Source organism: Komagataeibacter melomenusus, assembly GCF_013155395.1.
GTDB lineage: Bacteria > Pseudomonadota > Alphaproteobacteria > Acetobacterales > Acetobacteraceae > Komagataeibacter > Komagataeibacter melomenusus.
The window spans coordinates 56,987-114,120 of the sequence record NZ_JABJWC010000007.1; the positions used below are offsets into that span (position 1 = coordinate 56,987).

The following is a 57,134-nucleotide window of genomic DNA, read 5'->3' on the forward strand; positions in this document are numbered from 1 at the left end:
AGCCCCCCTGAACTCGTGGGATTCCAGATCGCTCTCTTCTGGCTCTGCGCCACGAAACATGTCGGCAATCTGGCGATTTCTTGCAGATACCTGCCGGACACTGGACAGAAGCTCAGGCCTATCTTCCGGATCCAGGACCCGGCGCAGCATCTCGATGGAGTCTCCTGCCTCGATATTCTGCGCCTGCTCATGGTCACCCAGCGCCTTGATCGTGCAACCGGTATCGCGCTGCAACTGTAACAGGCGAAGCATCTGGCGCGGGCCGACCTGGCCGACCTCGTCAATCACCAGTACCGTATTCTGGTCCACATCAACGCCACCGCGCTCCAGCCGCGCCAGAAAGGGCAGCATCGCGCTTGTGTCAAAGATGCCGGCCTCACGTAATGCGTCTGCCTGACGCCAGGCATTGGCAATCCCGATAACCCTGCGACCATTCGTGTCATAACGCGTATCATGTTTCCACGCATCAACCAGCGGAGACAGCAGGGCCGTCTTCCCGGAACCCGCGACGCCGGTGAGCATGGAGAGCGCACCGCCCCGGCCAAGAGCGTAGATCGCAGCCTTCTGCGTCTTTCCATGTTCGCTTGCGAAGTCGAGCGGCGATCGTCCGATCGCTTCTGTGATCTGGCGGTCCGACAGCGCCCCGCTTCGGTCTCCTGAAGCACGAGCCGCCTGAATCGCGAGGTCCTCCTCGATGGCGATCTGCGCGGAATTCGTCACCCTCAGCCGGTCGCCACACATCTCCTGAATCAGCGAGACCCGTTCCCCGCCGAGTTCAAGACCACGCTGTTCAATAAGGGCCACGACATGATCGATGTCCTTCACGCCACCCTCGATGCCGGTGCCGATCAGGCCCCGGGCCGCATACGTTCTGAGCTTGTCGTGATCGATCACGGCGGCTGTTTCAAACTCCCTCGCGAGATGGCGCGCAGCGAAACGGTAAGCAATATCGTATCGTTGTTCCCTGGTGCCCACGGGCGCTACTGGCGTGCCAAGCAGACTTTTTTCCTCCCAGCCAAGTCGCCTGGCCTGTTCGCGCCATATCTCATGGTCGCTCGTGCCTTTGTCCTTGTCGAGCCGGGCTGCCAGGCCAGCCATGGACAGGATGCGGCGCTTGCGTTCGATCCGCATATGCGCCCAGTCCGCTCCTTCCGCCGCGGCGTACTCCTTGGCCGCCCTGATGACGTTCCGTCGTCCCTTGCTGAAGAAATCCGATATATCCTGCGGCACGGCCGAGATGACCGTCGCCTGTTCATTCGCATCGTATTGCTGGGCGATGCCGATCCGGCGCAGTTCATCAGCGAGCTGTGCCTGGAAATATGCTCCAAATTCGTGAACGCGCGATCGCAGCCGCTTCGTGTCGAGCGAACCCACATGTCCCTCTTCCGTGACTACGGCATTGAACAGGGCATTATGGATATGGGCATGGGGATCGCCGCCTGCTGGTGTATCGATCAGATAGGTCTGGCCTGTCCCCGCGTCACGCGCCTCGACCGTCGGGCGCGCAGTATCATGCCGGAATGACACCCAGGCGACCTCGCCCGGGTTGGCACCGTCTTCGCCCCCATGACCGCGCCGCGCGAAGCCGATTTCCCGCGCGACATAGAGCATGGTGGCATCGTTTGCCCGATCAATGGCGTGCCAGATGGCTGCCCTCTCGGCCTCGGTCGGCGCGAACTCGGCCGCGAGCGTGACCGATTTGTGTGGCGCCAGGGTCAGATCATAGGCACTGATCTTGCGGGCGTTCCTTGACCAGTCATCGCCATTATCGGCCCTCTTTGCTTCAAACAGGCGATTGAGTTGCGCGTTCTTAGGTGGTGTCTTCGGATCAATACCAAGAGCCGCTGCAATCTTGGGCTGCATGTCCGGTCGCCATGAGGCCCGCCCGTCGCGACCGATGTAATAGCTGGTCAGTCGGCCACCATCCGCGTCAGGCACTTTTCCAGGCTGGGTACGGAAATCGTGCTCTGGATCTGGCAGTTCCTGCGTGAAATAGGCAGTGATCAGCCGACCGCTGCTCTCAGCCGAGATTTTCCGGAATGTCATCATCAGGCATCGGCTCCATCCTCATCGTCGGACCGGGCCGAGCGGGGCATCCTGCCCTCCTGAATATCGAGCACCCTGCCGGTTGTAAGATCAATACGTCTGAGCATAGGGTTCTGGGCTGCGATCAAGGTTACCAATCGGCCGAGAATCTCATCGAGCGTGGGCCCGTCGGAATCTTCCGGCGAGAGGATTTCAATGATCAGGGACAATTTGTCCTCAATCGCCCGCAGCCGTTCCCACAGGTCGTCGCCCCTGACTGGGGATATGCTTTGTCTCCCGGTTGTCTCGCTCATCTTCATCGCATCCCACGTCAGAACATGGGAAAGTGTCACGTAGCATCACGCGACCATACTGGTTTTCTTTTACGTACACGCTACCAGATCGCATGCTGCATGACCGAACTGGTATCCTGTGAGACGTCGCCGCGAGCACGCTCCCGACAGTGGCCGCCATGCAAGCGCCAATCGCAGTTATCGTCCCGCCCACCCCACCGTCCGTAGCTCCTTCGGGATTCATGACGTTGGCCTGGTGGCCCATCGCCTTCATCACGGCATCGGCATGGTTGGCGATGTCATTGGCCGTCAGGGTGCCCGTCGTCAGCATAGTGCTCGACTTCTCGAGGTCAGGCCCGATATTGGACTGCACCGCAATCACGTCGATGTTGCCTTTTTGGGGAGCAGCTATTTTGAACAGACACGAAAGCGACGTAACCTGAAAAAAGCCGCCGGCAGCAACTGCGACCGTGACACCTGTTATCGACGCCGGCGCGCTATCCTCTTTGGCCAGCATGCTGGCCTGCGCGGCCAGTCCCGAAACCAAAAAGCCGATATTCATGCCAACACTCTGCGTATTGTACCTAATTGTTCGTATTTCTAGTCAGGATTATTACGTTATATCAAAAGCAAATTCAGATCGAAACGTAACCTTTTTCTCGCCATGACTTTTCCATCTTAGGGAGGCACGATATGATTTTGTCCAGATCTTCGGTCATTTTTGGAAATACAGTCTTGTATTCATCACTTCGATATCGCCTTACAAATTCAAAATCTCCCAGAATACAACGAATTATACATAGCATAACGCCTTTGCTTTGTTCACATTCCTGATAACCACCAGACGAAGATACCTTGTATTTTGCTGGTAAGAACTCCAACATATTTTTCTCATTTGAAAAATTATAGTGCTCATCAAAAAAAGAAATTCCTTGCATAAGAAGTCGCTCGATAACACTTGGAAGTTCGGATATATCTCTCCAATATATTTCATCGGACCCGCGATCGCGTATAAATCCAACTCTATCCTGAATAAAGCATGGGGTATATTCCGCAAACTCTGGAAGCATATTGAGTTCGCATCTAATTTCTTCGAATAGCACAGCAGATGTATAAATTGGCCGCCCTAATATTTTTTTACACAACGACATTGTTTTTCTGTTATTTAGATAAACACCTGGAAAAACAGTAACTTCACCGCGAGAGCCTATTCGACGGAATCCAAGTCCAGGTCCTACTATAAGAGTCGTATGTTTTAACGACTTATTTTTGAATTGCTCTGATGAAAATTCCCAGTTCTCAAACTTTTTGGCGATTTCTTTACATAATTCAATAATTTCTCCTTTTAACGTAACCATTTTTTCCTCACGGTTTGTAAACTACCCCCCCCAAGTGTCTGGACTGAAGGTCTCTGATCTTTGCCGCAGACACGGGATCAGTGAAGTGTGGCATTGACGCCGCCTGCGAGAGTACCCCGTCACGGACATGTCCCTGACCGAGACCATGATGACAATCCTGCTCCTCAGCATCCTCATAGGACCACAGGGAGTCGTTCACACCATCAGTTCTCAGAGAAAACCAAGAATCATCCGCTTAACTAACAATGTGACGTATAAATATCCATTTTACCATGCATCATTTTCTGGAGACCATCCGTTCTCTATTTTTTCTATAAGAGCTGTGTCGTTAACAATAATTTTCATAGGTAATTTTCTTTGTTCTTGTGTAATATTTTCGACAGCCCACTCTTTTTCGCCATCCCAAAAACACCACACCTTAACTTTATTTGTTTTTAAGTTTGGGAACCCAATACGAAATATGGGTATTTTAATTTTTTCCTTGTCTATTGGTACATGCCCATACTTATGAATCACTTTCTGTTTTTCAGCGGATATTAACGGGAAAAATATCCAAAACAAAACAGGCATATTTATAATACCTTCTATATTTTCGGTTTTATTATCACAATCCTTAGAAAATACCCTAATCATATACGAAAACTTCGGTATTCTTTTCATGTATTGAAAATAATATCGTCCTTTTTTGTATTTATATAAAATACATCTCCGATTTTTACCATACTACTGTTACTTTACATTATTAAAGATGATCTTTTAAAAATTCATTTTTCCAATATAGGATTTGAAAATTTATCGTAACCATACCTCTTTTTGTTATTTTCTGAAATAATATTTATTATATTCGATAGAGTGCTTGTTTCTTTTATTTTCCTTCCAATCGTCTCTATGAGAACCCATTCTATCGCCCTCGCGTCATCGCTACCAATGCCTGAAAATCCTGATATTGCGGCAATCACTCTACTGTTTTGCCTGATATGAGCATTCGCACGAGAATTTATATCATCCATGATTCCAACTTACTCCGGTTTGCCATCTGTCCTAAAAAATATGAAACCGTCGTATTTCCAGAGCTTAATACTCCAGGAGTTCGATCAGCATACACAGACTTCGTCGTAGCCGTCGACATCAATATCAGATCGGCTGCCGTCAGCTGACGCGGGATGGGGTCGGCCACGATAGTATCCTGCTTGGAGGCCTCCTGTGCCTCAAATCCGGGGAGATCGAAGGACGTCTTATCGTCATGGACTGGATCAGCAATGACATCGTCAGAAGCCTTCTGATCATGGATCGGAAACTCTTCCGTGTATCCGTTCGTATGCTCCGGGAACAGCGTTACCAGGATCGTCGGCTCGGACGCATCCGGTGATGCAGTCATCTGCGCAGACGAAGCGGATCTGCGCATCGCTCCCCGAGGTGATGGTGCCCTATGCGTTTAGCGACTGCGCCTTCCCGCCGTCGACCATGAGGGTATTGAGCTGGTCCTCGTTGACGACCTCGCCGTTCAGCGCCGCCAGCGCCACGCTGCCGCCCGACAGCGTCCCGCTCGCATTCACGATATCCCCGCTGGTCACGGTCAGCGACAGCGCGTTGCTGGCGTTGATCGTGCCGGTATGGTCGATAGGAAGAAAGCCCCGACGGAGAGGTTGCTCAACGCCTAACTGGACCACCATCTGGACGGCGAGGCTGTGACCGGCCGCTGGAGGCGGCCTATCCGGTAGTGTTCTTCGATGCCCTGCGGGTGAAGATCCGCGATGAAGGCATGGTGCGCAACAAGGCGGTGCATATCGCCCTGGGCATACCGGCCAAGGGCGCCAAATTCTGGCTCCGTGTCATGAACGAACTACGCCATCGTGGCGTCGAGGATATCCTGCTGGCCGTGGTTTGTGCCGAGGGCAACCCCTGGTGCCTGGAAATGAAGGCCAGGCTGCAACAGAACCCGGCAAAAGCCCTTTACGCCTTACGCAAGCAGACCGTCGAGCCGGTCTTCGGTATCATGAGGAGCGCCATGGGCTTCACCCGTTTCCATCTCCGTGGCCTCCCCAACGTCGCAACAGAATGGACGCTCGTCGCCCTCGTATACAATTGCCGCAGGATCATGCGACTGACAGCCGCATAAACGCCGTCGTCGCCGTCACTCATCACTACGGCAGCGCCCAATCCGACAGCCTGCTAAGCGGATGGCTGTTCATGCGCCTAGCCGGGCGGTAGCGTGAAGGACAGTGCCCTGCCGTGTCCATCCGCAGCTACGCAGACCTTGGCGCCAAAGCCTCGACGTGAGCGGCCAGACGCTTCACTACCCCTGAGGCATCCTCTGTATCCCCCTTTTTGGCGCCCCCGGTCGCCTTGTGATGGGAACTGATCGTCGTGCTATCGAGAAAGACCATGCCCAGTGCCGGGTCCGCGCCTCTGACCTTTTCAAAGAGACGCTGCCACACACCACGCTTCGACCAGCAAATTAACAGTTGTGCGACAATCCACCAGGAATCAAACTCAGGCGAAATGGCGCGCCATTTCGCGCCATTCTGATGGTGCCAGATTTCAGGCTGTCTACGGCGAGAAAAACCGCAATTTTTTCGTTTTTCTGGCCCGGAAAATAGACTGCAACTGTAGTGCTAGAATATCTTAAGTTTGCCTTCTGGAAAATCACCATCCCACCCGCATGGGAAATGGCCGTCCATATACCAATAAGCGAGGCCAGCACTGAACCCAGGTGGATAGAGATCAGCGTATTCGCACTCCATGCACAAACCTACAATATTGAAGTTAACTCTACGAATAAACGATTCTGGTAGATTGTTATTTTGCACCACTTCCTTTGTCTTTTTTTTGACGAGTTCCTCGGCATACGGCTCCACTTCACGAACGATCTCATTCCACTTTCTATAACGTTCGATATTACGTTCTAGTAGTCGTTCTCGATATTGATTTGCGGCTTCTAGACATACATTCTTCCACGTTACTGATTGACAGCTTTCTAAGGCCTCTGCCCATGAAGACAACAATATGATTTTGCTATTTTCTCCCTGGCCGACAGAGCGAAACCAGACTACCCCATCTAATTGCTCCAAAGTTCTTACTGTTCTTCCATGCATATTCATTCCGCCTTTTTTTGTTGCATCATTTCGGGCATACAAAGAATGGGATCGTTGGGCATAATACCATGCGCCTCACGGTCGACCATAGCCTGATTACTGAGACATTCGGCCTCATCAATCAAATATCCAGCGGCTTCTAAGAGATCTGTTCACCGCCGTGGAAATAGGAAGGGCGTGGCTTTGCCTCATGCAAACACGTTATCACCCGTCCGACGCCAATGCGGGCAGGAGGCATAGGCCTGTAATTGGTCCCGGCCAAGCTGTCATCGCGAAACGGACATAAGAAAAGGCGGATGAATGACAGTGACAGCAAACACGCAGCCCCATGAAGCTGTAAATCCGGACACCATGATGGTGGCCTTCCTGCACGAATACGGGCTGCCGGGCACCAGAGAACGGGCACGACATCATATCGGACGCCGCGTCGAGGCCGGCCTTGCGGATGACGCTGTCTTCTGGATGCGCATCAGCAACCGCCTCAACGGTCGTCTGAGGGGTAAAGGCTATGTTTTTTCCCGGATGGCAGTAACGACACAGCGGGATATGTTGAGGCCGATGCGGATAGCATCGTCAAGCTGCCGACCGACGCCGCTTTGAAGAACGGCGGAGCCGTATATTGCCCCGTCAATTTTACAGCATATGCTCCAGACCGCGCCAATCAGGTTCATGGCGTGAGCCAACCCTTCGACATCGTGACGGTCGAGGTTGCGGATAAACTCGCGGGGATCGACTTCCTCTATATACGGCTTCTGTCCCGGCATCACGAAGACCATATGGGGTCCCGGATGGGACAGGCATGAAAGCAGTTCCTCCTGCTCACCGGTCATGGCAGGCTTATCGCGGTCTGAGCGCATCTCGCTCTTGCCGTAGCTTCCTGTCCGACGGATCTGAGGCAAAACTTCATGCGTGACCCATCTCCGGAAATCCTTTGCTTTGCGCTTCGTGGACTTGAACGTCAGATGGTAGATACCGCTTTCACTCACGATCAGCATGGTCTGCGGCCCGCCTTCGGTCTCGATGAACGCTTTCGCTACTTCGTCTGCATCAAGATACCTGATCGCACTCCTCGCGCTTTAGTAATCAAGAGCGCGCGCCACGTCGTCAGCCACAAACCATGTGAACCCGTCGATGAAAACGGAGCGGACCAGCTTTCCGCCAAAAGCATAAGGTATGCCGTCGAGGACACTCTGAGGAGCCGCGTCCGTAAAATTCGCGTGGATCGTGTTGTCTGATTTGACGCACATGGCTGACTCCCCTGGGCGATGGCTGCAAGCATCATCTGGCCCCATCATGCGACCCACCATAACCAACTGCTCAGAAGGGGCAGGCCTTACAGGCCCACCCTTTGCCGCGTGTCCTTCTCTGGCGGCGAAGCCGCCCGCACCAACGGTGCAATGGTGTATGAGGCTCCTTAAATCAGAGGGAGCGACAGGGGAGCGATAAAGGAGCGATAAGGGAGCGACAGGGGAGCGGAAAGGGAGCGCTGTAGTGGCAATGAAGCCGAAAATCCCCACATAATCGCTGAACGCTGGAAACAGGGATACTGACTGTGGCCAATATCGATGTCCAAAAGCGCCTACGCGAACACGCAATTGCCATGACCACCCAGGCAGCGACCCGTTCCGTCCTGCTCTGGCTAACCGAGCATCATGACGCCGTTGCCGCCATCAGACCGCATGGCGGCTCATGGAAGCCCGTCATCGCCGTGATGCGCGAGAGCGGCCTCGATATCTCCGCAGACCACTCCGGTCTCAGGAAGGTAAGGAAGCTCTGGGTACAGGTCAGGAACGCCCGAAAAGGACATGCTGAGGAACAGACCGCCTCGGTAGAAGTCGATCCCCCCGTCCACACCACCCATCCGAGCCGGCTGCCGCAGGACTGGAAGCCCGACCTTGTCGATGATGGCCAGAAAAACCTCCCACCCCTCCCCGATGCATCAGCTGTACCCGCACAAAGAGTGTCCGCCGAAAAAAACACGCCGGTCGCATCATTGCCCGCGACAGTGCCAGCATGCTCGGGCAGCGAGACAACCGGGGAGAAGAACTTTCCCATTGGTCGCGCCCGGGCCGAGGCCATCAAGCGGGATCTTCTTGCGCGGCTGAAGCGAAAGGAGCCCGGTTTTCATCGGGAGTAAGGCATGGCATCCGCCACGATCACAGACGCCGCAGACCCAACGGAGCTGGTGACACGCCCAACCCTGCTCGTCGCCATCGGGCGCCAGCGGGTGGGAAAGACGACATTCCTCAAATCACTGGCCGAGATCACGGCCCAGCAGGGAGGCAGACCGGAGATCTGGAACACGGATTCCATGAACCGCTCGCATACGCTTTCGTCGCTTGGTCCGCAGGTTCTGGAAGCGGACAGCATGTCCCCGACCGGGCAGGCTGCCTGGCTGGAAGGGCAGATCGAGAAACTGGTTGAATCCCGCCATGATGCGATTCTCGACATCGGGGGAGGATGGACTGCGATGCACGAACTGATCCGCTCATCTCCCCTTGTCGCGGCGCTGGACGAACTCGGGATCTCGCTTGTGACGATCTTCATGATCGGCATGGAGAATGCGGACATCGACTATCTGCAGGACCTTCAGGAGCAGCATGGCTTCCTGCCGCCCCGCACGGCTATTGTCATAAATGAAGGCCTGCTTCCCGTCGGTATCGACACACCGCAGGCGGTAAGCCAGATCCTCGAAAACGAAGCGGTGCTCAACGCTCTGGACCGGGGAGCCGCGCACGGTGTGTTCCCCGCGATCAACGGGCTGAAGAAAATCGCGGATCGTGGGCAGTCGTTCATGGATTTTGCTGCGAACAAGCCGGTTCCCGGACAGCCGAAAAGCTCGGTCTTCGACAGGCTGCGGGTCAATCGCTGGCTCAAACGGGACGTACCCCTCTTTCTGCGCGACCTCGGAGCGGACTATCTGCCCCGGATGCCGAAGGGACTGCCCGACGTGGTTATGGAGAATGTCTGATGGCAGCCCAGGGCGACATCGAGGCGGCAGACCGTGAATTCGCGATCCGAATGGAGAACCTGCGCCGGGTCGCCGCCCAGTGGGTCGAACGTCCGATCGCGCCCGAAGTCGAAGTCCTTTCGGCGCTGGTCGCAGCGATAGACCAGATCGGCACCCTCTGCATTGAAGCCAGGCGCGCCTCCATCCGCTCCGTTGCCGAGAGCAGGCTGGTGGCCGAACAGCAGCGCGAAACCCTGGCGCAGGACACGATCGCCATCCGCAGCCACCTCAGGGACGGCATTGAAGCGGTGCACACGCTGCGCACCATCAACGAAAAACTGGTCGAGAAGAAACTCCTCGCGATCACCGCGGATATGACGAAAGGATTAAGGGGTGCCATCGAGAGCCAGGCCACGGCCATGACCAGACGGTACAACCTGCAGACGGCCTTTCGGATCCTGGGCTACAGTTCCATCGTCCTGATAGCGGGATTTGCGCTCGGACGGATGCCCTGAGCCTGTCCACAACGGACATGCTCAGGGCCGGAACCGAAACGCCGTACGAAGTACTGACACAGGTCGCATGATGCTGGCCGATCCTGTCCGCCTCGCAACAGGAGGCCAAGGTGATCCGGCTCCCCTTTCCATGCCGCCGCACGACGCAAGCGACCGTGGTCCTCGTAACGTGCAGCCTCGTCGCGCCGCCGATCGGGCACGCACAGACAGTAAACGTGCCGGGCGGGCTCCCGACACATGTCAACGCAACCTATCAGGAACCGGGGCTCGGTGGCTGGACCCCGGACACAACGGGCACAGCCCAGGCCACCAGCGGAAGCGGCGCCGTCACCCAGACAGCGACAGCAGGCACGTCCGACAGCGATGCGCTCGAGACCCTATACCAGCAGTCATGGGGCTATGCGGCAGCCCAGAACGCCGAGGCACTGGGCGTCAATCCGTCAGCGCTCGCCGCGACCTGCGTGGTGGAATCCGGCTGCCAGAACCTCTACACGGCCGGAAACGGCAGTACGATCACAGGCGCGTTCCAGATGAGCAACGGGACCTACAGCCAGACCCTTGGAGAGGCACTGGCCGCAGCCCCCTCGCTAGCCTCATCCATCACCAGCGGCACGGCGGGCCAGCAGGATCCGGCGACACAGGCGGTGGCTGCAGCGCAGTATCTCAAGGATGCCGCGACCAGTCTGCAGCACAGCGGCATCAGTAACCCGACAGCCCTTGATGCCCGGGCCTATTATAACTTTGGCCCGAGCGCTGGTGCTGAAATCGCGACGGCCGACGACAGCAGCCTCATGTCGTCCTACATATCGAGCACGGCGATGTCGGGGAACAATATCAGTTCAACCACCACGGTCGGCCAATGGCGCGCGGCGGTCGCAGCAAAAATGGGCAGTGCTGCGTCCAGTTCGATCCTGACCGGCTGACAAGGAGTCCAGCATGAGGTTTTCCTGCCGGGCCGCGATCCTTGCGGCCCTCACCTGCAGCATCAGCCACCCGGCCTTCGCGCTGCACAGAACCCCGGTCCGTGCGCTCGACGGGTACAGATGCATGGCCCTTGATGCGCCGGAACGGGTCATGATGGATTTCAGGCATCCGATCCCGCTGCAGAGCGAACCACGGGACGGTGCCCCGAGCATTGCTCCTGCGCTGGCAGTACTCCCCATCGCCACGGACGCACCGCCTACGAACGGCTACGTCCGGAGCATGACCCTCGCATTGCGTCCCGGCTGGGTCTCCACAAGGTGGCTGAAACCCTACGACGCGGTCCATCCCGGCATGACCTGCACGCCCTATGTCATGAATGACGGCAAGCTTGGCTTCGTGTTCGGCAGGGCGACACAGTAGGTTTGTCATCTCCACAGTCCGGCATGCTGCATGGCCTACATTGTTTTCCCCGGGAGCGGATCAGGGAAGGCCGCTGCCCGCCGGGAGGACCGCGAGGTGCCCGGGTCAAGCCTGAGGGCATGCCCCTGAGGTGGACCGGGTTGCCCGGAGCGCGGGGCACCGCCCTGCGATCCGGGCGGCCCTGTTCACTGAAAGGGGCGTGTCCTCACCGCGCGAAGCGCGGCGCGCAGCGGGCTTGAGGCGGGCGCCTCGCGGCGGCATGCTGGTTTCAGGGCATTTTTTTGCAAGCACGATGGCGACCCCGGACACCAGAAGCAGGAACCCGGTTTCCGGGCTCCTGCGGCATAGTCTCTCAAGGCGTCGGATCGTCAGGCCACCAGGGGTCGGGGGCATCCGCGATCTCGCGCGCTTTCGCTTCGGCTGCGGCGATGGCTGCGGCCCTTGCGGCCCTGGTCGCCTCCCGCCATGCGTCGATGCCGTGGTCGGCAATAAAGTCATGGGCGCCGTCATCTTCAGGGTGTGGCATTTCCGGGCCGTGATAAAAAGGATTGCGATGCCAGACGTCCCGGTCCGTCAGGACCCATGCGTGGTGGGGCGCAGCACGCGAAAGTTCAAGGGCTTCGTCGCGGTCTGCCATGGATTCATATTCGCTCATGCGGGTCGATCCTTGCAGAAAGGTACCTTGCCGTGGGTGGCCGGACCCGCCGTGGGTCCGGCCGGGTCGGTCAGAAGCCGAGGGCGTCCATCTCGGCGGCTGCGGCCCGCTGGTCGATGGTGCGGGCGTTGCTGGCCGTGTAGGGCTTCCACGGGGTGCCGATCATGTCCTCATAGGCGGCAAGGGCCCCGCGGGCGGACGCGACCAGAGCGGCGGCCTTGATCCCCTGCTCGGCTGCGAAGCGGCGGGCATTGGCCGCCCTGTTTTCCAGCCCGTCGACGCCCATCCGGTCCTCTTCGCGATACTCGTTGAACTGTGAGGACAGTTCGCGGGCCTGCGCGCGCTTGGCGTCATAGAACTGGGCGGCTCCGAAGGCGGACGCGACAGCGGCACCCGCCATGCGCTGGAGGTGCATTTCCAGCCCCTTGTCGTTCTGCTCGCCGTTCCATGTGGTCACGACCAGCACAGGCGAGAGGCTGCGGGCGATGACGGTGAAAGCCTGCCGGGTCGTTTCCGCGAGGGCGTCGGCGTCGAAGTCCTCAAGGCCGAAATGGGAAACGATCTTGGTGATCTGGTCGGGAACGGGGATCAGGGCTTCGGCGGCCTCGATGGTGATGACAGGCGCACGCCGGGCCGCTTCCTCGAAGCGGCGGGCAGCGGGGGCCTTCTGGCCTGCTTTTGCCTTGCTGGCGGCTTTCTTCTCTTGCGCGGAAGCGAGGGCGGCGGTCATTGTGTTGGTAGCGTTGGACATGAAACTTGACCTTTCTGTCTGGCGTCAGCCCTGTCCGGTGTGTCACCACCGGGCGGGGCGTCTGTGGCGGGTACCATTTCCCTCTCCACAAATAAAGAATAGTACAGACAGAATATAAATACAATAAAAAAGACAATATATCAGAAGTAAACATTATTTTACTACTGTTTTATTACCTTTATTTCCTTATGCCCATTTTATTAATCGCAGTATTATCAGGAATCTCATAATTATTCATCCTGAAGAACCCCAGGGCGAGCGGTCGAACCGTTGCGCGAAAGCGTGGAGACCCCGCAGGGGGCTCCAGTGAGGTTAGCGGCGCAGCCGCTTAGCGAACCAGAGTGAGAGAACCCCGAAGGGGCCGCCCCTGATTTCCTTTTTTCCTGTTGAACAGAGATGTTTCCCGGACCAGGTCTTTCGGGAAAGGAAACCGTCTCCAGATGCCCTGGGCTTACGCCGCGTTTTGCGGGCATGCGCTGCAGGGACACAGATCCAGTTCATCTGTGACCCGCGACATGACTTCAGATACTCTTGATGAAACCGGAAGGCGTGCCTTTGGCAGGATCGACAAACACCACGTCATCCGGTGCCCGGCGCGGTGTGTCGATGGCAAGAAAAATGACAGGATCACGCAGGATACGCGGTACCGCATGCACCGCACGCCGCGGAAAGACCAGCAGGTGCCCCGGGACAAACGGTGCTTCCTCAGCCGGATCATCAATCCAGAATGTCCCTTCTCCCGAAAGCACATGGAGGACTTCATCACACTGGGTATGATAATGCGGCGGCACGTCCCGATAGATCCGGAACACCCTGATACTGGCTTCCGGCCTGTCGGTCAGATAGGTATCCAGCAGCATCGTATCCGCGGTCTGCGGGAACGCTGCCACAATCCTGTTGAGATCGAACCGTCCACCGGTACGGTTCAGGGTCATCAGGTGCTCTTCATCAGTCATGAGGCCTGTTCTCCGCCCATGTTCCACACCATGTCTCGACGAGCGCTTTTGCGGATTCAGTCATGGTCTTCTCCATTTCAGCCAGGAAAACCTTCGAGCACGATCTTGCCCTTTGCCTGGCCGCTCTCGATCAGGGCATGAGCCTGCCGCAGGTTCGCCGCCGTGATCAGGCCGAGGTTCCTGCCAAGCGTGGTGCGGATACGCCCGTCATCCACGAGGCGTGAGACGTCGTTGAGAATCTTGCCCTGCCTGCCCATATCGGCCGTACCGAACAGCGGGCGGGTGAACATCAGCTCCCAGTGCAGCGACAGGCTTTTCTTCTTCAGCGGCAGGGCGTCGAGCGCGGCCGGGTCGTCAATCAGGCCGAAATGCCCCTGGGGCGCGATCAGCGCGACAATCTCTGGCATATGCCGATCCGTCTGCGTCGTGGAAAAGACGAAGCCGGGTGCACCGGTCGGAAGGGCCGCGACCTGCGCGGCAAGAGGCCTGCTGTGATCCACCACATGATGGGCCCCGAGGGATTTTACCCAGTCGCGCGTTTCTGGCCGGGAGGCGGTGGCGATGACCGTGACATCGGTCAGGACCCGGGCCAGCTGGATGGCGATGGAGCTGACGCCGCCCGCACCCCCGATAATCAGCACGGCTGGCTTCACGCCGGGGACTGGCCGACGGATATCCAGGCGATCGAACAGCATCTCCCAGGCAGTGATCGCTGTCAGCGGCAGGGCCGCCGCTTCAGCCCAGTTCAGGGAACGGGGCTTACGGCCGACAATCCGCTCGTCGACCAGGTGGAATTCGGCATCGGTTCCCGGGCGATCGAGCGCGCCTGCGTAGAAAACCTCATCCCCGATGGCAAAATCCATGACTTCAGGCCCGGTGCCGACAACGATCCCGGCGGCGTCCCAACCCAGAACCCGCCATTGACCCGCATCCGGCGTCGCGCTGCGGCGGACTTTTGTATCGACCGGATTGACCGACACAGCCCTGATTTCCACCAGGAGATCCCGCCCTGAAGGAACAGGCTTCGGCAGATCGATGTCCTGAAGGGACGCGGGATTGTCGATCGGGAGAGGCGTCTGGTAACCGACGGCGCGCATGATGTCTGCTCCTGTGTTGATGAAGGAGAACAGTGAGCATTATGCTGGGTTCAGACAAGAACGCACTTTTAACGCCCATAGTATCGGAAATGATACCGTCATGGCCCGTATCCGGCATAAATCACTTGATTGCAGTCCCGGCTGTGCCGTTGAAGCGACGCTTCAGCTGATCGACGGGAAATGGAAAGGAGTGATCCTCTACCACCTGCTCGAGGGAACCCTGCGCTTTAACGCGATCCGCAGGCGCCTGCCCAATATCACCCAGCGCATGCTGACGGCGCAGCTTCGCGAACTGGAACAGGACGGGTTTGTGCTGCGGACAGTCTACCCCGAGGTGCCCCCGAAGGTGGAATACAGCCTGACGCCGCGGGGACGGACCCTGGAGCCGGTCATCATGGCCCTCAAGAAATGGGGGGACGAGAATACCGGGTTCAGGCGGGATCCTGAATCCCCTGCGGAGCTGGACGAGCCTGCCGCCGATTGTCCGGTCTCCTGCGTTCAGGCTGGCGGTTGAGCGGGCACTATTGGTGATCCGCATCCACGCTGCAGACATGTACCCGGCCCCTCACCCGGAACATACGCGGTTCCCAGTATTTCCCATCCCAGTCGCATGACGGACAGATATACGGGACACGCTATGGGGCCATGGAACCACAGGGGGAGACTGCGTGGCAAGACTTCGACGTCGTCGCGTGAAGCCTCCCGGCAGATGCCGGCTGACGGCCCATGAGGCGCAGGTCTGGCGGTCCTTTCGCGCCGCCATCCAGGGCGAGAAAGGAGAGAGCGCCGTAGCCCATGTGCTCGACCGGAGCGGCCTGGCCGTGCTGCACGACGCCATACTGCCGGCAGGTGACGGCAGGACGACCCAGATTGACCACCTGTTCCTCAGCTCGAGAGGCATCCATGTCGTGGAGACAAAGCAGTATGGCGGCGAACTGACCGGACACCCGGAAGATGAACGGTGGCGACAGCGTTTCGCGGGCGAGACGCCCGACGCCCCGCCCCGGCTGATTTACAGCCCGGTGATGCAGAATGCCGCCCATTGCCGGGCCATCTACGCGCTGGCCCGCCTCGTGGACCCGACCATCCAGGTCTTCAGCCACGTCGTGATGACGGGAACTGCGATCCTGTCACCGTCGCTTGTCGCCTGCACCCTTTCCCTTTCCGAATTGGAAGCCCTGCTGCACGATCTTGAGCGAAACGTGCCGCGAAGCAAACTGACTGACGCATGGCGGCGCATCGGGCTTGCCTGCCATGCCAGCGGGCATCAGTAAGCGGCCTCCCTGTCGAGAAAATCGAGTAGTTCCGCGATTTCCGCAGTTGAAAGCATGCGCCCACGACAGTCCTCGCTATCGCGGGGAAAATCGAGCGGCTCGCCGCCAAGATCACGGTTGCCGGCACTGATCCAGAGTACCCGCTCCGGCTCCTCGGGATCATAATCAAGGCGAACCCCGAGGCCATCTCCAAGGTCGATGAAATCGGAGAACAGGTCGTCCTCACACCGCAGCGGAAGCGTGCCGATTTCCACACCGACCCACCTGTCCGGAAATCTGGCCCGGAGAAAGTCGGCGAGCTGGCGCGTATGCAGCCTGAGATCCGCCGGGTCCCGGACGGGCGGCGGTGGCTTCAGGGGCTGCAGGAAACCCGCCCCGTCATCATCCCAGTCATCAGGCTCAATCGGCGGCACTGGCTTTTTCGCCATAAAACAGACGTCCTTCGACCAAAAGAAAAGCGATTCAAGATCAAATCGTCGGACGGAACCAGTCTATTTGATTCCAGTTCACGTTGACAAAAGACCTATTGGTCTGGGGTAAGATTTGTTTCACCGATTGTCGTGGCAAGGCAACGTAGTGTAGTGGGCTTATGATGGTTTTGTGGCGACTGTCAGGAATTTCATGCGCGATGCGTTGTTCACATAGTTGATCAGACGGCAGCGCGGGCGAAGCGGTCACCGACGAGAATGGCGAACCGGGCCTTTGCCATGGACCATTCCCTTGGAGGCATGATCCATTCTTTCTCAGCTCGGTTCAAGGCCAGGAAAAGGAGCTTGAGGAGCACGTCGTCATCGGAGAAATGCCCTTTGGCCCGGACGGCCCGCCTGAGCCTGGCTTTCAGCGCTTCTATGGCATTGGTCGTCTAGACCAGTTTTCGGCCGTCGGCAGGGAAGGCGTAGAAGGGAATGACCTCCCCCCTGGACTGGACGATCGCTGCATACTTCCGGCTCCAGGGACTTGCAGCAAAGGCGGCTAAGACGGTTTTGCCAGTCTCGGCGTCCACCGCACGGTAGATATCCTTCAGAGCCGTGACCACGGATTAGCGGTCTTTCCACGCGACGAATCCAACGAATGGCACAGCAGATGAACGATGCAGGTCTGCGCTAGGGCTTCGGGGAATACGGCACGGATGGCGTAGTTCGTTCATGACACGGAGCCAGAATCTGGCGCCCTCGTTTTGCTCGATCCACGGGCCAGGGGCCTCCTCCTTCGTGCCGTCGGCGCGCACGCCCAGGGCGATATGCACCGCCTTGTTGTGCATCAGGCCTTCACCGCGGATCTTCACCCACAGGGCATCGAAGAACACCACCGGATAAACCGTCTCCAGTGGCCGGATCTGCCAGACTGCCACTTCGTCCAGAACGGCGTCGGTGATGACGCTGATCAGGTCCGGCGAAGCTTCCATCCCATAGATTTCAAGCAAATGGCCCCGGATCTCACGCACGCTCATCCCGTGCGCATACATCGAGACGATCCGATCATCGAAACCGGGAAACCGCCGCCGGTCGCGCGCAATCAGTTGCAGATCCAACATTCCCGCCCGATCGCGCGGGATGTCCAGCCGCACCCGACCGGCATTCGTCAGCATGGTCTTCCGCCCGTAATCATTGCGACAGTTCGGGCGGCCGACCATAGCCTCGCCGTCCAGATGGTAGTCCAGTTCGGCGTTGAGCGACCGCTCCGCCAGGGCTTTCTTCATATCGTCCAGAAGGGCCTCTGCTTTCGACATCGTGCGGACCACGCGACCAGCCAGAACCTGGTCCAGAACACCATCAGGGAACGCGGGCTTCTTGGGTCGGGCCATGATGCTTCTCCTCCCTCAGCATCACACCAAACACACGAAATTCAGGATAGGCCCCATTGAGGGCAACATTGCCTCCCGCCTCGACGGCGCTGCCATCAAGCGTGATATCCCCGCTGTTCGTGAGGCCGCCCTTCCCCGGCGGCAGGTAAACCTGCATCTGCACCACCTGCTGGCCGTTGACCATGACGGTCACGGGCCAGACAAGGGGCACCTGCAACCGGGCCTGCTGCGCGGCCGTCAGGGCAACGCCGGCCGTCAGACCCAGGCGGGAAGAGGCGAGATAGGCGTTTTCCTCAAGGACACGCATCTCCTCGGCGCTGACCTGCGCCGTGCCACCGGTAAAGATCTGGCCGCTGGCCCCCATCACCTGCTGGGGCAGCGTCTGCGTGTCATAGCTTTCATCCTGCAGGAACTCGTAATCAGTCCTGTCCGTGCCCAGAAGCGCAAGATCCGTCAGCAGGCCACCTGCATTGGTCAGGTCAGTCCGTCGCGAGCCTGATTGTGGTCATAACCATTATCCCAGTCGCAGCAAAAAAGCACTCGGCTTATGGAAGAAGTAGCAAACATATCTTCAATAATTTATGCTTCAAGAATCACGGTTTGCATGTTTTATCCAATGCACCAACCCAAGATACAAATGGAACCGTCTGCCCCTCAATAGTTTTTATTTTCTGCACTAAAGCAATGTGCCCTCTCTGTTCAGGAGTAGAATTATAACCAGTCACAATATACCATGTCCCAGCGGGGAGATTAGAAAAAATAAAGTGCCCTGCAGACGTGCAGATTGCAGCACCTGCATCGGGACAAGAAAAATGAGGTATAAAATTAATAATTGACGAATCGACCCACCGTGGATCGTTTATGTTTTTATAGCTATGCAATCTTAGGCTGTAAATATACATTTTTTTAGATAATTTATGCATATATTCGCTTTCTGGCAGAAGATCTATCGTAAAACTACGCTGAGGATGCTCTACAGATGATCCTATATCAGGATAAGACGTATAATACCCATCCGGTATCTTATAAGTATTATATTTTGTAAATTCTGCACCACTAACACATCCTTTTATAGTCGAATTTCCTATTTTACGTGCCCATGAAACTTCATCACTATTAAATGGAATTCTTGGAGGCTCCGGGCTTACGCATCCACACAATGGGGATAACGCAATAAGTGAAGAAAATATTAATTTAATATTATGATTTTTTATCATTTTATATCCTTTCTTGATCGGTCAAGTCTTTATTACTCTTCATGGACTTGACCGCTTTTGAATCCTTGTACGCGGTATCGACTGAATTTTCAAAACTGTTCGTTAGGGACATGATCTCGCCCTCTTCATTCGCATCAAAATCATTATTGATCGCATGGTTCGCATCTGATGGATCACGAGACACAACACCTCTTGTAGATCCGGAATTAATTGTAATATTTGACCCAATAGAAGAGAGGCTGTTCGATGAAGTCATGCCAATTACTGGTGCTGCTAATCCGCTTACATTAGCTCCGCCATCAAAAGTTTTTCTTTTCGTATTTGGTAGCCCATCGTCCGGACCTGTATTTCCACCACTACCAATATTTCCATATGATATACTGGCAGACGCACCTGCATATTCTGATCTGTTCTGCTCATCATTGGCTGTCAGGCTACCGGTCGTGACCGTATTGCCGGATCCTGCCGCGCTTTCCATGATGCCTGCATTGAGGGTCGTGTTGTTAGCCACTTTGACATCAAGCCCGCCCTGACCCGCGTATAACCCGGAAAGACCACTGGCTTCTGTTGAAGTGTAGGTATCATACAGGACACCCGCCGAGGCGTTGACCGAAAAACCCATCTCGCCACCGGTACCATAGACGGGAATGGCAAAGCTGACGCCCCCGCTCTCATTCGTGCTGAGATAGCTTGCCGTATTCTGTGCCGAGGTAATGTCCAGGTTGCCCGCCGTCACGTCCACGGAACCACCGGATATCTTGGCCCCGTCCAGCGTCGTGCGGCCTGCCCCATTATCGATGGTTACATTCTTTGTACCTGAGACTGTCGTATCAACCTGCGTGACACTTTTAGAATCCGTGTGGGAATGGGATGCACTGAGTTGCCCTGTAACACTGACCCCCCACTGCAGATTGGCGTTCAGCGAGGCTGTCGCCCCAACAAAAGCGGACAGGGCCGTCTGGCTGATGACCGTATGCGTGGTGTCCTGCCCCGACTGAAGCTGAATATGGCCCGGCGCCGCCAGCGTGACAGTTTCACCCGACAGGCTGGCTGCGGTGGCAACAATATCCCCGGCACTCCTGTCGGTCGCAGGCACCGCCCCGGTCGCGGTAATGGTCAGTCCGTCACCCGCTTCCGCGACCGATCCCTGCGCTGTTGTCGAGGTCGTTTCCGATGTCTTGTGATTATCTTCAAAGCCGACTTCTGCCTGCACGCCCACCAACTCGATATTGGCTCTTGTGACATTTGGTGACGTTGACGCCAATTTGGGGTCTATAAGCGTCGCGACAGTTTCCCCGATACTGACCCCGCTCTCAGCCGTTGACAACGCATCAACGGACTGGCTGGCCATATCCTGGTCGCTCGCAGTCTTGGCTGCCGCCAGGGCAAGGTTGGCAATCCGCCCGACAAGGGAAGTATCCGACAGCCCGACCTGCACGCCAATAAACTTGAAATCACTGGTCTGCTTCGTGCTGGAGACATCGGATAGCGCGTTGAGCGAGACGGATGACCCGGTCACGTTCAGGTCTTTTGCAGCCGACACCCCGGAGGCATTGATGGCCACCGGGCCATTGGCCGCGATGTCGAGAGTGCCCGCTGTGGAGGCGATCATACTCGGGTTCCACGTCGTGCTGCTGTCACTGACGCTCTCTTTGGAATCTCCATACCCCACATGAGCCTTCGCACCATCAGTATCGAAATAAAGTCCTTTGGTTTCCTTTTCGTAGTAGGATTGGGCCGTGCTCTGAAGCGCGTTCTCCGTAAGGCTGCCGCCCGCCTTGAGCGCCACGTTGCCACCGCCCGCAACAGTGCCCGCCACCGACATATCCCTGCCCGAGACCATGGTGACATTGTCATTGGCCGCAATGGTGCTGCCGATCTGGTCCGTCGAGCTTTCACTCAAGGTCGTGGTGGTCCTGTTGAGGAGCCCGTGCCTGACGGTGCGGGTATAGGAGGACTGGCTGTCGGTCACCGCGTTGAGGGTCACGTTGCCCGTCGCCATCAGCGTGGCCGACTTCCCGGCGGCAACGGTAGAACCCGCCAGGGTCAGGTCACCGCCAAGGGCGGCCATCTGCACATTGCCCCCGGCACTGACCGTCGTGCCGAAGTTTTCCGTCTGGCTGGCCCGATGGCTATAGTCATGCTGTTCCACATCGGTCGCAGCCGTGCCGGTGGCCTGCATGGTACCGCTATTGAGCACGCTGACGCCTGACAGCGTAACGTTCTTCGCGGCCATCACAGCCCCGCCCGAAAGGGCCTCATGCCCCGCGACCGATTCATTCGACCATGCTCATTTGGATTCATGTTATGAAAATTCAAGTCCAGTACGCATAGCCATGAATAACTGGCCACAAATTTCAATACGGCACGACTGCACTGCATTGCCCATGCTGTCAGGGCATATAGATGACAAAACCTGACAGTATCTGGACAGTAATGGTCTTACCACAGCCTCACCCTATGTCGCCACGAAGGCGGGTAATTCCAGTCATGCTTCAGAGTGATGGACGTAGTCTGGCCCGGCTGGATCCGGATTTCCTTGACGGCAATATTCCCCTGCCAGATATCTGTCACTGCATACCAGATACCAGCAGGTAGGTTAGCGAAGGTAAACTGTCCGTCCGCATCACATGTCACGTGCCTAACGAATGGCGCAACCTCAGCAGACTCCACCTTGGGTCCGGTCATCGTACCGTAACGGAACATATGATCGACCACAGGATCGGACGCCGGACTTTGCGGTAGCAGTTGCACATCACGCCCGGCGCAGGTGTATGTGTGCCCCTTGTTAAGAATAAGCGATCCGCCTCCGCCAGGCATGCGGACCTGATTATCATCATCAGGGACGAATATGGATGCCGAACCGATGATGGTCGCTGTCCCCTCTTTTGTAGACCACGACATATCCCACGCAGTAGGGGGTGCGCGCATGGAGTCAGAATCTGGACCTGAATGACATCCAACAATAAAAAAGAGCGGCATAATAAGCATATATTTTTTCATACGGATTGGTTTCCAGAAATATTTCTCATCGTGGAAAAAATGTTCATATTTCATGATATATCATATATTTATAAAAATAAATTGTACCATTGAAATATTAAAACAGAACTTCATATTACTATGGTCTGCTATGCATGGAAATGTATAATGGCTGTCATTATCGCCCCTTTCACGGCTTGTACAGGGTGCCAGCGTTTGCAACGATGCATGACGCCCTGCCATCGGCCTATCTTCTGTTGCTGCCAGGTTTTGCTATTTCACAGGCAACTGCGTTGCAGAACTCTTTGAAGACCCTGCGGCACCACCGAGTGCATCATGTGCAACTGGTGTTCCGCTCTTCTTGCTGCCGTGGACCTGCTTATAGCCGTTATAGGCCGTCCATCCAGCTTTCTGGGCAACTGTCTCGGCCACATTGGTCAGTGCCAGAATATTACTTTCCGTGCTGGCGTTAAAATCATTGGCAATGGCCTGGTTGGCGGTGGTGGCATCACGCGAGAGGGTGCCAGACGTGGTACCCACATCCACCGTAATGTTCGAACCGATCGCCGATTGGCTTTCTGTCTCATGGGAACTGGCAACCGCCGCCGCTGATCCCTGGAAGGTGCCACCATCAGCAAAACCTTTTGTTTGAGGCACTTTATCAATACGACCCGTCTTTCCTCCACCCGTCAGGTTACCGAACGAAAAGCTGGCCGAGGCTCCGGCATAGTCGGAGATATTCTTCTCCCCGCCAGCCGTGAGACTACCCGTCGTGACATTATTGAGCGAGGGTGCCGCCGTGCTGGCGATCACCCCGGCATCAAGGTTGGTATTACCTGCAACTGCAACGTTGACCCCGTTGTTACCAGCGTAAACTCCAGATAGCCCACCGCCTTCCGTCGAGGCATAATGATCCTGAAGAGCACCTGCCGAGGCATTAACCGAAAAGCCTTTTTCGCCCCCAACCCCATAAACCGGGATCGCAAAACTGAAGCCGCCACTTTCTTGGTCGCTGGCATAGCTAGCCGTGTTCTGTGCCGAGGTAATGTTCAGATTGCCTGTCGTTACATCCACGGAACTGCCCGAGACCTTTGCCCCATCCAACATGGTGGCTCCTCCTGCGTTGTTGATGGTCACATTGTCTGTGCCCATTACGGTCGTATCGACCTGCGTGGTACTGCGCGCGTTGCTATGGGCATGGGAGCCGCCGAACTGACCGGTAATACTGACTCCCGGCTGCATATCAGAACTGAGAGATACCGTTGCCCCAACAAAAGCCGACTCGGAAGATTGCGTGGAGGTGGTATGCGTAGTGTCCTGACCGGACTGCAGGGTCACTGTTCCCGGCGCATTCAGCGTGACGGTCTGCCCGGAAAGCTGCGATGCGGTGGCAATGATATTGCCAGCACTGGAACCCGCAGCGCCTGCGGTCTCCCCCGTTGCCGTCACACTCAGGGCGTTCCCTGCAGCCGCGGTAGCGCCCTGCACGGCAGTGGTGGTGGAACTTTCGGTCTGCCGGTTATGCTCGAACCCGACCTCGGCCGAAACCCCGACGAGTTCAACTTCCCCGCTTGCAGCATCCTTGCTCAGGGCCTGCGCGATCGACAGACCGGCTGAAGCACCAGTGATCCCAATCGAAGCCGCATCAAGGGTCAGGTTCGCCGTATTCTTGTCATTCGCAGCCTGAGCCGCACTGAGCGCCATATCCGCGACTTGCCCAACCACGGAATTGTCCGACAGGCCTGATTTCAGGCCGATAAACATGGAGTCACTGGTCTGGGATTCCGTCGCGACATTATTGAGGGCATTGAACGACACGGATGAACCCGAAACATTCAGGTCTTTCGCCGCCGCAAGCCCCGAGGCATTGATTGCAACCGGGCCACCGGCAGTTATGCTCAGGTTCCCTCCCGTGGACCCGATTTCACTCGGGGTCCAGGTCGTGCTGCTGTCATTGGCGGTCTGGACCGATTTGCCAAAGCCCATCTCGAACCCGGCACCACTTGTTCCCAGATAGAGGCCACTCGTCTTTTTGCTGTAGGCAGACTGCGCAGTACTCTGCAGTGCACTCTCCGTAATACTGCCGCCCGCCTGCAATGTTGTATTGCCGCCGCCTGCTATGGTCCCCGCGACGGACATATTTTTTCCGGCGACGATGCTGACATTTCCGTTGGCCGCGATCGTACTGCCAATCTGACTGGTGGAACTTTCGCTTTCCGTAATGGTCGTCTTGTTCAGCAACCCGTGGCTGACGGAATGACTGTAATAGGACTGGCTGTCTGTCACCGCATTGAGGGCGATATTGCCCGTGGCCTGCAGCGTGACATCGCCCCCCGCCTCGACGGCGCTGCCATCAAGCGTGATATCCCCGCTGTTCGTAAGGCCGACCTTCCCCGGCGGCAGGTAAACCTGCATCTGCACCACCTGCTGGCCGTTGACCATGACGGTCACGGGCCAGACAAGGGGCACTTGCAACCGGGCCTGCTGCGCGGCCGTCAGGGAAACGCCCGCCGTCAGACCCAGGCGGGAAGAGGCGAGATAGGCGTTTTCCTCAAGGACACGCATCTCCTCGGCGCTGACCTGCGCCGTGCCACCGGTAAAGATCTGGCCGCTGGCCCCCATCACCTGCTGGGGCAGTGTCTGCGTGTCATAGCTTTCATCCTGCAGGAACTCGTAATCAGCCGTGTTCGTGCCCAGCAGCGCAAGATCCGTCAGCGGGTCAGGGGCGGCGATCAGGGTCTGGCTGGGCGGGAAAAGCAGATCCCATATCGAGACCGGCTGCCCCGCCGTTACGGATACATTGCCTACGGCAGCCAGAAGGGTGGGCGTATTGGAGGAAGATGACCCGGATCTGTAATCATCACCTCCACTGAAAATCCCGTCCTTGTCACGCGAATAGGTCCACCCCGAAGTATCGGTCGTGGCGGTCAGGCTCACATCGCCGCCCACCGTTACCGTGGCGTCCTGGGCTGACTGCGCGCTGCCCTGCGCCGACAGGCTGCCGTCAGCAACGACCGTCAGGTCGCCTGTGGCGCTGAGGTCACTGCCCTGCTGCTGCGAGGCCGAGGCCGTATTGGTCGTCGTGATCGTGGTCGAGCCCAGGAAGCCGGTTGTGTAGCTGGACGTATTGCTGCTGTACTGGCTGTCGGTCGTCGCCTGCAGGGTAATGTCGCCTGCGGCCATGACGGTAGCCGTGCCGCCAGCACTCAGGCTGCTCCCTTCCATCGACAGGTTGCCGCCAAGGGCAATGGCCGTAACATCCGTCTTGCCCGTAACCGTAGTGCCGTAATTCTGCACGGCGCTGGCATAGGTTCCGTCCCCCGATGCCGCGGAATTCGACGTCAGGGCGCCAAGGTCGATCCCACCATTGGAGGTCAGAGACAGGTCGCCGCCAGACGTGATGGTCCCGCCCCTGACCGAGATCCCGTCTTCCGCGCTCAGGGTCGTGGCGCCCCCTGACGCAAGGACTCCCTGCACCGCCTCATACTGCTCCGGGCTGCCGCCCTTGCCGACAAGGACACCCGCATCCGTGATTTCTCCCGTTGCGGCAGAAACCGACAGATCATCGCGCGCGGAAACGGTGCCGGTATTGCTGACGCTGTTCCCCGTCAGGGTCACGTCCTGTCCGACAATCTCACCCTGCGTGACGGATACCTGATCCGCCGTAGGCAGATAGACGTGGGGCGCCAGCACCGTCTGGCCATCCACGCTTTGCGGCACGTACCACAGGATGGGCTGGGTCAGGCCAGCCTTCTGGGCACTGGTCAGAGCGGTACCGTATGTCAGGCCCAGCGTCTGGGCCTCGGTGGCGGCATTATTGAGCAGCGTCTGCTCCTGCGTGCCGGTCACGGTGCCGATACTGGCCTGTCCCGTGCCACTGAAGACCTGGCTGCTGGCGTAATCGGCATCTACCGCGCCATTGCCCAGAAGGGGCGGGGCCGGGGTTGTCGGTGTCGTGGTGGCGGCGGGCGTACCATCCGTGCTGCCGGATGCAGCAGTACTGGCGGAACCACTCTCGGTTCCCGTGGCAGCAGCCGCTGCGGCTGCCGCCTGCTCGGCAGCAAGCTGGGCCTGCAGATAGGCCGCTCCATCAAGCGTGGTGCTTACGCCGGTATCGAACAGGTAGCCTGATGCTGTAGCGCTGCCACTGGCCTGTCCCGACACGAGCTGGGTCAGGCTGTCGAACCGGGCTGCGCCACTCTCCTGGCCGATCGCCCCGATCAGGGCCTGCTGCAGATAGGACTGGCTGGTGGTATCCGCACTGACCATGCTCATCCCCGCCGATACGTCATTGGTGATGCTATCGGCCGTAACCGTCACATCACCCGCCGCCCGGACCACGCCGGACTGATTGACAAACGCCGTCGCTGCCGCGGTCGCGGCGGGAATGGCCACCGTTTCGTCTGAAGGGCCTGACGTGGCGGATGCGGCCTCATCACCCGTGCCCGATGTCTCCGTGCCGGAAGAAGAAGCTGCTGGAACCGGCCCGTTGATCACCACGTCCCCGGACCGGGACTGAATGGTCCCATCGGTATTGGCAAGGGTTCCCGGCAGGGTGATGCTTACCCCGTCATCCCCCGACAGCAGGCCGGTATTGGTCACGTCACTGGCGGCCGTTACGGCAAGTTTCCGGGCGGATGTGATGGCCCCGGCATTGTCCATGCCGCCAGCACTCACCGTTACGTCGCCTGCCGCCAGAATCCCGCCACCCAAACCGGTATCATAGGCGCCCCCCACATCAAGCGTCGCCGCGCCACCCGTGACAAACCGCATTGCACCGACAAGGTCGCCTGCCGTGGTGAAACTGACCCCGCTGCTGCCCAGCATAAGCCCCGTGCCGGTGGCCGAGGTCGTGGCCTGACCCGCCAGCGCGCCAGCGCTGGCCATCGTGCCGTCATTGTCCATGGTGGCGGTGCTAAAAGTCAGGTCGCCGCCCTGCGCGACAATGCGCCCGCTATTGCCCAGGGCCGTGCTGGCAATACTGATGGCCTGGCCGGACTGGATGGTACCGCCGTTGCTGATGCGCGTCGCGTTGACCTGTATGGCCCCCGGAGCGGTAATGCCGCCGGCCGCCCCACTGCTGTAGGTTCCGCCCACGGTCATCGCGACCTGCCCGCCCGATGCGAACTGCAACGCCCCCCCCAGATCGCCAACCGCCGTAACGGAGAGGTCACCGCCGCTGCTGACCTTCCCGTTTCCGGTTCCGGTCCCGTTGACCCGGACCGTCACGGGACCGCCCGCCGTCAGCGCGCCGTCATTATCCAGCGTTGTCGTGGTCACATCCAGCGTGCCCTTTGTGGCTGCAACCCCACCTGACGCCGTGGTCGTGAGCCCCTGGCTGGACAGGCTGGCATCCTGTGCCGCCTGGAACGTGCCGCTGACCGTTACCGTGCCGCCGGATGCAAGCTGGGCATTGGCCGCCATGGTGCCATCGACCCGCACGCCCGCACCGGCCTCGTTGACCACCATGTAGATCCGGTTGGCGTACATCCCGCCAAGAGCCGCCGTATCAATGGCGAATTCCGGCGTGCTGCTCCCGTCAGGCGTCAGGGGATGCGCTGCATTCGTACCGTAATCGACGGTATTGCGGCCTGCCACGATATTGGCGGTCTGGGCATTGACCTTTGCATTGAGGGTAACGGAACGCGACAGGATGTCGAGCACAGGCACGGTGGTAAAATCCCCGCCCTGCCCCGAGAAGGTGATATTGCCGTTGCTGACCGTAAAATCCTTCAGGCTGCCATTCGCATCAAGCTCCGGCTTGCCGGTCACCAGGGTGACACGCGCGGTATTGATGAACCCGCACCCGGCACACGTAATGCCGTTGGGATTGGCCACCACTACCGAGGCCAGGTGACCCGCAACTTCCGTATAGCCCAGCATCTGTGTCGGCAGGGTACCGGTCACCTCGTTGAGGATCAGGCTGGCGGCATGACCATTGAGATTGGCGTTTCCCGCGATTTCCCCGCCAAGCTTTGTCTCGGTCGCGGATGTCGCATTGTTCAGGATTACGCCGGTATCCGGCACGCCGTATTCGAGAAAGTCGTTATGCGACACGCCTGCCGCATTCGGCGTGGCGATATTGACCTGGTCGATGCCGTTCTGGGTCTTGTCCAGCGTCGGCTCGGGACCGCCGGCATGGGGATCGACCACGATCTGCGGCTCCGCCTGCTGGGCCGAGGCCATGGACACCGTCGAGGCCAGGAACAGGGAGGCTGCGGCAAGGACATGCACGCAGCACTGAAGACGTGACGGATCTGGAATGATGTCGGGCGCGGCGGTCCTGCGGGGCGTCTTCATCATATCTTCGCTCCAACCTGAAACAGCGGGATCAGCCCTTCCGAGGGAAGCGGGCCGGTATACATGGAATGGGTCAGGGAGACGTTCCAGAAGAACGGCCCCGTGGTCTTGCGCAGCCCCAGGCCGCCGCCCGCCATCTCGCCCCCCCGCAGCGCGGGCGGCGTCGAGGACGAGGCTAAACCCGCGCGCACGACACCGACATCAAGGGCGGCATAAAGCTGGGTGCCCTCGATGACGTGGCGGCAGATGAAGGCGAACTTCCCGCACTTCAGGCCCTTTGTGGGCAGCTGCCACGAGAAGTCGTTGCGCATGTAGCCGCCGTCATTGCCCAGCAGGACCTGTTCGAGGAAGCCGCGCACGGTATACGGGCCACCGGCCTGCAGTTCATTGGTGGGGAACTGGTCGCGCGTGCTGTATTCGCCGTGCAGCGTGGTGTGCCACAGCACGCCGCGCGTGAGCGATTTGTAGCCGTCGATATCCAGCGAGGGCTTGAGGTAGGACGAGTGCGGATCCTGCCAGCCGGGACGGGTGAAGTTCGACCACGTGCCCGCGCCATCCACCGCGACCTTGAGGCCGCCGGTGATGTACCACACCCCGCCCCAGCCCTTGAGCGATTCACTGACCTGCACGTTGACGAAGGCCTGCCGCGCCGTCTCGGTGTCGATCACCGTATGGTTGATCTCCGAGCCGAACGACTTGCGCTCGTAGCTGGCCTGGAAGGTGGTCACGCCGATGCGGTTGCGCAGCAGCACGCGCGAGATGCCAAGACGCCAGTCGCGGCGGCTGCCGCCCAGATGGTAGACATCGGTCAGGGCCAGCAGGGGATAGTCGTCCTGCGAGCGCCACCACGACCCGAACACGGTCCAGTAGCCGAACGGGATCGACCCGTTGACCGACAGGTAGGACGTGCCGCGTTGCCCGGCATGGCCGACAAGCGAATGGTCGTATTCCACCGACCACAGGTCCAGCAGCCCCAGCGGGTTTTCCGCCGTGAGCATGGCATGGCCCGTCTCCTGGCCGGTAATCTGCTGGCCGTAATTGTCGAATCAGACCTGGCCATGCAGCACGCCGCGCTTTGGTGCGGTGACGACCACGGTGGACGCCCCTGCCTTGCCGCCGGGTGCGATGCGCATGCGCGCGCCCCAGTGGCTCAGCCGGTTCATGTCCTCAATTCCCTGTTCCAGGTCCCGCAGGTTGAGGATCTTCCCGTGCAGCCCGGGGAAGGCCATGACGGTCGCCAGCCGGGTCGGGCGGCCCTGTAACTGGATACCCGCCAGCTTTCCTTCAATCACCACGATCCGCAGGTGCCCGCTGGAGAGCTTCTGCTCGGGCAGGTAGGCCCGCGAGGTGATGAAACCCTGGCGGATATAGGCGGCATTGAGCGCGTTGATCAGTCCGTTGAGATCGCGCACCGACATGCAGGTGCCGACATGGGGACCGGTGATCGCATCCGTCGTCGCGCGCGAAAGGTGCTGCGCGCCTTCGACCGTGATGTCATGCACCGTAACACAGGTTTTTGATGCCTGCGGCAGGGCGGACGGCTTCTGGATCTGGATGTCGTTTGACGGTGGCGGCAGCGCGTCAAGCTGCTCCTGATGCTGTTCGAAGCGCTGGAACTGGTCCTGCGACGAGCCCGGCCCCGCCGGCATCACGCCGCCGGGCAGGCCCGGCACCTGGGCCATTGCTACACCGGGCAGCGCCATCATGGCCGCCGCCGCCCCAACCTGCCAGCGCATCACGCGCATTCCGGACTATGCGGCCGGCTTCAGGCAGGCGCTTTCTGGCTGGACCAGGTCTCGATTGCGCCAAAGGCGTCGGAGAAATGGCTCATGTCGTAATTGATCGTGACCGTGCCGCCGCCCTGCGCGGGCACGCGGCTGACGCGGATGTGGCCGGTCCTGCCCGCCTTCAGTGCCGTGATCATGGCGGGCGTCGCCTGCAGCGTCGACAGGCAGCCCGATGCGTTGCACACCAGATAGGGCAGGCTGACCGGCTTGCCGTTATCCATCGACAGGGTGGCAGGCTTCGTGAGGTCGAAGCCCAGCGGGGTCATGACGCTCAGCTCGTAGGGACGCGCGGTAATCGCCACCTTGTCCGTCGCGGCCCGGGCGACGATCACCATGCCCAGCGGCACGGTCTTGCCCTGCTGCTGCATGCTCAGCTGCTGGGCCGCCACGCACAGCGAAGCCGCGCGTGTCGCGGGCGCATAGGTGCAGTTGGCCTGCCAGGTGCCAAAAGTCTGCTGCGTGGTGATCGGCGAAGGCTGGGCCGGGGCCTGCGGAGAAGCAAGTGCCCCTTTTGCAGGCGATGGCGCGGCAGACGGGGCTGCTAACGTTCCTGCAGCATGGGATACGCCCATCAGGGAAGCAGAAAAAAGAAAAGCACAAGCCACGGCCCTGAACTGCATCAGTAACCCCCTGAACGGTCAGCCTGACCGGCGATCACCGGTCGGTCCTGAATTGAATGGAACGTCGCGTTTAAAACGACATATTTCGTCATTCATGGATACAGTTTGGCATAGACGGCCGCAATAAAAGAATTCATTCAACAAGATACTGAATAACGGCCTATTTGATACATTTTATACGAAACTCCCCTGATATAATCAGGGAGACCAGCTGGCATACTCGTCTGTATTTCTATAGGCAATAACAGTTATTTACATAAATACCCAGGCGCCATGACACTTGGAGGACGCACAAACCACCCCGTGGACAGCCATGCCCCCCGAACCAAGACCACCGGCGCCAACGTCGGCGCTGCGGATGGGTAGCGCAGCCAACCGGGCTGTGATATCCTGAAACAGGCGCGTGATAACGCCTTTTGCACTGAGGCGGCCTCCTTGTCGGGTGGCCTGCCGAATACAACACCCGGACCTGTGTCCAGCGGTGAACGGAGAGATCTGTTCACTGTCGTGGAAATAGGCAGGGCGTGGCTATGCCTCATGCAAACACGTTATCACCCGCCCGACGCCAGGGCGGGCAGGAGGCGCATGCCTGTCATTCGTTCCGACCAGACTGTCGTCGCGGAACGGACGTGAGAAAAGAGCGGATGAATGGCAGTTACAGCAAACACGCAGGCCCATGAGGCCGTGGATCCGAACGTCATGATGGTGGCCTTCCTGCGCGAATACGGGCTGCTTGGCGCCAGGGAACGGGCGCGACACCATGTCGGACGCTGCGTCGAGGCCGGCCTGGCAGATGACGCCGCCTTCTGGATGCGAATCAGCAACCACCTCGAAAACGTGGCCTCCTCAGACTATGGTCCCGGGAGCCTTTGCTCGCCTTCCGGACTGATCAGCCCGACTGACGGGCGACCAGGCTCATGCGCCTGACCCTGCGTACGGAGCACGCCTTTCGCGTGCTGATTGATCTGGCCCGCCACGGACACACGCAAAATCGCATGACGGTCCGGCACATCTCCGAGCGGCACAATATCTCCCACAACCATCTCGTGAAGGTCGTCAACGACTTGTGCCATCATGGTATCCTGGTGGGAACCAGAGGCCGGAACGGCGGCATCAGGCTGGCCCGGCATCCGAAAGACATCAATATCGGGCATATTGTCCGTCTCATGGAAACCGAAAGCGAGGTCATGACCGGTTGCGCGCCACTTTATGGCAGGCCCTGTGTTCTGGCGGATACCTGCCGTCTCCGTCACCTGACCAGAGAGGCGACCGATGCTTTCATGGCCATCCTGAACGGCATGAGCGTACAGGATCTCCTGTCATGATACGACCCCTGCGTCATTCACGACTCCACTGCCTGTCCGTTCTACTGTCCATAGATTGCAGGATAGCTTCCTCATGGCGATGATACCGCTTCAACTCGCTTGAAAATACGCTGAAAACGGGTAGGCCTTCATGCCTTAACAGCGACTGTGAAAAGAAAGACCGCTAGGAGACGACCATGACTGACCACGAGGCACTCTTCTCTGAATCCACGACCCTACGGAATATTACAGTCAGGATTGTTACCGCCTATGCAAGCCGGAACAAGATCTCGGCGGACATCTTGCCAGAACTTATTTCCTCGGTGTTTCAGACTATCAGCCAGCTTGGCCGCAAAGTAAGTGAAACTCCGAATCTTGTCCCAGCCGTACCTGTAAAGAAATCCGTCTTCCCAGATTACATTGTCTGTCTGGAAGACGGGAAAAAGCTGAAAATGCTTAAGCGCCATCTTCGCTCAGCCTACGACATGACGCCCCAGCAGTATCGCGAGAAATGGGGCCTGTCAGAGAACTATCCAATGGTAGCCCCCACCTATGCGGTTCGACGATCTGCCTTGGCACAGGAGATCGGACTGCGACGGGCTATCAAGGCACCCGCAGAAATTTCGGAAGCTTCAGAAATTGACATACCCGTCACGCGCCTTCCAGAGAAGAAACAGGGACGCAGGCCAAAGCTGACCTGATGAACCAGGCCGGTAGAAAGCCGGTAGAAACATGATACGAATATGGATCATCACGCTCGCAGCGGGGGCGTCACGATAGACAAAGCAACACGACAGTCCCTCGTTCGGGTGCATGTCGGGGTGGAACGCCAGCGATCGTTTTTTTGTCTCGCCTGTGCCACGTCCTACCAGTGCCATCGCGACACACCGCTGTTCTGGCGTCCGACTGTCAAGGACTGGCGCAAGCGCGCGCGGAACGGGAAGATCGCCGGTCATAGCTCTTCCAGCCCTTCCGCCACGCAACCCGGGGAGGTGGTGATCTTACCGGTCGAGAGCAGGATCGTCGCCGGATAGGAAAGATCCCAGTTCCCAAGCCGGCCTTCCCAGCGTCCATCGATAACCAAGCCGACAGGATAGCCCGGCCGCTCGTAGAGGCGGACTGCACTTTGCGGTATCGGGGGATCGTCTTCTGCCCGCGCCAAACGCTGACGCAGGTGGCGGTTCCAGATGGTCTGGGCCAGGGGCGACCGCGCGAACGTCCACGAAAGGTCTGCCTTCATCGCCAGACGCGCGATCCCCCGATCCGCATAGTCTGAAACAGATCCCATGACCCTCTCCTGTGTGAGATGATCCTGCGCGCAGGACCGTTCGGCGCCCACCTCTGTGGCACGCCAGGCGTAAATGACGATCATCCCGTGATCGTCGGCGAAGGAGGCGATGCGGCCTGCCAAGCCCTGGCCTCGAGCCATCGAGGCCGCGCGTTGCCCCGCAATCGAAGCGCCACGTAATTCCACATATCCGTCGCCACCCTGGCATAGGCGTTCGGGCATGCGCGCAGGCCTGCATATATCTGGACAAAGCCTGCAGCCCGCGATGCCGTCTGCCCGGTGAGCCGAAAGGATTCACGCTGGCTCACAAGGACATCCCCGGCGATGAACCTGAACGTGGCCCGGCGGGCTTGCCCACAGGTTCAGACGAAGCAGGCAATGATGAGGCCGAAATCCGTGGCCCCCGCTGCGTGCCGTGCGCCTCGGCCTGACCCAGCCATGACGGGGAAACCGTCTCCGGCTGCGCTTTCGCCCCTGAACCCAGGACTTCGGACAGGCGGCACAAGGGCGCAACGGGAACAGAACCTGCCTGCATTCCTTCCCTGCGGGTCCTCAGGACCGCATTCCAATCCTCTCCCGGCCCTTTCGGAGATATCCGTCCTGACCAGAGACCGACGTCCCGTGCCATCGCAGCGAATTTCCCGGCATAACGATCCCCCTGCAGGTCATTATCAACGGCAACAACCAGTCGCGCTTCAGGCTGGGCGGCGACCTGCATCATGACCCGTTTCAGGTTCGCTTCGCTCTCTGGGCTCATGCCGCCACCCGTCGAGGTATAGAGCGTTCCTTTCTGGAAGCGATCGAGTGCTGCAAAGGATAATGCATCAATGGCCGCCTCGGTGACGACAAGGCGCGTCACGGGCGCTTCTCCCCCGTCAGCCCGGAAACCGAAGAGACGCTTGCCAACCCCGCCCGTCGAAAACCCCTTGTAATCCGGCCCCCGCATTTCCATGCCGGTGAACTGCCCGTCCACATCCCGGTGGCCAAACCAGGCGGTTCCGTGCGGGCCTTCCTTCAGCGCGCCCTGCTGTCCGGCAATCGCGACAATATGGTCGGGCAACCCACGGATCTCCGTCAGATAGCGCCATGCAGCCGTGCCCTGCCCGGGTGCGGTGCGACGGTTCCACAGTTCAGCGGGATCGCGCCGCGGTCTGTCACCCGCTCCCTTCGTACGCTCGACAACTTCGAGCGTCGGGCTCCTGCCGATCAGGGCGCGAAGTTCCTGCCTGACATGACCGAGGTTCTTCGAGGGATCGAGATACTGGACAAGCTTGAATACATCGCCCTTACCGTCGCCCTTGGGATCCCACCAGCCCTTGCCATCGTGATTGACAATAATGGCCTCACTGTCACGGCGAAATTTCAGGTTACGGGCGGAACGCTGCGCGGTGGCCTGCCGATCCAGCCGGAACCCGGCTTTTTCCAGCACAACGGCGCAGTTTACAGCATTGCGAAGCTCATCAAGTTCTCTTTTCTGTGCTTCTGGGGAAGACGTGTAAGCCATGAAAGACACTCCTTCACGAACAGCATAGGTTGTGTTTCAGACCGCTCCCGTATTTACAGTGAGTATTTGAGATGATCGTGCGGAAACACACGACGACCTCTGTATGGTTCGTCGAGATATTGCGTCCTGATGATCCGCGTTGAGGGTTTTATTCTGCGTGAACTGCAAAAGAATATAGGACGCACGAATGGCCGCAGTTTACGCGCGGCAGCAAACGGCATATGCCCGCGCCACTGCGCACGCATTACCGGAACCATGGATGAGCGGGCACTCACGACGCCAGATACTCCCTGTGGAGGATCCCGTCTGCGCCCACATCATGCGACTGACGAAAAAATAAGGTTCACGAACCCGCCTGAAGGCCGATGGAGAAACAGGAGAGACACAGTTCATCCCCGATGTGGACGGACGACCGGCGTTCCGGTGTCGGCCGACAGGCTTTCCCGATCGCCCGCGCCATCAGGCCTGTCAGTCCTCACAAGTATTCATGACGGGAACTGGCGCGGCAGAAACCGCACTTTCTTCTCCCTGAACGGGCATAATACTCCGGGTCGTTGACGACCCGGAACACCACGCTGCCTAAAACGGGATTTCGTCGTCCACTTCCTGCGCGCTGGAAGTTGCGGCAGGAACGGGGCGCTGTGCAGCGCTCCGCGAGGGACGCTCTTCATCAAAACGTCCATCGCCCGTGCTTCGACCATTGGCCAGCACCTTCAGGTTTCCATTAAACCGATCAATGATGATCTCGGTCACATAACGGTCCTGTCCCTGCTGGTCGGTCCACTTGCGTGTCTCGAGATGGCCTTCGACATAGACCAGCGTTCCCTTCTGGCACCGACGTTCGATCACGGCTGAAAGGTGATCGTTGAAAGAGACGACACGGTGCCACTGGGTTTTTTCCCGGCGCTCACCGCTGGCGCGATCGGTCCAGGTTTCGCTTGTCGCGACGCCGAAGGATGCGATTTTGCCCTCCCCTTCCCTACGTGCGGCGAGATCCGGATCCCGGCCCAGGTGACCGATGATGATGGCGCGATTGACTGACTGGCTCATGGTCTTGTTCCTTTTTTCCTTCCTGGTCGTCTCCGGCCCCTGCCGGATCTCTGACCTGGTGCGGTCGCGCGGAAGCGGGCCTCAGGCGGCGGGCGCAACCTCTCGGGGCGGCAGTGGTGCGGAAGCCGCGCATGCGGCTTCACGGTGCCGTCCCGACCGCAGGCCTGGGGGTTGCGCCCGACGACGACCGCTTCAGACCGCAAAAACCAGGTCGGAGACCCGGCAGGGGCCGAGGTCATGCTTTTGCCTTTTGGATTTTTATTTCTGTTTTATTTTTCTATTTCGCTCATAATTGTGTCATTTATTCTTGTACAATTATGATAGTCGTCCTAGAATTTCCCTGTCTCTACATTGGGAGTTCATCATGGCGGTGATTACTGCGTCGGAAGGACGCATCACCCTGAAGGCCGACTTTCATCCCGAACTGGCAATCCAGGCCCAGCGTTACAGGGGACGTTTTCTTGGCAAGGAAATCGGCTGGTCCTTCCTCCCCGAACATGAGCCGGCGATCCGCCAGCTCTGCCAGACCCTGTATGGTGTGGATGGCACGCCATCTGTATGGAATGACTGCTGCACCGTGCAGGTCGAAGTCGACGAGCAGGATGTCCGGGCACCGCTGTGGCGCCAGTTCAACGCCGATATTTACCTCGGTGGCCGTCACGTTGTCGGCGTTTTTGGTCCACGGCAGGCAGTTCGCACCGGCAGGGGCATAAAATTCCTGCGCGGCCAGCCGCATTGCGCCACCCGGATCGGTGCCTACCACATGGAGGTACCCACCGGCAGCGTTCTGGAAATCCGGAAATATCCGCGTGCCGCACTGGCGTTCCTGGGCAGGTGCCTCGACGGGCATGGCTCCTGGCGCATAGCCCAGGGCTAGAGCAGCCCGAGTTGCACGGTGGGCACGGGTGCATCCGCTGCCGTCGCTGTTCCGCCATGCTTTGCCTGCAGACGGCCCAGCTCCGCTTTCTCGCGCGCAACCTGTTCCTCGCGGGCACGGGTCGTCCATGCCTCGACCAGCAGGTTTTCCCGAACGCGCAGCCTGATTTCCTTCTCTATATCCGACCAGACAAAAGTCGGGTCGCCCCAGCAGGGATATCGTGCAACCTGATCGAGGAAATCGCGCCGTGTGGCAGCATTGTCGAACCATGTCTGCGCGAAGCCGGTCCGATTATAATGCGCGATAAATCCGAACATATTGCTCAGCCGGTTATACAGGGCCGGGGTAAATTTTTCTGCAGGCATTCCGAGTGCGATGAACCGCAGGATCGCATTACCAAGCTTTGCCTTTTGCTGGGCCGTCGCCCATTGGGTGGATTTCAGGAGAGCCGGGTCGAAAGGCGGGATCCGAAGCCGCTCGCACAGGATCGGCCCCGCCGTCATGACACCTGGCTCCGGCATCGATGGCCGTTATGAAAGCGGCTCACATCCGGCAGATCCGGATAATGCCCCTCGCCCAGGCCCTCTTCACTCATCCTTTCCAGATAGCGCACTGCCACGGTCACACGGCGGGCATTGGCGAGGCTGCGCAATACGACCAGATCCGAGCGGCCTCGCATATAACGGTCTTCCCAGAGACCCGTGACGGGGTTCAGCGCAGCCGCCCCCATCGTGCCGTTCAGAAAGCATTCCACGATCCACGGCCGGGTCCGATAGGGACGCCCCGAAACAGGAGCCGGAAGACGGAAGATGGTTCCGCTGGCGATGGTCCCGACCCGAAGCGGGTTATTACCGCCCTGGAATGGAGACGTATAATACTGGCGGATCATGCCACGTCTCCTTTACAGGACGCCATGTTTCCGGTTTCGGCTGCGGATCGTCCATGCAGGATCCGCGCGCCATCAGCGTCGTTATCGACCATGAGAACCCATCTGTCGGTCCCCAGGGCGCCAGTGCGGTAAGCCGCATCAAAGCCACGTGGCTTACGATCGCCCCGACGGATATGCACACTGATGGAAAACGAGCGCCCGGGATGCGCGCCGGCGGTCCTCTCACCGTAAAGCGTTACGGCAGTCGAGATTTCCGTGAGCGTCCGGGCTTCTGTCATCCCCCGTGCACCAAGGTGTTCCATCGGCAGCGCCTTAAGGATGGCGCAGCCGTCGGAACGGATGCGCACGGCGGGAGTGGCAATCAGGGCAAAGACAGGCATGATGAACTCCATCACTCAGCGCGCCCTCGCGGGCGCACAGGTTTTCAGGGTTGGGTTTCAGGCGGCAGACGCCACGTCCTCGACGGATGGCTGACGTGTCGATGAGCTGAAAATGTATTGGGCCGCGGCTGAAGCAGCACTCGCTGCGGTGAAAATGGCGCGCTTGTCAGCCTTCAGCAGTTCCAGCCAGTTCCCGATGTAATCAGCATGGCGGACCGTCGGCTCGATCTGCAGTTCCGCGCATACGAAAGCTGATGTCATCTCTGCAACCAGTTCCTCGGCCGCGTAGGCATGGTCCCCAAACCGCCTGCCAAAGGTGCGCGCCAGTCGGCTTTCGGCCCCGGTCCAATGCCCGATCTCGTGAAAGACGGTTCGGTACCAGTCGATCTGGTTGAAATAGGACTGCTGGGGCGGAACCCGGATGAAGTCCGCATCCGGGGCATAAAATGCCTTGTCACCACCGATGCGAATGTCCGCCCCGGTTTCGGTCATCAGCGCTTCCGCGTGCGGCACGATTTCGCGTTCCGGCAACGGCGCGGTCGGCGCGACCATGCTCTCCGGCAGGTTCTCGCACTGGTCAACATTGAACACCGTAAACCGCTTTAGAAACGGGATCTGGCGTGGCTCGTCGGAACCTGCTTCCGATTTTGGCGTGAAACGGTCGGCATAAAATACCGTCGTTCCCTTCTCGCCTTTCCTGACATTGCCGCCCTGCGCATGCGCCTGGCGGAACGTCAGCCATTTCTGGGTACAAAACCCCTGCATCTCTACCGAACCCCACAGCATCAGGATGTTGATCCCGGAATAGGCCCGGTCGGTCGCGACATTACGCGGCAGGGAAATGCCGCATTTCGTGCGGCTCCACGGGCAGACCCATGGCACGGTTCCCGCTTCAAGTTCGCGGATGATGCGGTCAGTGACGCACTGGTGGATGTCGGTACGTTCAGTTCTGGCCATGATCAGTCTCCAGAAAGTGCAGACGCCGCCCCGAAGGGCGGCGCGGATGGGCAGCGGATGGCGAGGGTGGTGTCACCTGAGATCGATGATGCCCGTGCACGGATCGAGGAAGACATCGGGCAGCAGGAGGAAAGTGACCATGGAGGCCGTCCAGAGAAGCACGATGGCGACGAATTTGGCGATTTCGACGGCGGGGCGGGACGGCGGCGCAATGCGGTTCTGTGCCATTTCCAGATCCTTTTTTCGGGAGTTTCGACCCCTTCCGGCGACCGCAGGGCAGACTGGCGGGCAAGGGCGCCGCACGGCGGCGGCACCGGAGCCGCGCACAGATGGCGCAGCCATCGCGCACGGCGAGGAGCCACCCCTTGCGCGACAGGCTGGACTGTGGTGCCGATCCTCCCTATATTTGTTTTTTATTTATTATAATTATTTTATATTATCTTGATTTATACACACATCTCGGAGCATTGTTAAAAAATACTATATTTTATATTTGTAAAAGTTTCTGTTTCTCTGCCTGCAAACACGGTTCACATGCATGTCCTAATGGACCCTCTCAAAGCTACGCCGTATATTCATTGATGCGAATGGCGTCATCGACGGCGTCATCGGAAGATTTGTAATCCCATGCTGTTTCGAGAGAGCGATACAACCATCGTGCAAGATCACGCATGACATCAGAGAGTATCTGCGCGGCGTCTTCTGTCATTTCGAAACCGGTCTGACTTTTACGTATCACAGTGACGATCATTGTAAATTCGTGATAATAGGGCCCGGTGTGGCTAATCCGGGCGATTAGCTGGTAGAAATTCCGTCTCTGGATCTGCGCCAGGGTGTCATCAATCGCGTGGAGTTGCGTACGGGCTACGTCACGGCCAGTATTCCAGAAGTCTTCTGTTATTCTGAAAGTTTGCCATAAGCGGGATCGAGGCTTCGATGAATGGGCTGCGCCCGTCCCATCCAGGGCTGGGGGCGGATTTCCTTCAGCCAATCAACGAAACTCGGAATAAACCCAAAGTCCTCGCGCATATGCTGCTCGGCGATCAGCCGCACCGGGACAACCCGCCCGGTGGAAATTGTCAGCACAACGCCAAAAAGTCTCTCAGCGAGGAAGATTCCTTCCGCGTGATGTCTTAGCGCACGATGCCGAAAATCGGCCGAAATCAATTTTGATTCGTCGAACCAGGCATGGATAGGCAGGAAGTCATCAGCCGTACCTCCCCACTGCCGCACCGACGAGAGAGCATGATAATAACTATGCGCCATTTCAGGCCTCCTCTGTCCAGCTATGCTCGGAATATTCAGTGGACATATATCGTCCGTTAAATTCGAGCGTCAGCGTTCTGTTGGCCACGTCAAACCTGAAGTCGCCAAAAGCACCCTCATTGTTTTCCCAACCACCGTTGGTCTCGGCCAGTGCGGCGTAACAGACCTGTTCGATGACATCCCGCAGGGGAGTACGTTCCGAGACAATCTCGCAATCAGTCCACCTCGCCGTCACCGCATCGACAAGGACGTCGAGCCGTGAATCCTCCCCTTCAGGCACAACAGCAATCTCCTCGATCTGGCCGCTATCTCCTTCACCGTCAAACGACACTGTAACGGCTGTAATCCTGGATACCGAAAGCGTTTCAAAGATGATCCTGCGATTTTGCGCTGAAGCTTCATTGCATGCTCTTTCATGGCGAAGTAACCGCTCTGCATGCTCCGCAAAGCTTCGTTCGAAGTTCTCAGTCATGGCGAGTTCCCTCAGTTGCTCAGGCACGGGCACATACCCGCACTCGTTATCGGAAATGAAGCGGGCCGGACGTTGAAAACCATGTCGTAAGCAGAATAATGACAGGTAACACCTTACTATAGGATTGTTAATTATGGCGTTTCCGATCATACGTACCATGATTTCTATTATTTTTTACGCCCAGACCTCGCCCGTTACCTACATTTTTTCTTACGTTAATAAAGAATAGTCCTCTCGATATCCGCCATATGCTTGTTCGCATCAGGGTGTTTTCGGGGATGCCAGATAGGGACAACTGATCCGCGCAGGCGTGACATCAATCCACAAACGACTGCCCGCAGTCGCCTCCAGTGCCTTGCTGATGGTGTCAGCGGAAAGAAATTCCGCGCCATCGTCACCGCCAAACGATGCGCGTTTGACATCGTACCAGTCGTCAGGACATGTGCGCGGGTCCGCTTCGACAGCATAGGCGACAAGGCTCGCCTGCCCCTCAGCGTCACTGAAGCCCGGATAACCATTCGACATCAGGTACACCCCATTATCGCCAACCAGCATGAGGCCTGCCGGTATCTTGGTACGGTCGATATCCGCACCGGTCGGATGGCGTGACGACACGCCAGCCTTGAGAAAGGCCGGGTCAACAAGCTGATCATCGGTAGGGGAATGTTCGTTCGCGGCTTGCGCATGAGCGAGAAGACGCGCCACCAGGGCGTGGTCAAAATGAAGTTTCATTGCAGTATTCCTTTGTGTAATCCCCTTGCGAGGACACAAAAAAAGGCGGGACACCGAAGTATCTCGCCTTAAGAAATAAGAACCGGCGCCTCTGGACCTAGGCCCCCCAATACGGTCGCCGATCATTCATCTTCATCGTCATCAAAGAAACGAAGCGCGGCATCGACCGGGCCGTCCGCATCAAACAGGACGTAATCACAGTCGTGATTCCGGGCCAGGGCAAGAATAGCCCGCAGTGACCGCGACCCCGGCCAATCATGGGAGTATGGATCCAGCGGGACATGGACAAACCATCCGTGCGGGCCGGACAGGCAGGTCAGCCCAAGGGAGCCACCTGACCTTGCATATCTCTCAAGGTGTCCACGGTCCGACAGGGGGAGGTGGCCGGTGCTCAGGTCGAGGAATTTCCGGATCTGGAAAGGCGCTAACATCGGGTTTCTCCCTGCTTAAGGATGAGGCGGGTCAGACCGGCCCGGCGCTCTCGCCGAATGCGCCAGCGGGCAGGACCCATTGTTCGAGGGATGTGAGGACACGGCCACGCCAGCGGTGGCAGAGCGCGCGGCGCACCAGATCCGGATGCTGGCGCACGGGGCCGTAAACCGTGCCGCCATTGGCCAGCGTGCCGAGGTCCCGGTCGCGTCGAATGGTGCAGCCAAATGCGCGTTCCCACTCACACAGCCGGGCGAACCGATCCGGGTCCATGTGCCGCAGCGTTGCAGCCTGATCGGCAGACATGAATACGCATGTCAGGCAGGACAGGCGGCCAAACCCGAGCTGATAGGGAAGCGGCGGAATCACGCCATGCCGACGCAGGATCTGCCAGACAGCCGCTTCACTCCAGGCATGTACCGGCCGCCAGTGATCGATATGCCGTCGGATCCGACCATCACGACAGTCTGCCCGGTGCCGCTCAAAGACAGCGTAACGGGCACGGTTCGCGGACTCCGCCGCGCGTTCTCCGGTTACAAACAGGGTCCGGGCATGACTGAAGCGCGCCTGGTTCCGCAGGGCACCATCCGCAACCATGATCTTGGCGTATGGGGAACACCAGCGGACCGACAGATTCGCCGAAACCTGCGGGAAGCGGCGGCGTGTATTGGGCGGGCCCTTGCCACCAACAGTGACCCGCCCTGTCGGCGTATCGAACCAGACCGGTGCGGTCGGCGTATTCTCGCGCAGCATTTCCCGCACGATCCCGCCCTGGCGGGCGGAGAAATACAGCCTGACGCCAAGGGCTGCAGCCAGATGCCGCCCGTAACCGGGCACATGCGGCCAATCAAAAACGTCCCCGTCATCGTCCACAAGATGGTGCCACCACTCGATGCGCTGCGGCGCCACGCCCTTTTCGAGCAGGTGCAGCGTACTGGCGAGGGAATCCTTGCCAAAGGAACAGGCGATGATGACGTGATCATAACCCGCCAGATCAGGTATCTCTCCGGGCTCCGGCACGACAGTTCCCTGGCGGGATGACAGGCTTGCGGTCACCATGGACATTCTCCTTGTCTGAATGTCTTCTGGCGGTCCGAAGGGGTATCGCGGGTCAAACGCGGCGCGTGCGCCGGCATCGCAGGCCCGCGGAGCGGGACAAGAGCCACCGTTTGAGGCGCGATGGCCTTTCGGGCATATTTTTTCCTGTGTCTTCCTGCTTTTCCTATGCGTCCGCGTTCAGGTATTCGTGCAGATACCGGCGCAGCACCACGCAGGCTGCATGGGTGTCCCGCTCACCGTCATCCGCAAGGACACGATCCATCACTCTGGCGAGAACGGCGGCTGCCTCTCGGCCCGGGCTGAAAACAAGGGAAAACCCAAACTGTCCCTGCAGCACGCCGGTTCCCGCATCGTGGACCATGGCCACGATCTCGCCATGGACGACTTCCTCGACCTCAAGGTCCACTTCCTGACCGTCAGGCAGAATGGTGGTCCGGATCCCGTCAGAGTCCACACTGTCGGGGACCGCATCGAGGACGATCCGCGCAGCCGCCTCGGCGTCCGTCGCCGTGACCCTGAAATCGCCGGCATCCGCTTCAAACAGGCGCTCAGCCAGTGTGACACGAAAATCAGGCATTGCCGTCCTCCCTTACCAGGACAAATTCGCTCAATGTCGTGGCTTCCCGCCATGGGCAGTGCCACACCATCACGTCCTTTCCGCAGATTCCGGCGACAGAGCCACGCTCTCTCAGCCGGGCCAGCTCGGCCGACGTGACCCTGGGAACCGCCGTGAAAGCGGAAAATTCGACTACTGCCGCCTCCACGCTCTCATAGGGTCCCCGCCATCGGCGGGCCGCGGGCGGGTAGATTTCAGGCGTCCGGATCAGAACCCCACCATCCGGGTGGAAACCCAGTTCAACCACATACCTGCCGATCAGACGCTTTTCCGTCATGTATTCATGGGTCATCACGGTTCTCCTTTGCCGACGCAGGTGAACGCGTAACCTGACGTTCCGGATAAGCCTGGTTGGGGCGCATCGCAGAATTTCCCGGTTGACGTCCTGCCTGAAGCCGTTGCTGGCTCACCGCCCGACGTCGCCATTGGGGGCGACGGGCCGTGAGCCAGAGCCTTACGGCGGTAACAGCCTCGCTCAGCTGAAGCCTACAAACTCAACATGCGTCCTGAGGAATTCTTCATGTGTCTGCGATGGCGGAGCCAGACTTTCGGCCCTACCATGCGGCACGTCATCCCCCTGATCTGCCGCCTGGTCTGTGGGCGTGTCAGTCACTTCATCGAGCTCAATGCCCGTCGCGGCAGGATCATCGGTTCCCGGGCCATCCGCCGGCGCACCAGCATCCGCGTCGTCTTCCGGGTCGATATCGTCGTCATGCGGCAGGTCTCCATCACCGTCATCCGCTCCGGATGGCGGAGCGAGCGCTTCCGCGAAGGTGGCGTTCAGCGTTGCGACATCGACCTGGAAACGTGCTGCAGGATGCACCCAGATCCCCTGCCCGACATGGTCCATCAGGGCGCGGCGCATTTCCTTGCCGGTATTGCGCGGCAGGATGCCTTCCGCCTTTATGGCCTTCGTGATGCCGGGCTTGCTGAGCGTTTTCAGGAAGTCTTCATCCGCCATGGCGGGCAGATGGTCGTCCGCTTTCACGATATGGCCGACCAGGACACCCCAGTCGCCGCTATTCGTCGCGTTCTTTTCGCAGGACAGCACGGCTTTCAGCACGTCGACAGCAGCGCCACGCAGGACCGCCTCGTCCAGCGCCATCTCGCCATCCTGGAACAGTCCGGCGGCAGCCACGAGCCGCCGTGACGGACGGCGCTGCGGGTAGTGCGCGTTGGAATCCCCATCCACCCGGACATTCTGCGCGTTGAGGGCCGCGATCATCAGTCCGAGCAGGATCCATGGATCGGCAGAGCCCCGCATGCCATCCAATGCGGCATGCAGCGCCTGGGTGCGGAAACTGCCGATCATGTCAAAACCGCGCCCCGAGATATCGGGCCGTTCCCGTGGCCCTTCGGGCAGGGCTTCAATGACGGCGGACGGCGTCACGCGGCCTGCCGCCTCGCTGCCCGGCAGGACACACCAGCCCTCGCGAACCTTCAGGCGATGATCGAGCCAGAAGAATTTCGTGGCGCCCTCGCGCTGCCAGTAGATCCGCACCATGCCGGGTTCGAAAACCGGCTCGCCGTTCTCGTCGCTCTGGAGGATCAGTGCGTCTTCAGGCGTGTTCTGACCCAGCCACTGGCGCTGCGCCTTCTCGTAGGCGAAACCGTCATCGGTATAACGGCCGTCCTTCCCGGCTTCACCGAACAGATCTTCCTGCCAGGCAATCCGGCAGCTTTTTGCAATGGCGTCATCAAACGAGGCCTCGATTGCATAAAAACGGTCCTGCCGCAGGGCTGACGCAATCCGGTCCCAATCGGGGATGGCAGCACCGGGTTCCCAATTTCCGTCGGGCAGTTGCGCGCCCTCATCTTCGCAGGCTTCGACATCCTCGGGCGGCGACGAGCCAACCGGAAACCCGAAATGGCCCCAGACCTGTTCCTGCAGCGCGGTTGACGCAAGGGCGATGCTCGCCAGTTCACGATTGTCGGGACCTTTGCCCGCCTCGATCCACGCCAGAATCTCGGGCAGGATGGCAGACAGGCGACCGATCTGCTTCAGCTGCACCGGTGTGAGCATCAGCGCCTTGCAGATCGCGGTATCATTCCACTTTTTTTCCTCCCGGAGCCTGGCAACGACCCGCCACTGTTCAACCTGGGTCATGGGCTGACGGATCATGTTCTCCGATGCGGCACGCATCCGGTCCAGTTCCGCATCGTCACCTGCCACCGTCACCTGAATGGTTTTCAGGCCGGCCTTGACCGCGGCACGCCGGCGGCGATGCCCCGCAACGATCATCAGGCCGTCAGGAGTTTCGCGGACCAGAGGCGGGTGGATGATCCCGACGGCCTTGACGTTCAGCGCCAGCTGGCGCTCTTCCGCCTCGTTGGGCGCGGATTTCCGCGGGTTTTCGGGGTTGTCGAGTAGGGTTTTCGGATCAACTTCGCGCAGTTCCATGGTTTTTACTCCGTGTTCTCAGGACGCCTTTCCTGATGCACCCCGGTGGCCAGCACCGGGCTGGCGGGGCAAGGGCGCCGCGCAGCGGCGGCACCGGACCCGCGCGCAGGCGGCGCAGACGCCGAGCACGGGGAGGCGCCACCCCTTGCGGCGCCTGACCGGAGATGGCAGCCCTTCTCAGGCTGCCACCTCTTCTTCCTTCTCCCTGTCCTCGATGTCGTCATGCGCCGGGTCTTCATCGGTCGCGGTCGCCGCCAGATCGTCTTCCAGCGCTTTCAGCTCAGCGCGCTTTTCATCAAGCATCGCCTGTTCCGCGAACGGCAGGCCCAGACGGGCGCGGTAGGATGGCAGGCGATGCTGCGCTTCCTCCCGCATCCGGATTGCGTCACGGAGCGCGTCATCGATCCGAAGCAGCGCATGTTCGAGGCGCGAGATCAGCCCAAGGCCCTTCGTGTCGTCCTCGACGGCGATTTCAATGCGACCTGAGCGCGCTTCCACAAACAGCGTCACGTCGACCGCGCGCTTTTCGTAGTACACGCGACGGCCAGGCCCAGCTTCGCACATGACGGCGAACCCACCGATGCGTCCGAGATTCCAGACCCCTGCCTCACCGTTCTTTGCCGCCAGGCGGACCTGGGACAGGAGCCATGATCCGGCCTTCTCGCGCTCGCTGACATCCCCCTTGTCCCTGCGCAATACGAACGCATCCCCCTTCGTGGGCTGACGGCTGGCGATATCCGCCTCGATGAGCGGGATCTGGCGCTCCGCGCCCGTAATCTCACGCTCGGCTCGGTCGATGGCACGTTTTACGGCGAACTGGTCGTCATAATGGGCGGCCGCCAGTCTCTCGAGCCGGGCAAGATCGGCCTCCAGCCCGGCTTTCTGCATCAGCCGGGCATCGCCCGAGGCGAGCGCCTTGGCCATGGCGAACTGGTTTCCCCCTTCCCCGCCAATGTCCTCGATCCGGCGGATGGAACGGTCACCTGACATCGCAAGGCCAATAAAGCGCTGCTTGCGCTCGAGGAGCTGCCAGTTGGTCGCATCAACGGAACCCTGCTGGGCATAGGCGTAGAGTTCGATTTCCGCGTGCTGGTTGCCCTGCCGCTCGATACGCCCCTCGCGCTGGATGATGTCGGAGACCAGCCACGGCACGTCGAGATGGTGCAGGGCCTTGAGGCGCTGCTGGGCGTTGACGCCGGTGCCCATGGTCGCCGTCGAGCCGATCAGGATCCGCTTGCGGCCGGCATTGAGATCACCGAACAGCTTCTGCTTCGCCGCACTCTTCCTGTAGTGCTGCATGAACGCGATTTCCGCGCGCGGCACACCCAGACGGATCAGTTCATCGCGGATCCACGTATAGGCGGAAAAACCGCGTGTCTCCATCGCGCTCTCGGTGCCCAGATCCGAAAAGATCATCTGCACCGCCCCCGGCAGGTCGTAAGGCCGACCGGTTTCAGGATCGCTGTAACGGCTTTCCGATGTCTCCTGCCAGATCCGGAACACGTTCCCGATCATCAGGTTCAGCTTCGACGTGTCGTCATTCGCGGCGAGAGGGGCGACGAAGCGCAGGTCGATCGCGGCATGACGGGCATCCGTGATGACGGACAGGAGGATGTCATCGCCCTTCTGGGGGCGACCCTGGCGTGCTTCGATGGCGTTGATGCGGGCCGCCAGCGTCTTCTGGTAGGCCCTGAAGTTATCGTTTGTCGGCGCGACAATAATCTCGCGACGTCCGCCCCGGATCGCAGGCAAAGTCACGTACTGGCGTAGGTCATCGTGCTGCACGACATCCGCGAAGTCGCGATACATCGCCATGAGGTCGGCGACGTTGACGAACTCGGTGAAGCGCGTGACCGGTTTGTAAAGCCCGCTTGGCTGCAGTTCCAGTTCGGTACGGGTTTCGCCGAAATTGGCTGCCCAGGCATCGAATTCGTGCAGGTAGCGCTTCTGCAGCGCCTCAAGATCCATATAGCGGCTGACCGTCCACATTTCGGCGAGCGTATTGGTGATCGGGGAGCCGGACGCCATGATCAGCGGGCGCTCCGGATTTTTTGCCGCCAGGTAGCGCGTCTTCACGAAGAGATCCCAGGCCCGCTGCGAGCCGTTCGGATCGACCCCCTTGAGGTCGGACTGGTTGGTTGCAAAACTCAGCTTCCGGAACTGCTGCGCCTCGTCCACGAGGATCTGGTCGATACCGATCTCTCCAAGATGCACGAGATCATCCTTTCGAGCGGAAAGGCCTTCCAGCTTCGCCTGCATCTTCTCCTTCATGCTCTCGACCCGCTTGCGCGACAGGCGATCGGCCGCGTCGACGCTTTCCAGCACTTCCTCGTAAGACGCGATCTGCGCCTCGATCATCTGGCGTTCGAAATCCCCCTCCACCGGGATGAACCGGAACGCATCATGCGTGATGATGATCGCATCCCAGTTTCCGGTCGCGGCCCGGGCGAGGAACCGCTGGCGCTTTGCCTTCACGAAGTTCGTCTCGTCGGCGACGAGGATCCGCGCAGTCGGATAGAGCATGAGGAATTCGCGGGCCATCTGGGCGAGGCAGTGACCGGGGACGGCGATCATCGCCTTGCTGATCAGCCCAAGCCGCTTCTGCTCCATGACGGCCGCAACCATCGAGAAGGTCTTTCCGGAGCCGACCGCGTGCGCAATATACGTGCCGCCTGCCGCGATGATCCGCCAAATGACCCGTTTCTGGTGCGGGCGCAGGCTGATCGTGGTGCTTGCGCCGGGCAGGCGCAGATGGGAGCCATCAAACGCGCGAGCCACGAGGTTGTTGTAGGTGTCGTTATACAGCCTGACCAGCCTCTCGGCCCGATCGCCATCCTGCCAGACCCATGTCTCGAACGCACGCCTGATCGCCGCCAGTTTTTCCTTTGCGGCTTCGGTCTCCTGTGTGTTCAGTTCGCGGTGCTCATTGCCATCGCCATCACGCCAGACATCCCATATTTTTGGCGATGCCTGCGTCAGGGCATCTTCCAGCAGTTCGCCGGCATGTCGCCGTTCCGTCCCCCAGACTGACGTAGCCTCGGCCTTGCCCATGAACGCCCGTTTCTCCACGGTCCAGCAGGCGACCGCGGGTGCGTGATAGATGACCGTTTCGACCCCGAGCACCTCGGCGGTAAAGGCGATGATGTCGCTGACCGGCAACCACGGAGCGCCAAGGCGCGCGGTGATCTCCGATGGGCGCAGATCGGCGGGCTGGACGGCTTCCAGCGCCGTGACGTTCCGGGCGTAGCGTCCATCGATCCGGGCTGCATCGCGTGCCTCTTCCAGCTTGGTCCGCACGGCGCCGGAGAGCATTTCATCAGCCGTAACCCAGACATTGCGACCGTCCATGCTCCGTCCCGGATCGAGATAGACCGCATCCCCCAGTGCGGCCGCGACCTCAGCTTCGGACTGTCCCATGAGTTCCGCGATCCGCGGCATTTCCACGCCGCCTGTTTCATGCAGGCAGACGGCCAGGGCGTCGTGGGCGGAATGGATCTCGGGTTCGACAGGCGCATGAATGACCCGTTCCGAGAAAATCGGTCCCATCCGGCCTTTCTGTGTCGCCTCGTCGTATTCCTCGATGGACGAGACCAGCCAGACGTCGGGATCATCGTAGAATGGCGTGAGGTTCGGTCGCCGCTGGGTTTCGTTTTCGACCCCGGTTTCCGGATCGATCCTGACTGTCACATTCATCAGGTTGATCGGGCCGAACTGTCGGACAAAGCTGAAATAGGCACGCTTCAGCTCACCCTGCAGGCGTCCATAGGGCAGGTTCTCCATCTGCGCCCGCAGCACCGCGCGTGCCGCATCCCGGACGGGTATCAGCGCGGCAATGATCCGGGCATGCTTCTGGAAGAGGCCATCCTTCTGCTCCCCCTTCCTGATGGCGACAGTGGTGGCCTGTCCGTCGCAGATCTGTTGCAGGACGCCTTTCGTGACGAAGTAGGAGCCCTCTTTCAGTTGGGCGCCATCGGCAGCCGTGCCGACCAGCACACCGGATCCCGCCGGCCGGACAATGCGCTGGTCCAGGGGTTCCGGAAAGCGCACGTCCTGCCCGATCCGGTCCAGGGCCTCGGACAACATCACATCGAGTCTGCCATCGGCAGGAGCGTCGCATGTGTAATCGGGACCGAACTGGGTGGTGGTCCAGCCGTGACGGCCAAGCACCTGCTCCGGATGGTCGAGGAAATAGCGATTGATAAGGAGCGGGCCATTGCCCTGGTCGCTATCCGCAAGGGCGCTGACTTCGAGCCAGGTCTCATCATCGGCCATGTCGCCGATCATGCGCTTGCGTAACACCAGTACGTCCACCACCACGTCCGTGCCGGCGTCATCGCGCATTGCCCCGGCGGGGAGCCGGACCGCCCCCATGAGGTCAGCCATCTCGGCGATGGTCCGGCGCGCGGTGCTGTCCGTCTTGTCCAGCGTATGGCGGGACGTCACGAAGATTGCGATGCCGCCTGGGCGGAGTGCTTCGACGGATCGGGCGATAAAAAAGTCATGCAGGCTCAGGCCAAGCCGTCCCAGACCTTCCGGGCCACGCACGGTGCGATTGGAAAAGGGTGGATTACCGATCGCAAGGTCATACCCGTCTGCGAGCTTCACTGTCGTGAAATCCTCGCTGCGGATCCACTGGTTCGGATAGAGCCTGCGTGCGATCCTTGCTGTAATCGGATCATTCTCGATCCCGGTAAAGGCGACGCGTCCCTCGAGCCTTTCCGGTCGGGCCGCGATGAAGAGACCGGTCCCACAGCCGGGTTCAAGCACGGAACCGCCTCTGAAGCCCATCTGCAGCACTTTGTTCCAGAGCGCGTGCACGATCAGTTCAGGCGTAAAATGCGCATATTGTGTCGCGCGCTTCAGTCCTGCCCTTTCAACGTCTGTTGTGGAGGCATGGATCGCCTCGCCAATCTCTTCCCAGCCTGGGCGGGGGCTATCGCTCCCGGATGGAAACAGGTTGTTCGCCAGTTCTCCAGCTCCAAAGCCGATGAAGCGTGACAGGACGATCTGTTCGGGGGACGAAGCATTTCGGTCTGCTTCTTCGATCTCCTTGAGCAGCGCGATTGCCAGCGCGTTGTCACGGGCCCGCTGTTTCCAGGTGTCAGCGAGGCCTCGGTCGGCCACCATATGAAAGTCGATCTGGGGAAGGGCCATCGGGGCCGGTGTGACGGGCGAGACAGGGGAGGTGCCGTCTTCGCCTTCAAGTTCGCCCCAGAAAAGGTCGTTCTGGGTATCTGCGAGAGCGGTTGTGCCGAAGAGGTTGAGCTGGAACGACATGGCCGTGCTCCGTACAAACGCCGGCACCCGGCGCTGCTTCTGCAGGCCGGGATGTTTCCGGGTCAGGTTTTCGGGATGTCAGGAACGGACGTGCTAACCAGGTTGTGTCGCCTGATTACTCTTTCCTTCAGCTCTCATTGCAACCGGGTCGGGCAGTGCGGGGCAAGGGTGCCGCGTAGCGGCAGCACCGGACCCGCGCGCAGGCGACGCAGACGCCGAGCACGGGGAGGAGCTACCCCTTGCGGCGTGCTGGTCGATCTGGTGCCAATCCCTAAATGACTTTGCGGACTAATCTCTTAATCTTATTCTTCTTGTGGAAGCAGGTTTACCACCCGTTCAGCTTGAATCTTACGAAAAAGCGGGTAGTCACACATCCGATCGCTATGTTGCAGTCGTTTAAATTTTTACAGTCGACCGATAGTTGAAATGGATTGTCGGTGGAAAATTGCAACGTTGCAATTTTTGAGAAACCTCTAAATCGACATAGAGACGACCTGCGTTGTCGCGCCCTATTTCGCATTTTTTGCGTTATAGAAGCGTTCCCGGCTCACGTTTACGGATTGCCTCGACGGTTGTGATAACTTTCGCAAAAGCCTTTCCATGCCGCTTTAAGCTTGGAACCATGCAGCTTGCCAAGTCGCTCACCGAGATGGTCTCGGAATGCATCGGCAATCAGGTCGATATCCCAGCCCCCGCCAGAGGAACGCGCTATTCTAGCGAATACCTCTTGGTCGGCTCCAAACTGGAGAGAACCGGCTGGGAATATTACCTGCCCATCGCTTTTCGCAGCCGCGGGTCGTACTACTTGATTGCGTTGTGTTTCTAATTCGCGGGTAGTCGTTTGATGATCTATGACCTTTGGGGTTTCTTTAGGTCGGAAAACAATCTCGAGTTCTCTTACTGCTCTTCCTTGTCTTATTTCCGTCCACTCGACCGTAAAATGCGCCAGTTCGTCGATTTCATTCTTGCAAACGGTCAATACTTTTCGCCGCAACTGAGCAAAGTCTTTATAGACGTTAGGTGAGATCCCTAAAGCAGCACGAAATGCGATGACGTCACCTTTCCACACGGTTTGACGTCTCTTCACGCGCAAGGCCCCGATTTCGTAAAGTTTAAGCGCATAAGCCGAACGAAAACCCAATACAGCGGTGCGGTTCATGACCGCATAGGTCTCAGACTCTTGGATTAGTCTTCGGGCATCGGGAGTAAATTCCCACTCAATCCAACCGACTTCTTTTCCAGGCTCTGTGTCTTCAACCTCTTCCCTTGAAGAGGCAATCAGAGAAAATCGTCGCGTCGCTTTTTTACCTCGCCAGGAAATGTCGTCTTCGGCAAATAGAGTACCATGCAGTTCTTCAAGCATGTCACTTATGCGTTCGTTACCTTTGTGACCTCGCCTGATGTCTGCTTTGCGCATGCGGTGGACCACTGGCTTCCAAGCATCGCCACCGGCTACAAGGATCATCAACGCGAGTAGACGTGATGCAGTCAGGCTTAGCGATTGGCCTCTGACGAAACGTATCTCTACAAGGTGGCCAGGTTTGGCGAATTCGTCGGCACCCTTATGCTGTAGAGCGCGAGCAACACGCATGGCGCGCTTTGGAGCTTCATCACTTTCGGATGCGTATTGCATGGGCAGGTTATCCAGCACCTAACGGGACGAACGATTCGTATCCTGACCTTAGAATGAGAATAAGGTCAGGTGAAGGGGAAATTGGGCATCTCAGCCCCTTCTCGCGGCCGTACATGGTGCTGAGAAGTAAGGTTTCTTATGAAGATTTTTATAAACACGACCGCAGCGTGCTGCGGGGGATTCTGATTCTATTCAAGTGATTCTGATTCAAGACAAAAAGTACTAGGAAAACCAACGACTTTTAGAGCATTTCCTGACCTCGTGGGGGACCTAGCCTGACCTCGTGGGGGATAGTAACCTGACCTCGTGGGGGATCTAACCTGACCTCGTGGGGGACGGTCAGTTAAGATAGCTAGTTTTGGGGAAGTGCCCACACGTTATTTTAAGAACTTTCATGTTGACGGTCGCAAACCGGTATCTATGGGACTTGCGCGTGTTTTTTAATGAAATCTATGAGTGCGATTCGCAGTTTAACGGGCTTTCGTCTCTTTTTTAGATCTCGTTCATAGCTGCCGCGGCTGCCATGACGATGTTCCACGCCAGATGATTGCCCAGTGTGGGTGGATTGCAACGTTGCAATTGTTTGAAGGTATATGGATTCCCTTGCGAAAAACGCGAGGTTACTAGCCTTTTTCCACAAGTAACTGACCTACCCGGTCGGCAGTAAGCGACGGTATGGGTAACCCAGCTCGCAGCACTATGCCGATGTCTCTGAGGCAACTGAACGCATTTGTCCCAAATTGCAATGTTGCAATCTCTAATATGTGGCAAAGAAAATTTCGAAAAAAAAAGCTCACTAAAGATTAAAGCGAAAGTGACTGGGTAACTGAAGGCCTGATGTGGTTGCTTATTTTGGCAGCGCCACCGAGATGCTCGACTGGAAGCTATTGCATTCGGCTAGGGGTGGAATTCAGTGTTCCGCTGTTCTCATTGATGCAGGGACAAATATCCCCCACGAGGTCAGGGTAAGCATTTGTAGCTTGGCCCCCCAAGAAGTCAGGATAGCGACGTGCGCCGATTGGGATCCCCCAGAAGGTCAGGATACCTCGTACATCTTATCACATGCTCCCCCAAGAGGTCAGGACACTCATCTTTTCGGTTTTTATGTTCGCTACCTAATCCGGCACATGATCGTCGCGCTTTGCCGGCATTAAAAAAAGGGAATGGCTATCGAGTTAAGTCTCGACTTTCGAAAAGATAGACATTATCCATCAGAAATCGAAAGTTGGTGTGCGCCGGACGTTTATCGAAAGAAAGATTTATGACAGCTGATCTCGAGCAAGCCGGATATACGAGTCTCCAAATGGTTGAAGGGCTGGCGGATAAAGCCGCGGCAGTTCTGGAGAATTTGAGGGAAAGCGCTGTTGCCGCGCGAGCCGGCGAGCGACGAGAACCGACATTTCAGATTGGCCAGGCTGCAGAACTCGTAGGCCGGACGCCTGCAGCCATACGCGACGCAGAAAAGGATGGTCGTCTGCCCAAACCTGAACGGGGAGCCAATAACAGGCGTGTGGGATATACGCTTGAACAGGTCAACGACATGCGCGGGATCTTTGGCACGCGTCCGTGGCGTGATCCAGGCGACCCGCCAGCAATCATAGCTGTTCAAAACTTTAAAGGCGGTGTCGGGAAATCAACGGTTGCTGTTCACCTTGCGCAATATCTCGCGATCCAAGGCTATCGCGTGGCGCTGATCGATTGTGACAGCCAAGCGTCAGCAACAACGCTCTTTGGTTACGTGCCAGATTTAGACCTTACTGAGGATGAGACGCTTTATCCGTTTTTGCGGCACGATGAACGTTCGTCACTGAGCTACGCGCTCAAACCTACGCATTTCGATGGTCTATATCTGATACCGTCTAATCTGCGGCTGTTTCAATCTGAGTATGAAATCGCCGCGCGGATGGCTCAGGGCGAGCCTGGGCTTGTGGATCGGTTGTCGGTAGGGCTGGCGTCTATAGCGCCAAATTTTGACGTTATAATTATGGATCCTCCTCCTGCCTTGGGAGCAATCTCGCTTTCTGTGCTGAGGGCAGCAAATGCATTGGTCGTTCCGGTGCCCCCGACAATTATGGACTTTTCGTCAACGACGGCCTTCCTGTCGATGCTGGAGGAGACATTGCGGACGCTAGCGCAGTTTGACAGGGCTCCCTCTCTAGAGTTTCTCAAATTTGTGGCTTCTCGGGTTGAAGAGAACAAATCGATTCACAAGGAACTTATCAAGCTGATGCAGGCTATTTTCGGCCATCATCTAGTTAGAGCCCCTCTGAAAAATTCTGCTGAAATCGACAATGCCACAGCTCGACTCATGACTGTGTACGAACAGCAAGGAGCGATCACAAGCAAGTCGGTTCGTGATCGCTGCCTTACCTATCTGAACGCAGTTTGTAAGGAGCTTGAAACGGATATTCGGGGAATGTGGCCTAGTCATCAGGAGCGGCTTCGCAAGGAAGGACTGGTGTAATTTTTTCGTGGAGGTGGCGGTTCATTGAACTCTCGCAAATCGTCAATTTCTGAAAATTGCAACGTTGCAATTTTGGATTGGTGGCGGAGCGAGAAGCGAAGCACGCATTTTCAAAGCATTATTCGAACTTTTTGCAGGTCGAGTAATGTGAAAAAGGAGGGATAAATGTCGGGGAAAAACAGGGCTTTTGCGGACGGGTTAACAGCTGCGATTTCAGGCGTAACCGGTAGACAAGGCCAGTCTCGGCCAAATCGGTCAATCATTAATGATCGTACTAACCGATTAGCAGAAGTTGCTAGCGGTAAAGTTGTTACTCGTACTCACGAGTTTATTGACCCTGCACGATGCAAAATGTGGGAGGGTCATAATCGTGATTACGCCGCGTTGTCTTATGAAAACTGTCGCGAACTTATCGAAAGCATTCGTGCGCAGGGACGCCAAGAGGTTCCGGCCATCGTTCGGCGATTGACCAACAACCCAGATTTTGATTTCGAAGTGATCTGTGGTGCACGCCGGCATTGGTCTGTTTCGTGGCTTAACGCCAATAATTATCGTGACATTAAGTTCCTTGTTGAGCCTCGTGAAATGGAGGACGAGGAAGCCTTCCGTATTGCGGACCTAGAAAATAGGGCGCGTGAGGATCTTACCGATTACGAGCGTGCAAAGGATTACTTGTTGGGTCTTGATCGGTACTATCATGGTCGCCAAAAAACGATGGCAGATCGGTTGAACGTCTCTGAAGCATGGTTAAGCCGGTACCTCGACCTTGCTAGATTGCCTGAAGCAGTCACTCGGGCATTTGTTAGCCCGCATGATATTCGGCTTAAGCATGTGATGCAGATAAAGCCCCTTATTAAAGAAAGTGCATCACGCGAAGTGGTCTACGAGGCTGCTGAACGTATTGCTGCGTTGCGAAGCAAAGATCAGAACTACCTTGTGGAACCTGCCGCAGTGGCTCGCGAACTCGAGAATGCGGTAGCAACGGAACTGGGACATCTACGTCGCGGCAGCGTGCGCTCGCCTAAACGTGGCGCCGTTGCTATCACTCGCGATACGGATGGCAAAGAGATTGTAAAAATAGATGCGAAGTCGCCTAAGCGTTTGCAGGTCACTTTCATGCTGGCGGAGCTACGTTCTCGCGAAGAGATGGAGGAGGCAGTTAAACTGCTGACGGATCGCTACTGGCCCGTTCAAGAATGAACTTTTGCTTAGGATGCGTAACCTGCAGCAGTCAGCGTATCAGATTTGTTTCTGCGTGAATTACCGGTGCTGGGTCTGAGTGGTAATGCTGGGTCACCATTGCACGAGTGTATGTGCCTCGTGTCCGAAATACGTGCTGGGGCGCGTTTGAGAGGACTAAGCGATTTCAAAACAAGCAGGCTGGGCATGTAGCTCATGGGGGCACTGCGTGTCGATAGGACGGTCTTGCTTGTGTACCTGATGACTGTAAACGTGATGTCATCGCCATACCAACGGTTCTGCAATCATTGCTGGTTAGAGTATTTTTTGCTGA

Annotated in this window: 54 protein-coding genes and 3 pseudogenes (1 of these 57 cut by a window edge); 15 read left to right on the forward strand and 42 right to left on the reverse strand. The window is 58.3% G+C overall.

What is annotated here, in order from left to right; genetic code table 11:
• The 7 genes from mobF to HNW77_RS04540 all read right to left on the reverse strand — a co-directional run.
• On the reverse strand, positions 1-2,049 hold the 5' portion of the coding sequence (mobF, locus tag HNW77_RS04510; protein WP_172155708.1) for a MobF family relaxase. The gene continues 1,170 nt to the left of window position 1, outside the view; 2,049 of the gene's 3,219 nt are visible here — the first part of the coding sequence; its start codon is at positions 2,047-2,049; the stop codon falls past the left edge of the window.
• The gene (locus HNW77_RS04515) at positions 2,049-2,345 is read right to left on the reverse strand and encodes a hypothetical protein (protein WP_172155754.1); all 297 of its coding nucleotides are present in this window, start codon (positions 2,343-2,345) and stop codon (positions 2,049-2,051) included. Before HNW77_RS04515 ends, mobF begins: the two co-directional genes overlap by 1 nt.
• A complete protein-coding gene (locus HNW77_RS04520) occupies positions 2,263-2,880 on the reverse strand; it encodes a hypothetical protein (protein ID WP_172155687.1) in 618 nt (205 codons plus the stop codon). The genes HNW77_RS04515 and HNW77_RS04520 overlap by 83 nt, the downstream gene beginning before the upstream one ends.
• A 73-nt stretch (positions 2,881-2,953) precedes the next feature.
• Positions 2,954-3,676, reverse strand: coding sequence for a hypothetical protein (locus HNW77_RS17625; RefSeq protein WP_241694293.1), 723 nt, complete (start codon positions 3,674-3,676; stop codon positions 2,954-2,956).
• 267 nt (positions 3,677-3,943) lie between these two features.
• A complete protein-coding gene (locus HNW77_RS04530) occupies positions 3,944-4,309 on the reverse strand; it encodes a hypothetical protein (protein WP_172155710.1) in 366 nt (121 codons plus the stop codon).
• Between the two features lie 131 nt (positions 4,310-4,440).
• Positions 4,441-4,686, reverse strand: coding sequence for a hypothetical protein (locus tag HNW77_RS04535; protein ID WP_172155712.1), 246 nt, complete (start codon positions 4,684-4,686; stop codon positions 4,441-4,443).
• A 417-nt stretch (positions 4,687-5,103) separates the two neighbouring features.
• Positions 5,104-5,349, reverse strand: a complete 246-nt coding sequence (locus HNW77_RS04540; protein WP_172155714.1) for a hypothetical protein — start codon at positions 5,347-5,349, stop codon at positions 5,104-5,106.
• A 20-nt stretch (positions 5,350-5,369) separates the two neighbouring features.
• Between HNW77_RS04540 and HNW77_RS04545 the strand changes: the two are divergent.
• Positions 5,370-5,561 (forward strand): annotated as a pseudogene (locus HNW77_RS04545) (transposase); the annotation flags it as partial.
• 30 nt (positions 5,562-5,591) lie between these two features.
• Positions 5,592-5,795: a transposase gene (locus HNW77_RS04550; RefSeq protein WP_372447717.1), complete on the forward strand. Its 204-nt coding sequence runs from the start codon at positions 5,592-5,594 to the stop codon at positions 5,793-5,795.
• Between the two features lie 496 nt (positions 5,796-6,291).
• On the opposite strand, the gene HNW77_RS04555 is transcribed toward HNW77_RS04550, so the two are convergent.
• Together HNW77_RS04555 and HNW77_RS04560 are read right to left on the reverse strand one after the other, a co-directional pair.
• Positions 6,292-6,777 carry a hypothetical protein gene (locus HNW77_RS04555; RefSeq protein WP_172155716.1) on the reverse strand — a complete coding sequence of 162 codons (486 nt, stop codon included), beginning with the start codon at positions 6,775-6,777 and terminating at the stop codon, positions 6,292-6,294.
• A 500-nt stretch (positions 6,778-7,277) separates the two neighbouring features.
• Positions 7,278-7,832: a BRO-N domain-containing protein gene (locus HNW77_RS04560; RefSeq protein WP_276592068.1), complete on the reverse strand. Its 555-nt coding sequence runs from the start codon at positions 7,830-7,832 to the stop codon at positions 7,278-7,280.
• Positions 7,833-8,323: 491 nt separating this feature from the next.
• On the opposite strand from HNW77_RS04560, the gene HNW77_RS04565 reads away from it, so the two are divergent.
• The 5 genes from HNW77_RS04565 to HNW77_RS04585 all read left to right on the forward strand — a co-directional run bounded on the left by HNW77_RS04565 (position 8,324) and on the right by HNW77_RS04585 (position 11,580).
• Entirely contained in the window at positions 8,324-8,908 is a 585-nt protein-coding gene (locus HNW77_RS04565) for a hypothetical protein (RefSeq protein WP_248705372.1), read from the forward strand.
• 3 nt (positions 8,909-8,911) lie between these two features.
• Entirely contained in the window at positions 8,912-9,742 is an 831-nt protein-coding gene (locus HNW77_RS04570; RefSeq protein WP_048851689.1) for a hypothetical protein, read from the forward strand.
• Positions 9,742-10,236 carry a hypothetical protein gene (locus tag HNW77_RS04575; protein ID WP_078524628.1) on the forward strand — a complete coding sequence of 165 codons (495 nt, stop codon included), beginning with the start codon at positions 9,742-9,744 and terminating at the stop codon, positions 10,234-10,236. The genes HNW77_RS04570 and HNW77_RS04575 overlap by 1 nt, the downstream gene beginning before the upstream one ends.
• A gap of 110 nt (positions 10,237-10,346) precedes the next feature.
• Positions 10,347-11,159 (forward strand): hypothetical protein, encoded by an 813-nt coding sequence (locus HNW77_RS04580; protein WP_078524629.1) that lies wholly within the window; start codon positions 10,347-10,349, stop codon positions 11,157-11,159.
• A gap of 13 nt (positions 11,160-11,172) precedes the next feature.
• Positions 11,173-11,580, forward strand: coding sequence for a hypothetical protein (locus HNW77_RS04585; protein WP_078524630.1), 408 nt, complete (start codon positions 11,173-11,175; stop codon positions 11,578-11,580).
• 352 nt (positions 11,581-11,932) lie between these two features.
• Here the strand turns inward: HNW77_RS04585 and HNW77_RS04590 are convergent, their stop codons facing one another.
• From HNW77_RS04590 to HNW77_RS04605, 4 genes are all read right to left on the reverse strand, one after another.
• Positions 11,933-12,235 carry a hypothetical protein gene (locus HNW77_RS04590; protein WP_078524631.1) on the reverse strand — a complete coding sequence of 101 codons (303 nt, stop codon included), beginning with the start codon at positions 12,233-12,235 and terminating at the stop codon, positions 11,933-11,935.
• A gap of 70 nt (positions 12,236-12,305) precedes the next feature.
• Positions 12,306-12,986: a hypothetical protein gene (locus HNW77_RS04595; RefSeq protein WP_078524632.1), complete on the reverse strand. Its 681-nt coding sequence runs from the start codon at positions 12,984-12,986 to the stop codon at positions 12,306-12,308.
• 521 nt (positions 12,987-13,507) lie between these two features.
• On the reverse strand, positions 13,508-13,942 hold the full coding sequence (locus tag HNW77_RS04600; protein ID WP_112210228.1) for a cupin domain-containing protein: 435 nt from the start codon (positions 13,940-13,942) through the stop codon (positions 13,508-13,510).
• A gap of 77 nt (positions 13,943-14,019) precedes the next feature.
• On the reverse strand, positions 14,020-15,039 hold the full coding sequence (locus HNW77_RS04605; protein ID WP_172155718.1) for a zinc-binding alcohol dehydrogenase family protein: 1,020 nt from the start codon (positions 15,037-15,039) through the stop codon (positions 14,020-14,022).
• Positions 15,040-15,139: 100 nt separating this feature from the next.
• Between HNW77_RS04605 and HNW77_RS04610 the strand changes: the two genes are divergently transcribed.
• Together HNW77_RS04610 and HNW77_RS04615 are read left to right on the forward strand one after the other, a co-directional pair.
• Positions 15,140-15,553, forward strand: coding sequence for a winged helix-turn-helix transcriptional regulator (locus tag HNW77_RS04610; protein WP_172155720.1), 414 nt, complete (start codon positions 15,140-15,142; stop codon positions 15,551-15,553).
• 154 nt (positions 15,554-15,707) lie between these two features.
• Positions 15,708-16,313 (forward strand): nuclease-related domain-containing protein, encoded by a 606-nt coding sequence (locus HNW77_RS04615; protein ID WP_248705373.1) that lies wholly within the window; start codon positions 15,708-15,710, stop codon positions 16,311-16,313.
• Here the strand turns inward: HNW77_RS04615 and HNW77_RS04620 are convergent.
• From HNW77_RS04620 to HNW77_RS04660, 10 genes and pseudogenes are all read right to left on the reverse strand, one after another.
• Entirely contained in the window at positions 16,307-16,741 is a 435-nt protein-coding gene (locus HNW77_RS04620; RefSeq protein ID WP_078524636.1) for a hypothetical protein, read from the reverse strand. The two genes, HNW77_RS04615 and HNW77_RS04620, sit on opposite strands and share 7 nt — an antisense overlap.
• Positions 16,742-16,962: 221 nt before the next feature.
• A pseudogene (locus HNW77_RS04625) lies at positions 16,963-18,117 on the reverse strand (transposase).
• The gene (locus HNW77_RS04630) at positions 18,086-18,484 is read right to left on the reverse strand and encodes a hypothetical protein (RefSeq protein ID WP_078524637.1); all 399 of its coding nucleotides are present in this window, start codon (positions 18,482-18,484) and stop codon (positions 18,086-18,088) included. The pseudogene HNW77_RS04625 and the gene HNW77_RS04630 overlap by 32 nt, the downstream one beginning before the upstream one ends.
• 226 nt (positions 18,485-18,710) lie before the next feature.
• Positions 18,711-19,334, reverse strand: coding sequence for a hypothetical protein (locus HNW77_RS04635; protein WP_146220924.1), 624 nt, complete (start codon positions 19,332-19,334; stop codon positions 18,711-18,713).
• Between the two features lies 1 nt (position 19,335).
• Complete coding sequence (locus HNW77_RS04640; protein WP_078524638.1) at positions 19,336-21,570, reverse strand: hemagglutinin repeat-containing protein; 2,235 nt, start codon at positions 21,568-21,570, stop codon at positions 19,336-19,338.
• Between the two features lie 206 nt (positions 21,571-21,776).
• Positions 21,777-22,391, reverse strand: coding sequence for a carboxypeptidase-like regulatory domain-containing protein (locus tag HNW77_RS04645; RefSeq protein WP_078524639.1), 615 nt, complete (start codon positions 22,389-22,391; stop codon positions 21,777-21,779).
• A 198-nt stretch (positions 22,392-22,589) separates the two neighbouring features.
• Positions 22,590-28,619 carry a two-partner secretion domain-containing protein gene (locus HNW77_RS04650; RefSeq protein ID WP_172155722.1) on the reverse strand — a complete coding sequence of 2,010 codons (6,030 nt, stop codon included), beginning with the start codon at positions 28,617-28,619 and terminating at the stop codon, positions 22,590-22,592.
• Positions 28,616-29,650, reverse strand: a pseudogene (locus HNW77_RS17630) (ShlB/FhaC/HecB family hemolysin secretion/activation protein); the annotation flags it as partial. The gene HNW77_RS04650 and the pseudogene HNW77_RS17630, both read right to left, overlap by 4 nt.
• 12 nt (positions 29,651-29,662) lie before the next feature.
• Positions 29,663-30,352 (reverse strand): POTRA domain-containing protein, encoded by a 690-nt coding sequence (locus HNW77_RS17635; protein ID WP_241694295.1) that lies wholly within the window; start codon positions 30,350-30,352, stop codon positions 29,663-29,665.
• A 29-nt stretch (positions 30,353-30,381) separates the two neighbouring features.
• The gene (locus HNW77_RS04660; protein WP_167370173.1) at positions 30,382-30,975 is read right to left on the reverse strand and encodes an invasion associated locus B family protein; all 594 of its coding nucleotides are present in this window, start codon (positions 30,973-30,975) and stop codon (positions 30,382-30,384) included.
• 696 nt (positions 30,976-31,671) lie between these two features.
• On the opposite strand from HNW77_RS04660, the gene HNW77_RS04665 reads away from it, so the two are divergent.
• From HNW77_RS04665 to HNW77_RS04675, 3 genes are all read left to right on the forward strand, one after another.
• Positions 31,672-31,950, forward strand: a complete 279-nt coding sequence (locus HNW77_RS04665; RefSeq protein WP_078524642.1) for a hypothetical protein — start codon at positions 31,672-31,674, stop codon at positions 31,948-31,950.
• On the forward strand, positions 31,941-32,348 hold the full coding sequence (locus HNW77_RS04670) for an RrF2 family transcriptional regulator (protein WP_078524643.1): 408 nt from the start codon (positions 31,941-31,943) through the stop codon (positions 32,346-32,348). Before HNW77_RS04665 ends, HNW77_RS04670 begins: the two co-directional genes overlap by 10 nt.
• A 176-nt stretch (positions 32,349-32,524) precedes the next feature.
• Positions 32,525-33,028: a MucR family transcriptional regulator gene (locus HNW77_RS04675; protein WP_078524644.1), complete on the forward strand. Its 504-nt coding sequence runs from the start codon at positions 32,525-32,527 to the stop codon at positions 33,026-33,028.
• Positions 33,029-33,279: 251 nt separating this feature from the next.
• On the opposite strand, the gene HNW77_RS17640 is transcribed toward HNW77_RS04675, so the two are convergent.
• The 3 genes from HNW77_RS17640 to ssb all read right to left on the reverse strand — a co-directional run bounded on the left by HNW77_RS17640 (position 33,280) and on the right by ssb (position 36,169).
• Positions 33,280-33,837 carry a hypothetical protein gene (locus HNW77_RS17640; protein ID WP_241694296.1) on the reverse strand — a complete coding sequence of 186 codons (558 nt, stop codon included), beginning with the start codon at positions 33,835-33,837 and terminating at the stop codon, positions 33,280-33,282.
• 82 nt (positions 33,838-33,919) lie between these two features.
• Positions 33,920-35,119, reverse strand: coding sequence for a DUF3991 and TOPRIM domain-containing protein (locus HNW77_RS04685; protein ID WP_172155724.1), 1,200 nt, complete (start codon positions 35,117-35,119; stop codon positions 33,920-33,922).
• A 579-nt stretch (positions 35,120-35,698) separates the two neighbouring features.
• On the reverse strand, positions 35,699-36,169 hold the full coding sequence (ssb, locus tag HNW77_RS04690) for a single-stranded DNA-binding protein (RefSeq protein WP_172155726.1): 471 nt from the start codon (positions 36,167-36,169) through the stop codon (positions 35,699-35,701).
• A 364-nt stretch (positions 36,170-36,533) separates the two neighbouring features.
• Between ssb and HNW77_RS04695 the strand changes: the two genes are divergently transcribed.
• On the forward strand, positions 36,534-37,046 hold the full coding sequence (locus HNW77_RS04695; RefSeq protein ID WP_102325765.1) for a hypothetical protein: 513 nt from the start codon (positions 36,534-36,536) through the stop codon (positions 37,044-37,046).
• Here the strand turns inward: HNW77_RS04695 and HNW77_RS04700 are convergent.
• From HNW77_RS04700 to HNW77_RS04775, 16 genes are all read right to left on the reverse strand, one after another.
• Positions 37,043-37,549 carry a hypothetical protein gene (locus HNW77_RS04700; protein ID WP_102325764.1) on the reverse strand — a complete coding sequence of 169 codons (507 nt, stop codon included), beginning with the start codon at positions 37,547-37,549 and terminating at the stop codon, positions 37,043-37,045. The genes HNW77_RS04695 and HNW77_RS04700 overlap by 4 nt on opposite strands.
• Positions 37,546-37,935 carry a hypothetical protein gene (locus tag HNW77_RS04705; RefSeq protein ID WP_102325763.1) on the reverse strand — a complete coding sequence of 130 codons (390 nt, stop codon included), beginning with the start codon at positions 37,933-37,935 and terminating at the stop codon, positions 37,546-37,548. The genes HNW77_RS04700 and HNW77_RS04705 overlap by 4 nt, the downstream gene beginning before the upstream one ends.
• Positions 37,932-38,327, reverse strand: a complete 396-nt coding sequence (locus HNW77_RS04710) for a hypothetical protein (protein WP_102325762.1) — start codon at positions 38,325-38,327, stop codon at positions 37,932-37,934. Before HNW77_RS04710 ends, HNW77_RS04705 begins: the two co-directional genes overlap by 4 nt.
• A 45-nt stretch (positions 38,328-38,372) precedes the next feature.
• The gene (locus HNW77_RS04715) at positions 38,373-39,272 is read right to left on the reverse strand and encodes an ArdC family protein (RefSeq protein WP_102325761.1); all 900 of its coding nucleotides are present in this window, start codon (positions 39,270-39,272) and stop codon (positions 38,373-38,375) included.
• 72 nt (positions 39,273-39,344) lie between these two features.
• Positions 39,345-39,500 (reverse strand): hypothetical protein, encoded by a 156-nt coding sequence (locus HNW77_RS04720; protein WP_010512122.1) that lies wholly within the window; start codon positions 39,498-39,500, stop codon positions 39,345-39,347.
• 334 nt (positions 39,501-39,834) lie between these two features.
• Positions 39,835-39,981, reverse strand: coding sequence for a hypothetical protein (locus tag HNW77_RS04725; RefSeq protein WP_227000938.1), 147 nt, complete (start codon positions 39,979-39,981; stop codon positions 39,835-39,837).
• Between the two features lie 188 nt (positions 39,982-40,169).
• Complete coding sequence (locus tag HNW77_RS04730) at positions 40,170-40,538, reverse strand: DUF6915 family protein (RefSeq protein ID WP_014106772.1); 369 nt, start codon at positions 40,536-40,538, stop codon at positions 40,170-40,172.
• Position 40,539: 1 nt separating this feature from the next.
• Positions 40,540-41,010: a DUF6878 family protein gene (locus tag HNW77_RS04735; RefSeq protein WP_014106771.1), complete on the reverse strand. Its 471-nt coding sequence runs from the start codon at positions 41,008-41,010 to the stop codon at positions 40,540-40,542.
• Between the two features lie 261 nt (positions 41,011-41,271).
• Positions 41,272-41,742 carry a DUF3085 domain-containing protein gene (locus tag HNW77_RS04740; protein ID WP_172155728.1) on the reverse strand — a complete coding sequence of 157 codons (471 nt, stop codon included), beginning with the start codon at positions 41,740-41,742 and terminating at the stop codon, positions 41,272-41,274.
• 122 nt (positions 41,743-41,864) lie between these two features.
• Complete coding sequence (locus tag HNW77_RS04745; RefSeq protein WP_172155730.1) at positions 41,865-42,173, reverse strand: DUF5983 family protein; 309 nt, start codon at positions 42,171-42,173, stop codon at positions 41,865-41,867.
• Between the two features lie 31 nt (positions 42,174-42,204).
• On the reverse strand, positions 42,205-43,236 hold the full coding sequence (locus HNW77_RS04750) for a phosphoadenosine phosphosulfate reductase domain-containing protein (protein ID WP_172155732.1): 1,032 nt from the start codon (positions 43,234-43,236) through the stop codon (positions 42,205-42,207).
• Positions 43,237-43,393: 157 nt separating this feature from the next.
• Positions 43,394-43,807: a hypothetical protein gene (locus HNW77_RS04755; RefSeq protein WP_102325755.1), complete on the reverse strand. Its 414-nt coding sequence runs from the start codon at positions 43,805-43,807 to the stop codon at positions 43,394-43,396.
• Positions 43,800-44,138 (reverse strand): hypothetical protein, encoded by a 339-nt coding sequence (locus HNW77_RS04760; RefSeq protein ID WP_102325754.1) that lies wholly within the window; start codon positions 44,136-44,138, stop codon positions 43,800-43,802. The genes HNW77_RS04755 and HNW77_RS04760 overlap by 8 nt, the downstream gene beginning before the upstream one ends.
• Before the next feature lie 183 nt (positions 44,139-44,321).
• Positions 44,322-46,247, reverse strand: a complete 1,926-nt coding sequence (locus HNW77_RS04765; RefSeq protein ID WP_102325753.1) for a ParB/RepB/Spo0J family partition protein — start codon at positions 46,245-46,247, stop codon at positions 44,322-44,324.
• Between the two features lie 177 nt (positions 46,248-46,424).
• Entirely contained in the window at positions 46,425-51,524 is a 5,100-nt protein-coding gene (locus HNW77_RS04770; protein WP_172155734.1) for a lactate dehydrogenase, read from the reverse strand.
• A 553-nt stretch (positions 51,525-52,077) separates the two neighbouring features.
• Positions 52,078-53,157 carry a replication initiation protein gene (locus HNW77_RS04775; RefSeq protein WP_172155736.1) on the reverse strand — a complete coding sequence of 360 codons (1,080 nt, stop codon included), beginning with the start codon at positions 53,155-53,157 and terminating at the stop codon, positions 52,078-52,080.
• Between the two features lie 1,261 nt (positions 53,158-54,418).
• On the opposite strand from HNW77_RS04775, the gene HNW77_RS04780 reads away from it, so the two are divergent.
• Both HNW77_RS04780 and HNW77_RS04785 read left to right on the forward strand, forming a co-directional pair.
• Complete coding sequence (locus HNW77_RS04780; protein WP_010512186.1) at positions 54,419-55,621, forward strand: AAA family ATPase; 1,203 nt, start codon at positions 54,419-54,421, stop codon at positions 55,619-55,621.
• A gap of 165 nt (positions 55,622-55,786) precedes the next feature.
• The gene (locus HNW77_RS04785; protein WP_116703569.1) at positions 55,787-56,821 is read left to right on the forward strand and encodes a ParB/RepB/Spo0J family partition protein; all 1,035 of its coding nucleotides are present in this window, start codon (positions 55,787-55,789) and stop codon (positions 56,819-56,821) included.
• Positions 56,822-57,134: the final 313 nt, after the last annotated feature.

Excerpts from the sequence above, each read along its gene's own strand:
- HNW77_RS04515 (WP_172155754.1), bottom strand. The coding sequence starts at position 2,345 with ATGAAGATGAGCGAGACAACCGGGAGACAAAGCATATCCCCAGTCAGG.
- HNW77_RS04520 (WP_172155687.1), bottom strand. The coding sequence starts at position 2,880 with ATGAATATCGGCTTTTTGGTTTCGGGACTGGCCGCGCAGGCCAGCATG.
- HNW77_RS17625 (WP_241694293.1), bottom strand. The coding sequence starts at position 3,676 with ATGGTTACGTTAAAAGGAGAAATTATTGAATTATGTAAAGAAATCGCC.
- HNW77_RS04530 (WP_172155710.1), bottom strand. The coding sequence starts at position 4,309 with ATGATTAGGGTATTTTCTAAGGATTGTGATAATAAAACCGAAAATATA.
- HNW77_RS04535 (WP_172155712.1), bottom strand. The coding sequence starts at position 4,686 with ATGGATGATATAAATTCTCGTGCGAATGCTCATATCAGGCAAAACAGT.
- HNW77_RS04540 (WP_172155714.1), bottom strand. The coding sequence starts at position 5,349 with ATGGTGGTCCAGTTAGGCGTTGAGCAACCTCTCCGTCGGGGCTTTCTT.
- HNW77_RS04550 (WP_372447717.1), top strand. The coding sequence starts at position 5,592 with ATGAAGGCCAGGCTGCAACAGAACCCGGCAAAAGCCCTTTACGCCTTA.
- HNW77_RS04555 (WP_172155716.1), bottom strand. The coding sequence starts at position 6,777 with ATGAATATGCATGGAAGAACAGTAAGAACTTTGGAGCAATTAGATGGG.
- HNW77_RS04570 (WP_048851689.1), top strand. The coding sequence starts at position 8,912 with ATGGCATCCGCCACGATCACAGACGCCGCAGACCCAACGGAGCTGGTG.
- HNW77_RS04575 (WP_078524628.1), top strand. The coding sequence starts at position 9,742 with ATGGCAGCCCAGGGCGACATCGAGGCGGCAGACCGTGAATTCGCGATC.
- HNW77_RS04585 (WP_078524630.1), top strand. The coding sequence starts at position 11,173 with ATGAGGTTTTCCTGCCGGGCCGCGATCCTTGCGGCCCTCACCTGCAGC.
- HNW77_RS04590 (WP_078524631.1), bottom strand. The coding sequence starts at position 12,235 with ATGAGCGAATATGAATCCATGGCAGACCGCGACGAAGCCCTTGAACTT.
- HNW77_RS04595 (WP_078524632.1), bottom strand. The coding sequence starts at position 12,986 with ATGTCCAACGCTACCAACACAATGACCGCCGCCCTCGCTTCCGCGCAA.
- HNW77_RS04600 (WP_112210228.1), bottom strand. The coding sequence starts at position 13,942 with ATGACTGATGAAGAGCACCTGATGACCCTGAACCGTACCGGTGGACGG.
- HNW77_RS04605 (WP_172155718.1), bottom strand. The coding sequence starts at position 15,039 with ATGCGCGCCGTCGGTTACCAGACGCCTCTCCCGATCGACAATCCCGCG.
- HNW77_RS04610 (WP_172155720.1), top strand. The coding sequence starts at position 15,140 with ATGGCCCGTATCCGGCATAAATCACTTGATTGCAGTCCCGGCTGTGCC.
- HNW77_RS04620 (WP_078524636.1), bottom strand. The coding sequence starts at position 16,741 with ATGGCGAAAAAGCCAGTGCCGCCGATTGAGCCTGATGACTGGGATGAT.
- HNW77_RS04635 (WP_146220924.1), bottom strand. The coding sequence starts at position 19,334 with ATGATAAAAAATCATAATATTAAATTAATATTTTCTTCACTTATTGCG.
- HNW77_RS04640 (WP_078524638.1), bottom strand. The coding sequence starts at position 21,570 with ATGGCCGCGAAGAACGTTACGCTGTCAGGCGTCAGCGTGCTCAATAGC.
- HNW77_RS04645 (WP_078524639.1), bottom strand. The coding sequence starts at position 22,391 with ATGAAATATGAACATTTTTTCCACGATGAGAAATATTTCTGGAAACCA.
- HNW77_RS04650 (WP_172155722.1), bottom strand. The coding sequence starts at position 28,619 with ATGATGAAGACGCCCCGCAGGACCGCCGCGCCCGACATCATTCCAGAT.
- HNW77_RS17635 (WP_241694295.1), bottom strand. The coding sequence starts at position 30,352 with ATGCGCTGGCAGGTTGGGGCGGCGGCGGCCATGATGGCGCTGCCCGGT.
- HNW77_RS04660 (WP_167370173.1), bottom strand. The coding sequence starts at position 30,975 with ATGGGCGTATCCCATGCTGCAGGAACGTTAGCAGCCCCGTCTGCCGCG.
- HNW77_RS04665 (WP_078524642.1), top strand. The coding sequence starts at position 31,672 with ATGGCAGTTACAGCAAACACGCAGGCCCATGAGGCCGTGGATCCGAAC.
- HNW77_RS04670 (WP_078524643.1), top strand. The coding sequence starts at position 31,941 with ATGCGCCTGACCCTGCGTACGGAGCACGCCTTTCGCGTGCTGATTGAT.
- HNW77_RS04675 (WP_078524644.1), top strand. The coding sequence starts at position 32,525 with ATGACTGACCACGAGGCACTCTTCTCTGAATCCACGACCCTACGGAAT.
- HNW77_RS17640 (WP_241694296.1), bottom strand. The coding sequence starts at position 33,837 with ATGCCCGAACGCCTATGCCAGGGTGGCGACGGATATGTGGAATTACGT.
- HNW77_RS04685 (WP_172155724.1), bottom strand. The coding sequence starts at position 35,119 with ATGGCTTACACGTCTTCCCCAGAAGCACAGAAAAGAGAACTTGATGAG.
- ssb (WP_172155726.1), bottom strand. The coding sequence starts at position 36,169 with ATGAGCCAGTCAGTCAATCGCGCCATCATCATCGGTCACCTGGGCCGG.
- HNW77_RS04695 (WP_102325765.1), top strand. The coding sequence starts at position 36,534 with ATGGCGGTGATTACTGCGTCGGAAGGACGCATCACCCTGAAGGCCGAC.
- HNW77_RS04700 (WP_102325764.1), bottom strand. The coding sequence starts at position 37,549 with ATGACGGCGGGGCCGATCCTGTGCGAGCGGCTTCGGATCCCGCCTTTC.
- HNW77_RS04705 (WP_102325763.1), bottom strand. The coding sequence starts at position 37,935 with ATGATCCGCCAGTATTATACGTCTCCATTCCAGGGCGGTAATAACCCG.
- HNW77_RS04710 (WP_102325762.1), bottom strand. The coding sequence starts at position 38,327 with ATGGAGTTCATCATGCCTGTCTTTGCCCTGATTGCCACTCCCGCCGTG.
- HNW77_RS04715 (WP_102325761.1), bottom strand. The coding sequence starts at position 39,272 with ATGGCCAGAACTGAACGTACCGACATCCACCAGTGCGTCACTGACCGC.
- HNW77_RS04720 (WP_010512122.1), bottom strand. The coding sequence starts at position 39,500 with ATGGCACAGAACCGCATTGCGCCGCCGTCCCGCCCCGCCGTCGAAATC.
- HNW77_RS04725 (WP_227000938.1), bottom strand. The coding sequence starts at position 39,981 with ATGACAGAAGACGCCGCGCAGATACTCTCTGATGTCATGCGTGATCTT.
- HNW77_RS04730 (WP_014106772.1), bottom strand. The coding sequence starts at position 40,538 with ATGGCGCATAGTTATTATCATGCTCTCTCGTCGGTGCGGCAGTGGGGA.
- HNW77_RS04735 (WP_014106771.1), bottom strand. The coding sequence starts at position 41,010 with ATGACTGAGAACTTCGAACGAAGCTTTGCGGAGCATGCAGAGCGGTTA.
- HNW77_RS04740 (WP_172155728.1), bottom strand. The coding sequence starts at position 41,742 with ATGAAACTTCATTTTGACCACGCCCTGGTGGCGCGTCTTCTCGCTCAT.
- HNW77_RS04745 (WP_172155730.1), bottom strand. The coding sequence starts at position 42,173 with ATGTTAGCGCCTTTCCAGATCCGGAAATTCCTCGACCTGAGCACCGGC.
- HNW77_RS04750 (WP_172155732.1), bottom strand. The coding sequence starts at position 43,236 with ATGTCCATGGTGACCGCAAGCCTGTCATCCCGCCAGGGAACTGTCGTG.
- HNW77_RS04755 (WP_102325755.1), bottom strand. The coding sequence starts at position 43,807 with ATGCCTGATTTTCGTGTCACACTGGCTGAGCGCCTGTTTGAAGCGGAT.
- HNW77_RS04760 (WP_102325754.1), bottom strand. The coding sequence starts at position 44,138 with ATGACCCATGAATACATGACGGAAAAGCGTCTGATCGGCAGGTATGTG.
- HNW77_RS04765 (WP_102325753.1), bottom strand. The coding sequence starts at position 46,247 with ATGGAACTGCGCGAAGTTGATCCGAAAACCCTACTCGACAACCCCGAA.
- HNW77_RS04770 (WP_172155734.1), bottom strand. The coding sequence starts at position 51,524 with ATGTCGTTCCAGCTCAACCTCTTCGGCACAACCGCTCTCGCAGATACC.
- HNW77_RS04775 (WP_172155736.1), bottom strand. The coding sequence starts at position 53,157 with ATGCAATACGCATCCGAAAGTGATGAAGCTCCAAAGCGCGCCATGCGT.
- HNW77_RS04780 (WP_010512186.1), top strand. The coding sequence starts at position 54,419 with ATGACAGCTGATCTCGAGCAAGCCGGATATACGAGTCTCCAAATGGTT.
- HNW77_RS04785 (WP_116703569.1), top strand. The coding sequence starts at position 55,787 with ATGTCGGGGAAAAACAGGGCTTTTGCGGACGGGTTAACAGCTGCGATT.